52 protein-coding genes and 2 tRNA genes (1 of these 54 running past the window's edge) are annotated in these 57,671 nt (G+C 32.0%); 27 read left to right on the top strand and 27 right to left on the bottom strand.

Features of this window, described 5'->3' with window-relative positions; all coding sequences use genetic code 11:
* On the top strand, positions 1 to 842 hold the 3' portion of the coding sequence (locus tag B2217_RS12345) for a S9 family peptidase (RefSeq protein ID WP_180905639.1). 1,297 nt of this gene lie to the left of the window's left edge; only the last 842 of its 2,139 coding nucleotides appear in the window; its start codon lies beyond the left edge, outside the window; the stop codon is at positions 840 to 842.
* Positions 843 to 951: 109 nt separating this feature from the next.
* Here B2217_RS12345 and B2217_RS12340 read toward each other — a convergent pair whose 3' ends face one another.
* The 9 genes from B2217_RS12340 to B2217_RS12300 all read right to left on the bottom strand — a co-directional run bounded on the left by B2217_RS12340 (position 952) and on the right by B2217_RS12300 (position 11,816).
* Positions 952 to 3,153: a M1 family metallopeptidase gene (locus B2217_RS12340; protein ID WP_180905638.1), complete on the bottom strand. Its 2,202-nt coding sequence runs from the start codon at positions 3,151 to 3,153 to the stop codon at positions 952 to 954.
* A gap of 69 nt (positions 3,154 to 3,222) precedes the next feature.
* Positions 3,223 to 5,370, bottom strand: coding sequence for an alpha-N-acetylglucosaminidase (locus B2217_RS12335; protein WP_291122705.1), 2,148 nt, complete (start codon positions 5,368 to 5,370; stop codon positions 3,223 to 3,225).
* 99 nt (positions 5,371 to 5,469) lie between these two features.
* The gene (locus B2217_RS12330) at positions 5,470 to 6,081 is read right to left on the bottom strand and encodes a DUF4254 domain-containing protein (RefSeq protein ID WP_114998393.1); all 612 of its coding nucleotides are present in this window, start codon (positions 6,079 to 6,081) and stop codon (positions 5,470 to 5,472) included.
* An 81-nt stretch (positions 6,082 to 6,162) separates the two neighbouring features.
* Positions 6,163 to 6,345, bottom strand: a complete 183-nt coding sequence (gene tatA / locus B2217_RS12325) for a twin-arginine translocase TatA/TatE family subunit (RefSeq protein ID WP_038336575.1) — start codon at positions 6,343 to 6,345, stop codon at positions 6,163 to 6,165.
* Between the two features lie 37 nt (positions 6,346 to 6,382).
* On the bottom strand, positions 6,383 to 8,050 hold the full coding sequence (locus tag B2217_RS12320; protein ID WP_221627893.1) for a murein hydrolase activator EnvC family protein: 1,668 nt from the start codon (positions 8,048 to 8,050) through the stop codon (positions 6,383 to 6,385).
* The gene (locus B2217_RS12315) at positions 8,050 to 8,838 is read right to left on the bottom strand and encodes a DUF4292 domain-containing protein (RefSeq protein ID WP_180905636.1); all 789 of its coding nucleotides are present in this window, start codon (positions 8,836 to 8,838) and stop codon (positions 8,050 to 8,052) included. Before B2217_RS12315 ends, B2217_RS12320 begins: the two co-directional genes overlap by 1 nt.
* Before the next feature lie 6 nt (positions 8,839 to 8,844).
* Entirely contained in the window at positions 8,845 to 9,867 is a 1,023-nt protein-coding gene (locus B2217_RS12310) for a sugar phosphate nucleotidyltransferase (RefSeq protein WP_180905635.1), read from the bottom strand.
* A gap of 93 nt (positions 9,868 to 9,960) precedes the next feature.
* Entirely contained in the window at positions 9,961 to 10,395 is a 435-nt protein-coding gene (gene dut / locus B2217_RS12305; protein WP_038336568.1) for a dUTP diphosphatase, read from the bottom strand.
* A 2-nt stretch (positions 10,396 to 10,397) separates the two neighbouring features.
* Entirely contained in the window at positions 10,398 to 11,816 is a 1,419-nt protein-coding gene (locus B2217_RS12300) for a lipopolysaccharide biosynthesis protein (protein WP_125349197.1), read from the bottom strand.
* Positions 11,817 to 11,912: 96 nt separating this feature from the next.
* On the opposite strand from B2217_RS12300, the gene B2217_RS12295 reads away from it, so the two are divergent.
* The 6 genes from B2217_RS12295 (at position 11,913) to B2217_RS12270 (ending at position 16,165) form a co-directional block, all read left to right on the top strand.
* Positions 11,913 to 12,914, top strand: coding sequence for an NAD(P)H-dependent glycerol-3-phosphate dehydrogenase (locus tag B2217_RS12295; RefSeq protein WP_180905634.1), 1,002 nt, complete (start codon positions 11,913 to 11,915; stop codon positions 12,912 to 12,914).
* A 1-nt stretch (position 12,915) separates the two neighbouring features.
* A complete protein-coding gene (locus B2217_RS12290; protein ID WP_038336563.1) occupies positions 12,916 to 13,329 on the top strand; it encodes a hypothetical protein in 414 nt (137 codons plus the stop codon).
* A gap of 124 nt (positions 13,330 to 13,453) precedes the next feature.
* Positions 13,454 to 13,876 (top strand): hypothetical protein, encoded by a 423-nt coding sequence (locus tag B2217_RS12285; RefSeq protein ID WP_286495472.1) that lies wholly within the window; start codon positions 13,454 to 13,456, stop codon positions 13,874 to 13,876.
* Positions 13,877 to 14,019: 143 nt separating this feature from the next.
* Positions 14,020 to 14,895 carry a bifunctional 5,10-methylenetetrahydrofolate dehydrogenase/5,10-methenyltetrahydrofolate cyclohydrolase gene (locus B2217_RS12280; RefSeq protein ID WP_180906769.1) on the top strand — a complete coding sequence of 292 codons (876 nt, stop codon included), beginning with the start codon at positions 14,020 to 14,022 and terminating at the stop codon, positions 14,893 to 14,895.
* 4 nt (positions 14,896 to 14,899) lie between these two features.
* A complete protein-coding gene (locus B2217_RS12275) occupies positions 14,900 to 15,547 on the top strand; it encodes a 7-carboxy-7-deazaguanine synthase QueE (RefSeq protein WP_180905631.1) in 648 nt (215 codons plus the stop codon).
* 96 nt (positions 15,548 to 15,643) lie between these two features.
* Positions 15,644 to 16,165: a plastocyanin/azurin family copper-binding protein gene (locus B2217_RS12270; protein WP_180905630.1), complete on the top strand. Its 522-nt coding sequence runs from the start codon at positions 15,644 to 15,646 to the stop codon at positions 16,163 to 16,165.
* A gap of 53 nt (positions 16,166 to 16,218) precedes the next feature.
* Here the strand turns inward: B2217_RS12270 and B2217_RS12265 are convergent, their stop codons facing one another.
* The 3 genes from B2217_RS12265 to B2217_RS12255 are packed head-to-tail and all read right to left on the bottom strand — an operon-like array spanning position 16,219 to position 18,789.
* On the bottom strand, positions 16,219 to 16,731 hold the full coding sequence (locus tag B2217_RS12265; RefSeq protein WP_180905629.1) for a hypothetical protein: 513 nt from the start codon (positions 16,729 to 16,731) through the stop codon (positions 16,219 to 16,221).
* Between the two features lie 12 nt (positions 16,732 to 16,743).
* The gene (locus B2217_RS12260) at positions 16,744 to 18,204 is read right to left on the bottom strand and encodes a hypothetical protein (protein ID WP_180905628.1); all 1,461 of its coding nucleotides are present in this window, start codon (positions 18,202 to 18,204) and stop codon (positions 16,744 to 16,746) included.
* A gap of 6 nt (positions 18,205 to 18,210) precedes the next feature.
* Positions 18,211 to 18,789 (bottom strand): hypothetical protein, encoded by a 579-nt coding sequence (locus B2217_RS12255; RefSeq protein ID WP_180905627.1) that lies wholly within the window; start codon positions 18,787 to 18,789, stop codon positions 18,211 to 18,213.
* A 404-nt stretch (positions 18,790 to 19,193) separates the two neighbouring features.
* On the opposite strand from B2217_RS12255, the gene B2217_RS12250 reads away from it, so the two are divergent.
* Complete coding sequence (locus tag B2217_RS12250) at positions 19,194 to 20,927, top strand: thiamine pyrophosphate-dependent enzyme (protein WP_280045875.1); 1,734 nt, start codon at positions 19,194 to 19,196, stop codon at positions 20,925 to 20,927.
* Positions 20,927 to 22,165 (top strand): MFS transporter, encoded by a 1,239-nt coding sequence (locus B2217_RS12245; RefSeq protein ID WP_280045876.1) that lies wholly within the window; start codon positions 20,927 to 20,929, stop codon positions 22,163 to 22,165. The genes B2217_RS12250 and B2217_RS12245 overlap by 1 nt, the downstream gene beginning before the upstream one ends.
* Before the next feature lie 46 nt (positions 22,166 to 22,211).
* Here B2217_RS12245 and pgi read toward each other — a convergent pair whose 3' ends face one another.
* The gene (gene pgi, locus B2217_RS12240) at positions 22,212 to 23,864 is read right to left on the bottom strand and encodes a glucose-6-phosphate isomerase (RefSeq protein WP_280045877.1); all 1,653 of its coding nucleotides are present in this window, start codon (positions 23,862 to 23,864) and stop codon (positions 22,212 to 22,214) included.
* Positions 23,865 to 24,029: 165 nt separating this feature from the next.
* Here pgi and B2217_RS12235 point away from each other — a divergent pair, with 165 nt between their 5' ends.
* The 7 genes from B2217_RS12235 (at position 24,030) to B2217_RS12205 (ending at position 31,713) form a co-directional block, all read left to right on the top strand.
* Positions 24,030 to 25,655 carry an alpha/beta fold hydrolase gene (locus B2217_RS12235; protein WP_280045878.1) on the top strand — a complete coding sequence of 542 codons (1,626 nt, stop codon included), beginning with the start codon at positions 24,030 to 24,032 and terminating at the stop codon, positions 25,653 to 25,655.
* A gap of 55 nt (positions 25,656 to 25,710) precedes the next feature.
* The gene (locus B2217_RS12230) at positions 25,711 to 26,457 is read left to right on the top strand and encodes a lysophospholipid acyltransferase family protein (protein WP_244957993.1); all 747 of its coding nucleotides are present in this window, start codon (positions 25,711 to 25,713) and stop codon (positions 26,455 to 26,457) included.
* Positions 26,454 to 28,304: a M1 family metallopeptidase gene (locus tag B2217_RS12225; protein WP_180905624.1), complete on the top strand. Its 1,851-nt coding sequence runs from the start codon at positions 26,454 to 26,456 to the stop codon at positions 28,302 to 28,304. Before B2217_RS12230 ends, B2217_RS12225 begins: the two co-directional genes overlap by 4 nt.
* A gap of 3 nt (positions 28,305 to 28,307) precedes the next feature.
* The gene (gene rnhA, locus B2217_RS12220) at positions 28,308 to 28,781 is read left to right on the top strand and encodes a ribonuclease HI (RefSeq protein WP_038336544.1); all 474 of its coding nucleotides are present in this window, start codon (positions 28,308 to 28,310) and stop codon (positions 28,779 to 28,781) included.
* 29 nt (positions 28,782 to 28,810) lie between these two features.
* Complete coding sequence (locus B2217_RS12215; RefSeq protein WP_180905623.1) at positions 28,811 to 29,725, top strand: hypothetical protein; 915 nt, start codon at positions 28,811 to 28,813, stop codon at positions 29,723 to 29,725.
* Between the two features lie 452 nt (positions 29,726 to 30,177).
* Complete coding sequence (locus B2217_RS12210) at positions 30,178 to 31,125, top strand: radical SAM protein (protein WP_244957992.1); 948 nt, start codon at positions 30,178 to 30,180, stop codon at positions 31,123 to 31,125.
* A 30-nt stretch (positions 31,126 to 31,155) separates the two neighbouring features.
* Positions 31,156 to 31,713, top strand: coding sequence for a 5-formyltetrahydrofolate cyclo-ligase (locus tag B2217_RS12205; RefSeq protein WP_280045879.1), 558 nt, complete (start codon positions 31,156 to 31,158; stop codon positions 31,711 to 31,713).
* Here B2217_RS12205 and B2217_RS12200 read toward each other — a convergent pair.
* Together B2217_RS12200 and B2217_RS12195 are read right to left on the bottom strand one after the other, a co-directional pair.
* Positions 31,653 to 32,282, bottom strand: a complete 630-nt coding sequence (locus B2217_RS12200; protein WP_280045880.1) for a hypothetical protein — start codon at positions 32,280 to 32,282, stop codon at positions 31,653 to 31,655. The genes B2217_RS12205 and B2217_RS12200 overlap by 61 nt on opposite strands.
* Positions 32,266 to 33,348, bottom strand: a complete 1,083-nt coding sequence (locus B2217_RS12195) for a hypothetical protein (RefSeq protein ID WP_180905619.1) — start codon at positions 33,346 to 33,348, stop codon at positions 32,266 to 32,268. The genes B2217_RS12200 and B2217_RS12195 overlap by 17 nt, the downstream gene beginning before the upstream one ends.
* Before the next feature lie 307 nt (positions 33,349 to 33,655).
* On the opposite strand from B2217_RS12195, the gene B2217_RS12190 reads away from it, so the two are divergent.
* Positions 33,656 to 33,913: a hypothetical protein gene (locus B2217_RS12190; protein WP_180905618.1), complete on the top strand. Its 258-nt coding sequence runs from the start codon at positions 33,656 to 33,658 to the stop codon at positions 33,911 to 33,913.
* A gap of 30 nt (positions 33,914 to 33,943) precedes the next feature.
* Positions 33,944 to 34,165, top strand: a complete 222-nt coding sequence (locus B2217_RS12185) for a hypothetical protein (protein WP_180905617.1) — start codon at positions 33,944 to 33,946, stop codon at positions 34,163 to 34,165.
* Between the two features lie 62 nt (positions 34,166 to 34,227).
* On the opposite strand, the gene B2217_RS12180 is transcribed toward B2217_RS12185, so the two are convergent.
* The 4 genes from B2217_RS12180 to B2217_RS12165 form a co-directional block, all read right to left on the bottom strand.
* A complete protein-coding gene (locus B2217_RS12180; RefSeq protein WP_180905616.1) occupies positions 34,228 to 35,277 on the bottom strand; it encodes an NAD(P)-dependent alcohol dehydrogenase in 1,050 nt (349 codons plus the stop codon).
* Positions 35,278 to 35,287: 10 nt separating this feature from the next.
* Entirely contained in the window at positions 35,288 to 36,208 is a 921-nt protein-coding gene (locus B2217_RS12175) for a hypothetical protein (protein WP_180905615.1), read from the bottom strand.
* A 72-nt stretch (positions 36,209 to 36,280) separates the two neighbouring features.
* Positions 36,281 to 37,126 carry a hypothetical protein gene (locus tag B2217_RS12170; protein ID WP_180905614.1) on the bottom strand — a complete coding sequence of 282 codons (846 nt, stop codon included), beginning with the start codon at positions 37,124 to 37,126 and terminating at the stop codon, positions 36,281 to 36,283.
* 84 nt (positions 37,127 to 37,210) lie between these two features.
* On the bottom strand, positions 37,211 to 39,325 hold the full coding sequence (locus tag B2217_RS12165) for a prolyl oligopeptidase family serine peptidase (RefSeq protein WP_180905613.1): 2,115 nt from the start codon (positions 39,323 to 39,325) through the stop codon (positions 37,211 to 37,213).
* Between the two features lie 199 nt (positions 39,326 to 39,524).
* On the opposite strand from B2217_RS12165, the gene B2217_RS12160 reads away from it, so the two are divergent.
* Complete coding sequence (locus B2217_RS12160; protein WP_180905612.1) at positions 39,525 to 40,949, top strand: MATE family efflux transporter; 1,425 nt, start codon at positions 39,525 to 39,527, stop codon at positions 40,947 to 40,949.
* 33 nt (positions 40,950 to 40,982) lie between these two features.
* On the opposite strand, the gene B2217_RS12155 is transcribed toward B2217_RS12160, so the two are convergent.
* A complete protein-coding gene (locus B2217_RS12155) occupies positions 40,983 to 42,308 on the bottom strand; it encodes a hydroxymethylglutaryl-CoA synthase family protein (RefSeq protein ID WP_280045881.1) in 1,326 nt (441 codons plus the stop codon).
* Between the two features lie 174 nt (positions 42,309 to 42,482).
* On the opposite strand from B2217_RS12155, the gene B2217_RS12150 reads away from it, so the two are divergent.
* Positions 42,483 to 43,121, top strand: coding sequence for an HdeD family acid-resistance protein (locus tag B2217_RS12150; RefSeq protein WP_180905610.1), 639 nt, complete (start codon positions 42,483 to 42,485; stop codon positions 43,119 to 43,121).
* Between the two features lie 42 nt (positions 43,122 to 43,163).
* On the opposite strand, the gene cls is transcribed toward B2217_RS12150, so the two are convergent.
* Positions 43,164 to 44,654 carry a cardiolipin synthase gene (gene cls / locus B2217_RS12145; RefSeq protein WP_280045882.1) on the bottom strand — a complete coding sequence of 497 codons (1,491 nt, stop codon included), beginning with the start codon at positions 44,652 to 44,654 and terminating at the stop codon, positions 43,164 to 43,166.
* Between the two features lie 133 nt (positions 44,655 to 44,787).
* On the opposite strand from cls, the gene B2217_RS12140 reads away from it, so the two are divergent.
* From B2217_RS12140 to der, 4 genes are all read left to right on the top strand, one after another.
* Positions 44,788 to 44,863: transfer RNA gene (locus B2217_RS12140), tRNA-Phe, on the top strand.
* Positions 44,864 to 44,975: 112 nt separating this feature from the next.
* Positions 44,976 to 45,326 carry a phosphomannose isomerase type II C-terminal cupin domain gene (locus B2217_RS12135; protein ID WP_280045883.1) on the top strand — a complete coding sequence of 117 codons (351 nt, stop codon included), beginning with the start codon at positions 44,976 to 44,978 and terminating at the stop codon, positions 45,324 to 45,326.
* 35 nt (positions 45,327 to 45,361) lie between these two features.
* Positions 45,362 to 45,790, top strand: coding sequence for an adenylyltransferase/cytidyltransferase family protein (locus B2217_RS12130; protein ID WP_180905607.1), 429 nt, complete (start codon positions 45,362 to 45,364; stop codon positions 45,788 to 45,790).
* Positions 45,791 to 45,893: 103 nt separating this feature from the next.
* Positions 45,894 to 47,201, top strand: a complete 1,308-nt coding sequence (gene der, locus B2217_RS12125) for a ribosome biogenesis GTPase Der (RefSeq protein WP_180905606.1) — start codon at positions 45,894 to 45,896, stop codon at positions 47,199 to 47,201.
* Positions 47,202 to 47,309: 108 nt separating this feature from the next.
* On the opposite strand, the gene B2217_RS12120 is transcribed toward der, so the two are convergent.
* Positions 47,310 to 47,383 (bottom strand) — tRNA-Arg (locus B2217_RS12120).
* A 190-nt stretch (positions 47,384 to 47,573) separates the two neighbouring features.
* On the opposite strand from B2217_RS12120, the gene B2217_RS12115 reads away from it, so the two are divergent.
* Genes B2217_RS12115 through B2217_RS12105 form a run of 3 tightly spaced genes read left to right on the top strand, consistent with a single transcriptional unit; the run spans position 47,574 to position 49,750 of the window.
* Complete coding sequence (locus B2217_RS12115; protein WP_280045884.1) at positions 47,574 to 48,641, top strand: ABC transporter substrate-binding protein; 1,068 nt, start codon at positions 47,574 to 47,576, stop codon at positions 48,639 to 48,641.
* Entirely contained in the window at positions 48,642 to 49,130 is a 489-nt protein-coding gene (locus tag B2217_RS12110) for a MepB family protein (protein ID WP_280045885.1), read from the top strand. It begins immediately after the preceding gene.
* Between the two features lie 20 nt (positions 49,131 to 49,150).
* Positions 49,151 to 49,750 (top strand): hypothetical protein, encoded by a 600-nt coding sequence (locus tag B2217_RS12105; protein WP_280045886.1) that lies wholly within the window; start codon positions 49,151 to 49,153, stop codon positions 49,748 to 49,750.
* Between the two features lie 4 nt (positions 49,751 to 49,754).
* On the opposite strand, the gene B2217_RS12100 is transcribed toward B2217_RS12105, so the two are convergent.
* The 5 genes from B2217_RS12100 to B2217_RS12080 form a co-directional block, all read right to left on the bottom strand.
* Positions 49,755 to 51,251: an NAD(P)H-hydrate dehydratase gene (locus B2217_RS12100; RefSeq protein ID WP_280045887.1), complete on the bottom strand. Its 1,497-nt coding sequence runs from the start codon at positions 51,249 to 51,251 to the stop codon at positions 49,755 to 49,757.
* A gap of 83 nt (positions 51,252 to 51,334) precedes the next feature.
* Complete coding sequence (locus tag B2217_RS12095; protein WP_038336503.1) at positions 51,335 to 52,354, bottom strand: phenylalanine--tRNA ligase subunit alpha; 1,020 nt, start codon at positions 52,352 to 52,354, stop codon at positions 51,335 to 51,337.
* Between the two features lie 149 nt (positions 52,355 to 52,503).
* Positions 52,504 to 53,640, bottom strand: a complete 1,137-nt coding sequence (locus B2217_RS12090; protein WP_286473942.1) for a DegT/DnrJ/EryC1/StrS family aminotransferase — start codon at positions 53,638 to 53,640, stop codon at positions 52,504 to 52,506.
* 360 nt (positions 53,641 to 54,000) lie between these two features.
* Positions 54,001 to 55,098: a hypothetical protein gene (locus tag B2217_RS12085; RefSeq protein ID WP_291122700.1), complete on the bottom strand. Its 1,098-nt coding sequence runs from the start codon at positions 55,096 to 55,098 to the stop codon at positions 54,001 to 54,003.
* 2 nt (positions 55,099 to 55,100) lie between these two features.
* Positions 55,101 to 55,874, bottom strand: a complete 774-nt coding sequence (locus tag B2217_RS12080; RefSeq protein WP_291122698.1) for an RNA polymerase sigma factor — start codon at positions 55,872 to 55,874, stop codon at positions 55,101 to 55,103.
* Between the last annotated feature and the right edge of the window lie 1,797 nt (positions 55,875 to 57,671).

Here is a 57,671-nt window from a genome sequence, read left to right as displayed (position 1 = left end):
GAAAATTCAAACAAAATATCTTAACTGCTCAAAATCCTTTGGCAAATTACAACACAGCGAAAGTTGAAAATGTAACATTAAAAGCAGATGATGGAACAGATTTGTATGGAAAATTGATTTATCCTACAAACTTTGATTCTTCGAAAAAATATCCAGTTATCGTTTATTTGTACAATGGTCCTCACGCGCAATTAATCACAAATCGTTTTCCTGCAACAGGAAATCTTTGGTACGATCATTTAGCGGAAAAAGGTTATGTTGTCTTTACAATGGACGGACGCGGATCTGCGAATAGAGGTCTTAAATTTGAGCAAGCGATTCACGGAAATGTAGCAACTACAGAAATGAATGACCAAATGAAAGGTGTCGATTTCTTGAAAACTTTACCTTTCGTAGATGCGGAACGTATGGGAATTCATGGTTGGTCTTATGGTGGATTTATGACAACATCATTCATGTTACGTAAACCTGACGTTTTTAAAGTTGGAGTTGCTGGTGGACCAGTTTTAGATTGGACGCAATACGAAATTATGTATACGGAACGTTACATGGAATCGCCTCAAGATAATCCTGAAGGTTTCAAAAACACGAATTTAATTAATCGTGTAAAAGACTTAAAAGGTAAATTATTAATGATTCACGGAGCGCAAGATAATGTGGTTGTTTGGCAACATTCGATTGATTTTATTCGCGAAGCGGTGAAAAATAGTGTTCAAATGGATTACTTTGTTTATCCTGGGCATGAGCATAATGTTCGTGGAAAAGATCGCGTTCATTTGATGCAAAAAATTACAGATTACTTCGATTTATATCTTAAACCAGAAGGTACATCTCAAAAATAATAGTCAATAAAAAACCACTTCTTGCGAAGTGGTTTTTTTATTTTCCTGATGTGATTTACTTTTCTGATGAGATGCTGAAATGAGTTCAGTATGACAACTTAGAACAAATTTACTTCTTCGTAAACTCGAATTTTTGTCCAGCTTCTTCTACAGAAAATGTCTTTTTATCTTTTGCAAAAGTCAATTCCAAACCGCCTTGTTCATTCACAAATTTACCATCACCTTGATAATCTAACGGAATAGTTTGTCCACCAAAAACTAAATTCAATTTATCGTTTTCAGCTTTCAACACAAATTCAGCATTGATTTGTTTATTCGTAAATGTACCTTCGTATTCTTTTGGATTAATTTTTTCAACAGGTTTTGCCTCCGCCATATTGAATGTATTATTCTTCAAATCAATATCTGGTAAAGCTCCATTTGGATCCAATTTAATCGTCGAAACTTCTTTTGTTGAAGGCACTTTGAAAGTCCATTCTGTATTACGTTTCCAAACTTCAATCGGTAATTTAACTTCTTGCGAAGTTCCATCTTTAAAATTCACTTGAACAGTTGTTGGCATTGGCAATTGTCCAAAGTTCTCCACTTTCAAAATCAAGCCTTTTTTATAATCGCCATCTACATATTTTGCGCTGTTAATTCCTTGATCAATTGTCCATTTATTCAAGAACCAACCTCTCCAAAACCACGATAATTCCTCTCCTGAAACATTTTCCATTGTACGGAAAAAATCTTCTGGTGTTGGATGTTTATATGCCCAATATTTGATGTATTGACGCAATGCTTTATCAAATTTTTCTTCGCCCAAAATTGTTTCACGCAAAACTTTCATTCCCGCTCCCGGCTTATAATACAACAACGCACCTATATTTCTTTCACGCATATTATCCGGTTGAGTCGTTACAGGTTCAAGATTATCGCTGAATAAATAACCTGCCATTCGTTGTGCAGATTGCTTTTTGTAATATTCACCATTGTTGAAATTCTTTGTCGAAATATCATTGATAAACGTATTAAAACCTTCGTCCATCCAACCATGAACACGTTCATTAGAACCAACAATCATCGGGAACCAAATATGTCCAAATTCGTGATCTGTAACTCCCCAAAGACTTTCTCCTTTCGAAGTCAAATGACAAAAAACAATTCCCGGATATTCCATTCCGCCCTCATTTCCTGCCACATTTGTCGCCGCTGGGTAAGGATATTCTAACCATTGTTTTGAGTAATGTTCAATAGAAGCTTTTGTATATTCTGTCGATCTTCCCCAAGCATCATTTCCATCACTTTCTACTGGATAAGCCGAAATTGCTAACGATTTTTGACCACTTGGAAGATTAATTTTTGCTGCATCTAAGATAAATGAAGATGATGAAGCCCAAGCAAAATCGCGTGTATTCTGAATTTTAAATTTCCACGTTTTTGTTCCTTTTGCAACTTTTGTCGCTTTGTTTACCTCATCAGCAGAACGAATAATAACGGTTTTATCACTCGATTTTGCTTTGTTCCATCGGTTTACTTCTTCTTTTGAGTAGACTTCATTTTCATTCAATAATTCTCCCGAACCAACTACATAATGCGATGAAGGAACCGTTATATTAGCTGTTATATCTCCATATTCCAGATAAAATTCTCCTGGACCTAGATATGGCAACGTATTCCATCCCATGATGTCATCGTAAACCGCCATGCGAGGAAACCATTGTGCCATCGTAAAAATCTTTCCATTTTTAGTCGGCTCAACTCCCATTCTATCTGCTCCATAATTAGGCGAAACAAACGAATATTCAATCTTGATTTTTGTTTTTCCTCCACGCGCTTTCAAATGATTAATCAAATCAATTTGCATACGCGTATCTGAAACAGTGTATTTCGCTTCTTTTCCGTCGATTTGAACAGATTTAATTTTATAACCTCCTTCAAATTCAGAAGTTGAATCGCCATAACGGCTTCCAGAAATTGGTAATAAAGCACTTCCACGAGATTCTTTTTTGAATAAATTTTGATCCAATTGTAACCACAAAAAGTCTAAATCATCAAAACTATTGTTGGTATATGTAATTTCAGATGTTCCAGAAATTTCATTTTTTTCTTCATTCAAACTAACATTCAGATTATAATCCGCACGATTTTGCCAATAATTATGACCTGGTTTTCCACTCGCTGAACGAGTTTCTGTTGCATTATTCTGATAAAAAAATGGTTTGAAAGCTTCTTGATAATCGTATTTTGGTTTCTCTTGTTGACCAAAAACCGAAATCGAAAATAAACTTATTCCTAAAAGTAAGGGTTTGAAATAATTTTTCTTCATGTGTGAAATTTTACAGTAATTATAAAAATACCTCATATTTTTCAATACGAGGTAATTTCAACTTTATAATTATTCTAAAATTTTAGCTTGAAGCTTTTTAAATTCTTCTGGCGTTGATTTTTTGGGTTGATACAAATCTTGTTTCTTCGACCACTCAACTTCCATTTTATAAAAATCTTCTGGATTTGAGATTTTACCATTTATAGAATTCTCCACAAAGACTTTCCAACGCTCCAAATAAAGCGAACCAAGTAATCCGTTCCATTCTTTGTGCGCGTAATCTCTCAGCGTCGTACGCGGCAACGTATCTGGTCCCCAAAACGTAATTTGTCCTTTTGCATTGTACATCACGTTTTGAGCATCAGGCAAATTCTTTCCAAAATCTTTAGCTTCTTCTACCCAACGATTCAGCGTAAAATATTTACTATTTCCTAATAATTCATTTTGCAATTTTACCATTTCGATAAAATTATTTCCAGCTTTTTGGATACGTTCTTTATCTTGATAATTTATCGCAGCAACCATTCGCGCATTAGCATCATCACCTTTATCTGCCCAAACTTGACGAAGAAAATCGATTTTATCGGTTTGATACGTTTCTACATTTTTGAATTCTTCATCTGCTTTCACAAATAATTTTACAGCTTCCTTATATTGTTTAATATCGTAATTTCTCTTACGTGTTCCCCAAGATGAAACTGGATTGACGTTCAACGAAGGACGCGCACAATAAATACTTTCCGAAGGTCCTTCTTGGTAAACTTCTGGACTTGAATAAACTGTTTGTGCAAAACCTTTCCAAGCATTTATGATATCTTGATTTTCTTTTCCGTATCGATAAATTGTATAATTTTTTAGCCATTCGTCAAGATTTGGTTTTTCATCTTGCCAAGCCAAATCCAACATCAAATCGTAAGCAACAGGATTGTTGATAATTCCTTCTGGAATAATTCCGACACCTTTCAAATATTGTCCATATTCAGAGTTTTTGGCGCGATAAACTTCATCAATAAAACGTTGTAATTTTCCGTACAAACCATTCTTTTCTCCGAAATTACTCACATTTGACCAAATAAAACTTGTACCGTTATATCCTTTTCTTTTGTACCAATTATCTGTATTTTCTCCAAACAATTCAATGATTAAAGTATTCTCTTTTTTAAGACCTTTTAAAATATCATCCGAAGGATTGTTTTGCCAACCTTGTAAAACCCACGTCGAATTTGGATAATTCTTTTGCATGGTTTGTTGCACGTGTTGCGCTACTTCTGGCACATTAACTCCTTTTGTTTTCCCTCCTTCGTGAAAAGGTTCACCGCCAAAATATTTGATGTCATTTCCATACAATTTCTTCATCTCATCGTAGTAAATGTTAGCAACATTCTCGAAATGAGAAGTGGTAGGAACTAAAATAGCTGGACGCGTAAATTCTGTGAACACCCAATTTCCTTGATCGATAACTGGTGCATCTTCGTATCCTTTTTTCGTTTTCAAATCGTGCGGAACCATTCCATAAAAACCTTGTAAAATAGGCTCGATTCCTAACTCTTTCATTCGTTTCAGAATCTTTTTTTGCAATTCTGCTTGTTGATCTATTAATTGATTGCTCACAGGACCGCCCCAGCCTTCAAGATTTCCCATTAACCACCAAGCTGTAAACGCAGGACCTGGAATAAAAGCTTTGGCTTCTTCATCCGAATAACCCATTTTGATCAATGTGTTGTACCAAACTTTTTCAGTCCCAACTGGCGCTAACATAATATTGACACCATTCAGCGCCATCCAATCCAATTCTTTCTCCCATTCTTCCCATGTATAAAAGCTAAACGAATAGTTGATCGTACAATAATTTAATGCATAACGATATGGAACAAATGATTTCTTTTTAATTGGTTGATTAATTTGCGGAAGTTTGGCAAGCTGCGATTTGTTATCGCCCATATGCGAAATACTTTGGTGTGCCACATGTTTCGCATACCAATCTAATCCGCGCGAAGCTGCACTTGTAGACGATGCTGATATATATAGTTTATCTTTTTTCGTTTCGATTACAAAGACATCTTCATCATTCTCTTTTGAAATCTCTTTGAGTACAACTTTATTCTTCAACCACGGAAATTGCCTCGTGGTTAAATCTTTTACTGCAGCATATTGCGCATACAATTGTGTACCAAAAATAAATAAGGTAAAGCAAGTAATAAATTTCAGTTTTTTCATTCTAATGTTTTGATTAGATGAAATTAACATATTTGTACGCAATAAAAAAACTCATCCAAAAAAGATGAGTTTTCTATATTTTATTAATTTTTCTGAAAATTATTTCTTGTTTGCATAAAGAACTGGATTCAAATCCTCGTCATTATACATTTTCATTTGTTTATACACTTTCATGTATTTTTTACCTGCTTCAAAATCAGCCAACAATTCTTCAATCGCTGTTGATAAATCTTGATGTTGTTGATTCAAAACATCTAATTTCACTTGACAAGCTGCTTTATGCTCCGGTGTTGCATCCTCACGTTCTACCTCTTGTTTCATGTGATAAACCTTAAGCGATAAAATAGAAAAACGGTCTACAGCCCACGCAGGAGATTCTGTATTGTAAGTTGCATCTGCTTTTACTTCTACATTCGCATATTGTTGTAAAAACCAGCTATCCACATATTCTACCATATCTGTACGTTCTTGGTTTGATTTATCAATCCAACGTTTTAAGCTTAATGCTTCTACTGGATCAATTTGTGGATCACGAATAATATCTTCTAAATGCCATTGAACTGTATCAATCCAATTTTTTTTGTACAATAAATGAGCGATTAAATCTTCTTCGCTATATGGATTTTCGATTTGACGATTTACATCATCATATTTGTGATAATCATTGATACTTTGATTAAAAATAGACCAAGCTTTATCTGTGAATTTCATGTTTTGTTTTAGTTTATAAAATAAAAGCATTGTAATTGTATACGCAACTACAATGCTCTATTATCTAATTAAAAATATATTTTAATTTTCTTTTTTGTCAGAAGTACTTTCAGTAGCTTCTGATTTGTTATCATCTTTTGTTGCTTTCTTGAATTCGTTTAATCCAGAACCTAATCCTTTCATTAATTCAGGAATTTTCTTTCCTCCGAATAATAATAACACAACAAGTACGATTACGATCCATTCTTTACCTCCTAATCCCATACTGAATTGATTTTAATGCAAATATATAATTAATTTATTACATTCCCGCTACCCAAGAAGCAGGATTTTGTTTTGTTGTTCCGCTCCAAACTTGGAAATTCATGATTGTTTCTCCATCTCCACTTGTATAGATAATTCCTAAAGACTGACCACGTTTTACATCATCACCTTTCGAAACACTTACACTTGATAAGTTTGTATAAACTGAATAATACGAACCATGTCTTACCAATACAGACTTACCATTTCCAGATACACTCATTACAGCTTGAACAGTTCCTTCGTAAACAGCACGTGCATGTGCTCCACGATAAGTTGAAATATCAACACCACTATTTTGCGTTGTAATATTAGATAAAACTGGGTGAGAATTAGCTCCAAATCTACTTACAACCGTTCCTTTATCAACAGGCCAAGGTAGACGACCTTTGTTTGATGAGAATTCTCCCGAAATACCTTCAGAATCTGGACGTTCTGCAAAAGTCTCAGCTGGTTTTACTGCATCTACTTTTACAACACGTTCTTTTTCTGGCACTTTTACAACAACTTTCTGCTCAGCTTCTATCTTCGCTTTACGCTCAGCTTCAGCTTTAGCTGCTGCAATTTTACGAGCATCTTCTTCTTTTTGAGCTTTCAAACGAGCTTCCTCTTCTGCTTTACGTTGTGCAATGATACGTTGACGTTCTGCTTCAGCTTCGCGTTCTAATTGTTCAAATTTAGCAACTTCTGTTTTTGCTGTAGATACGAAACTTCCTGTTGGATGATGATTTAAATAAGATTGATACGCTTGTTTTGTATGCGCTGAACGTGCAATATTCCATGCTTTGGCATCATTCTCAATTCTTAAAATAGCTGTACGAGCTGATTTCGCATAATCTCCTTTTGGGTTATCTCTTAAATACTCATTATAAGATGCAATTGTATTTCCTCGTTTAGCTTCGTTCCAATCTTTTAAATCTTTTTCTGCACGAATCTTTGCTTGTCGAATCTCTTCTTCAATAATTGCTTTAATCTGTGCATCAATTTGACGTTGTTGTGCTTCTTTTGCATTAATTTCAGCAGCAATAACACCTTCGTTTTTACGGAATTCTTCGACCGCTTTCTCTTTTGTTAATCGTTCTTTTTCAAGATTTTGACTAAACAAAGTTTGCTGAGAAAGTACTTTTTCTTTTTCGTCTTTCGCTTTTTCTTTTTTTGCTTTTTTCGTCTGAATATCAGTTTGTTTACCGATAATTTCATTTGCTTGTCCTAATTGAAAAGCCGAATATTTTTCTAAATATTTGATACGACGATATGCTTCTCCCAAACTTTTAGAAGAAAGCACAAAAAGTAATTTATTTTCAACAGATTTGTTCTTATATGCTCGAACCAAAACCTGTTTGTAGTCTTTTTTTAGCTCAACCAACTCGCGCGAAAGTTTATTAATCTCTAATTGAGTTAAATAAATTTCGTCCTCGATAAAGCGTTTTTCTTTCGATAAGTTGTTAACTAATTTTGTTTGTACCTGAATTTTTTTCGTCAAATTCTGCACAAAATCAACATTTAACTTCGAATTTTGCTTATTAACCTCGAGTTGTTTGTTTAAGTTTATAATCTCTTTTTTAAGCTGAGCATTCTGTTTTTGTAAGTTCGCTTTATTGTACGGAACCTGCGCAAACACTGATAATGACAACGTTAAAAGTACAGTTGATAAAACAAACTTCATTATTTTATTTCTTTTTTCTTATACCCATCTGGAATTGAGAACGGTGTGTTCGTTTCCTGAAACGTAAAACTATTATATTCCAAGTCTATTTGACGCGTTTTTTTCTCTTTTATAATAATTTTAACATTTTTCGGAAATTCCTCTGCTCCAGCTTTTACCCAATTGTCGTAAGCCAAATCAACTTCCATTTTTCGTTTTGGATCTTTCAGATGTGCTTCTTTCAATCGGAAACCATTATCAAAAACATATGTTTGTATATATTCGCCTTCTTTTGGAGAAGTCGCAATCGCTTGATTTTTATTATATGTAATCGTATATTGATTATCTGTAAAAGTAGCTGTATAATCTGTAGGATTTAGATCAACGAAAACTTTTCCTAACATCAAATTTTGTAATTTTTGATAATCGACAAAATCAACTTTCAATAATTTATTTGCAATAGAAAAATCTCCTTCATAATATGTTCCACCTAACTTTTCAAAAGCTGAAAAACCATCAGGCGTAATCAATGCGCGAGCACCTGTAAATCCAAATTTTGTTGCATTAACCCATATCTTTTGTCCATTTTCCACAGCAATTGTAGCATTTACATCTCCCAAATCTGCTGAAACTTTTGCCTTAATCGTCAAATCTTTGAATGATGATTTTTTTGATAAGGTTTGCTGAATAATTTTTGAAGAAGCCGAAACAACTTCTGTATTATCTTTATCTACTTTTGCCACTTTCTGAGTGTTACAAGCTGTTGCAAGAACTCCTAAACAAAAGATATACGTTAATTTTTTGATCATAATTTTTTAAGCTTCGTATGATTTGAAGTCCAATTCGGAGTAATCTCCTAAACTAATACTACGCGAAACACCATAATATTTGGCATTGTTTCCGATCATTGTATCTGTAAGATTTGCATTACTGATGATTGAATTTTCTTGAATCAAACTGTTATCAATATTCGAGTTTTCAACAACCGTTCCATTTCCTAATGAAACAAAAGGTCCGATATTCGAATTTTTAATCACGACATTTTCTCCAATAAAACATGGTTCAATGATTAATGAATTGTCAATTTTTGCAGAAGAATGAATCGTTTTGAAATCTTCTTTATCCAGATTCAACACACGTGTATTGGTGTCAACTGTAACCGCTTTATTACCACAATCCATCCATTCGTCCACTTTTCCAAGCGTAAATTTATCACCTGCAGCACGCATATTTTCTAATGCATCTGTCAATTGATATTCTCCACCTTTTTGAATATCATTTTCTAATAAATATTCAATTTCTTTATATAACTTTTGTCCATCACGGAAAAAGTAAATCCCAATAATCGCCAAATCCGAAACAAATTCTTTTGGTTTTTCAACGAAATCTGTAATAACACTGTTATCATCTAATTTCACAACGCCAAAAGCCGAAGGATTATCGACCTGTTTTACCCAAACAACGCCATCCGATTCCATATCTAATTTGAAATCTGCACGAAATAATGTGTCTGCATACGCCACAACCGTTGGTCCATCCAAAGCTTCTTTTGCCATCCAAATAGAATGCGCTGTTCCAAGCGGCTCCAATTGATGACAAATTGTTCCTTTTGCTCCTAATTTTTCTGCAATTGCAATTAAATCAGCTTCAACCTCAGCTCCAAAATCACCAATTACAAAAGCAATTTCGTCAATTTTTTCTGAACAAACCTTCGCAATATCTTCTACCAAACGATGCACGATTGGTTTTCCTGCAATTGGAATTAATGGTTTTGGTGTTGTTAATGTATGAGGGCGTAAACGTGAACCACGTCCTGCCATTGGGATAATAATTTTCATTTTATTTCTAAAAATATTTTTTGTTAGATTGATATTTTATAATTGAATTACTTCTTTTTTAGATTCTTCGACAAGCTCAGAATGACAAAAAAATTATTGTTTTCCTGTACTTCCGAAACCTCCAGCTCCGCGTTCAGTTTCATTTAAAGCGTTAGATTCTTCCCACTCAACCGTTTCGTGTTTCGCGATCACTAATTGTGCAATACGCTCCCCATCGTTGATTGTAACGGCTTCGTTTGAAACATTAGCTAAAATAACACCGATTTCTCCACGATAATCTGCATCAATTGTTCCAGGAGAATTCAAACAAGTTAAACCATATTTTAACGCCATTCCACTACGAGGACGAACTTGTGCTTCGTAACCTGCTGGTAATTCGATGCTCAATCCTGTTGGAATTAATCTTCTTTCCAAAGGTTTTAATTCGATTGGTGCATCAATGTTAGCTGTTAAATCCATTCCAGCCGATAAAGCTGTTTTATATTCTGGTAAAGCGTGTTTCGAGATGTTGATAACTTTTACTTTCATCTTTATTTTCTTAGTTTTTTAAGTGTATTTTTTTCCGCAAATGCAATAAACGCAATGTACACGATAAGAATCAGATTACCAATAATCAAATTAGAATCGAGAATGTAATAATTTGTACATGCTAAAGCAATTGCAATTCCCATGTAAAGTACAATTTTATTGACTTTATACGGAATCGGATAAACTTTCTGACCCCAAATGTACGAAATCACCATCATTACACCATACGCCAATAAAGTTGTCCAGGCAGAAACCATAAAACCATATTTTGGCAATAAAAAAACATTCAAAATAATAGTAATCGCACCACCAACCAATGAAATTATAGTTCCGATACTTGTTCTATCCGTTACTTTGTACCATGTTGAAAGGTTATAATAAATTCCGAAAAATAAATTCGCAATTAAAATAATTGGGACAATATCTAAAGCATTCCAATACGTTGAATTTGGAACAAATATTTTCTTAATCCAGTCAATATTTGCTAAAATTCCAAGAATTACAATATTACAAATGATACTGAAAAAGAACAAAATATTCGCGTATGTCTGTTTTGCATCTCCTTTTTTGGCAACTTTAAAGAAAAATGGTTCTATTCCCATTCGATAAGCTGTAACGAAAAGCGTCATTAATGTTGCTAATTTGTAACAAGCACCATAAGAACCCGCTGCTGCTGGATCTATTAATTGTCGTTGAACTAATTTATCGAAATTTTCATTTAAAATATACCCCAAACCAGCAATCATAATCGGATAACCGTACAAAAACATTTGTTTGAAAAGTGATTGATCAAATTTGAATTGAACATGACGTACAACGCCTATTAATAATACAAATCCTAAAATACTCGCTAATAAATTCGCTATAAAAGGATAGGAAATCGCATTATCAAAACCTAAACCTAGCATAAAATCTTTCGAAACATAATACAACAAACCAATTGTCAAAACTGCTTGAAAAACATTCTGAATTACGCGAATTGTTGTATATAATATTGGTCGATTTTTAAAACGTAGAACTGCAAAAGGGATCACACAAATTGCATCAAAAAAAGCAATCCACGCAAACCACAAAATATATTCTGGGTGATCGCTATAATTTGCAGAATCTGCCAGAGGTTGTAAAAAAAGAAAAACTAAAACGAGCATTGCAGTAGAACTCATCACCATAAACCAAAAAGCTGTATTCAACACTTTTTGATACATTCCTTCTTCGGTTGCATAACGGAAAAATGCAGTCTCGAAACCAAATGTTAAAATGACATTCAGGAAAGAAACCGCAGAATATAATTGAGAAAACATTGCAAAATCTGAATTATCAACTTGCTTGATAATAAAAAAATTCAATGCTAAAATAATTACCCTCGGCAATATAGAGCCAATACCGTAGATAATGGTCTCACTAAAAAGCTTTTTATACAAAGTCGTTAAAATTTTTACAAAATTGAGTTTCTTTTCGTAAAATTCAAAATACCTAAGCTACAAATTAATTAACTTTGTCTATTCAATACATATATTATGATAGAGTTATCTAATCGTAAAGTTGGATTAATAGGGAATGGAAGCTGGGCAACTGCGATTGCAAAAATGCTGAATAAAAACCTTGAAACTTTCAACTGGTGGGTAAAAGATGAATACGTAAAAGGATATTTAGAGCGAAATAGACACAATCCAAATTATTTAACTGATGTCGAATTTAAGTCAGAAAAGCTTAAAATTTCAACGGATATCAACGAAGTTGTCATGAATTCGGATATCATCTTTTTGGTTGTGCCATCTATTTACGTTGTCGATTGTTTGAGTAAATTAACTGTTCCGTTGACAGATAAATTTGTAGTGACATCAATCAAAGGAATTATTCCAGATCATTATCAATTGGTTGGACAATATTTGTTTGATAAATTCGACGTAAAAGAAGAACAATTAGGAATTGTAAGTGGACCTTGTCACGCTGAAGAAGTAGCTTTGGAGCGTCTTTCATATTTGACAATTGCGGCGCAAGACGAAAACAAAGCACAAATTGCTGCGGATTGTTTGGCTTGTGATTTTATCAAAACAAAACTTTCAAACGATATTTACGGAACTGAATTTGGCGCGGTATTGAAAAATATTTACGCGATTGCAGCAGGTATAGCGCATGGTTTGGGTTATGGAGATAATTTCCAAGCAGTTTTGATGAGTAATGCGATTCGAGAAATGAATCATATTTTAAAAACTGCAAGTCCTATGAAGCGTAAAATTAACGATTCGGCTTATTTAGGCGATTTGTTGGTAACAGGATATTCGTTCTTTTCACGAAATCGAATGTTCGGAAATATGATTGGAAAAGGTTACACCGTAAAATCTGCTATTTTGGAGATGAATATGGTTGCCGAAGGTTACTATGCGACAAAAGGTGTGGCAATTATGAACGAGCAATACCAAATAAAAGCGCCAATTATCAACGCTGTTCATAAGATTTTATACGAAGATAAAAACGCAAAAAAAACTTTCGAAAAGTTGTCTAAAAAATTAGATTAAGATGATTAAACAAGATTTTATTTCAAAATATATTCAAGAATTAAACAAAACATTGGCTCGAATCATTTCGTTAGAAGTTGGAAATGCAGATGAAGGTTTTTTGATTATTTTCAATCAAATGTTACAATCGTATTACAAAATTGATGACAATAATTTGTCGACTTTATTGGAAGCAAACGAAGAACGCGATCAATTTTTGTTGGCAGATGAATTGAAAAAGAAAAATATTTTGACGTTTATGAAAGCGATTCGTATTTATCTCAATCGAGAAGATTTTACAAAAGCAAAAGCATCTTACGAAGTCTTGAAACGCATTGAAAGCATCAATTCTGGAATTTTTCAATTTCCGACAGAAGAAGATCATTTGATTGTACAAGAACGAAAAGTTGTAGAAGAAAAAATGAGTAATTTGTAATAAAATCAAACTTTATAAAATTTCAAAAAAGCTGTTAGAAAACTAACAGCTTTTTTTTTGTATCTTAACACAACCTAAATCAACCTACTATGGATAACATTCTTTCATTACTATCATCATTATTTTGTTTTTTTCTCCATTTGCACTACTTCTTGGAATAACTTTTTGGGCAAGTAAATCACGCGAAAAGAAACAAAATGCTTTGTTAACACAAGTTCCTCCAAATGTAGAATTTAAAGCAGTTTTGCGTTATAACTTTGGAAATCTACAATCAAAATTCTTAAAAATGAAAGCGTTTCAAGGAAGTGGTGTTTTATATGTTTTGGACGACAAAACACATTATATCACCACAAATAATCCGAATGATAATTTTATTTTCGATCTGAAAACTTCACAAATCAATTGGATTGGTGTTAATCTTACAAATGGTTTGTTGGAATGGTTTCAATTGAAAAATGGAGAAAAAGATTATTATTTCAATTTCGAAACTGGCATGTTTATTTTTAATATAAATTCTAAAAAAAATGAACACAACACAAGTTTTTAATTACTTAAAAGAATCGCAGAAAAAATATCAATAATGCTAAAACCACTTCACAACGANNAGTATTTAATCAGAAAATCATCAACTCAAAACTTAATGATTTATTTTCCAATTTGTCCGTATCTTTGCGCAAACACAACAAAACAATGCAAATTTTAGACGGTATTAAACTGGCAAAAGAGATCAAACAAGAGATCAAGGAGCTGGTGCAGAATTACAAGGACCAAGGAGTTCGTGTACCACATTTGGGTGCAATTTTAGTAGGAAGTAATGGTGCTTCTCAGACCTATGTTGACAATAAAATCAAGGATTGTCATTTTGTAGGTTTCGAGTCTTCAGAATTACGTTTGCCTGATACAATTTCTCAAGAAGATTTGATTGCAGAAATTGAAAAATGGAACAATGATGATACATTAGACGGATTTATCGTGCAATTGCCATTACCAAAACACATCGATCAAGAAGCAGTTATCAATGCAATTGATCCTAAGAAAGATGTAGATGGTTTTCATCCAATGAATTTTGGTAAAATGGCATTAGAAATGGAAACATTTTTACCTGCTACACCTTACGGAATTATGGAAATGTTAGAGCGTTACAACATTGATACAACTGGTAAACATACAGTTGTGATTGGTCGTTCTCGCATCGTTGGTCGCCCAATGAGTATTTTGATGAGTAAAAACGGAAATCCTGGAAACAGTACAGTTACATTAACTCATTCGAAAACTCAAAATTTAGAACAATTTACAAAAGAAGCTGATATTGTGATCACTGCTTTAGGTGTTCCAGGTTTCTTAAAAGCTGATATGGTAAAAGATGGAGCGGTTATCGTTGACGTAGGAATTACACGCGTTGATGACGAAACTAATCCACGAGGATTTAGATTAGCTGGTGATGTAGATTTTGATAATGTAAAAGAAAAAGCATCATGGATAACGCCAGTTCCAGGAGGAGTTGGACCTATGACACGCGCTATGTTATTAAAAAACACATTGTTGGCATACAACAACAAAAAATAAAATTATGATACACATTGCATCAACAACTGCAGAAGAACAACAATTGATACAAGAAGGGAAATTATTGCCTGTTATGGAGCATTTTTACACAATTCAAGGTGAAGGAATGTACACAGGTGTGGCTTCTTATTTTATTCGATTAGGAGGTTGTGATGTTGGTTGCCATTGGTGCGATGTAAAAGATAGTTGGGATGCTGACAAGCATCCCTTAACTAATGTTGATGAATTGGTAGACTTGGCAACTTCTCAGGCCAAAACAATCATCATTACAGGAGGAGAACCTTTGATGTGGGATTTGACTTATTTGACAAAAAAACTACACGAAAAAGGTGCAAGAATTCACATCGAAACTTCGGGTGCTTATCCGTTGAGTGGAGAAATTGATTGGGTTTGTCTTTCTCCAAAAAAATTAATGTTGCCGTTAGACGAGGTTTGCGAAGCTGCAAATGAATTGAAATGTATTGTGTTCAATAATCACGATTTTCAATTTGCCGAAGAACAAGCTGCTCGTGTTGGAAAAGATTGTACGCTTTTCTTGCAAACAGAATGGAGCAAACGCGACAAAAATCTTCCATTGATTGTGGAATATGTGAAAGAAAATCCGAAATGGCGTTATTCTTTACAAACACACAAATATTTGGATATTCCTTAGATATTTATCTGTTTAAAATCAGTTCTATTTAGACTGAGTAAACTTTTTTAAGTTACTGAATTTCATTATTTTTATATCAAACAAAAAATTGAAATAATGAAAAAAATAGCTTTGATGAGTTTCGCGGCAATTTTGATGATGAGCTGCGGAGGTTCTAAGAAAGATGAATCAACTCAACCAGAAATAGATTATAGTACAGCTCCATCAGAAGATGCTGAAACTTCTACAGCTACGCCTGCTACAAACAATCATATTGTTTTGAAAGCGAGTGATGACATGCGCTACGATAAAACTGAATTTACAGTGAAAGCTGGCGAAGAAGTAACTTTAATCTTAATGAATGCTGGTGAAATGTCAAAAGAAGCAATGGGACATAATTTTATTTTATTAAAACCAGGTTCTGATGCTTCTGCTTTTGCAAATACAGCAGCTTCTGCTAAGGCAACAGATTATATTCCGACCGAATTACAATCAGAAATTATTGCGCATACAAAATTGTTAGGAGGTAAAGAAAATGATCAAATCAAATTTACTTTAGAAGAAGGTACATACGATTTCTTATGTTCTTTCCCTGGTCATTTTGCAACAATGAATGGAAAAATAAAAGCAGTTAAATAATAATAAAAAATGCGAGAAGTTTTCTCGCATTTTTTTATGAATAGATTGAATGATTATTTCCAATAATTCCAAACTTTACCATCAAAAATGGCAACAGTTTTACTTGCTGTATCGTAACAAATCATTCCAGGATATGGACTTTTTACATTAATTTCAGGTTGATTAACCTTAGGTAAAATCATCGCATCTTTATCCGATTCTAAAACTAAAATTCCTGTTGCAGCAGATGTTTCTGCTCCAATAATTACTCCATCACCTACTTCATTAGAAGAATTTGTTAATAAAACTGTTTTTTCTCCAACATCACTTAACTCAACCCAAATACCATTCTCATACATTTTCACTTTAGAATCTGTTAAGTCAAAAGCAAAGGTTCCACCATTATTCGTTGCATCCAAACCTGTAGGTACAGTAGTAACAGCTGGTAAAATAATTCCGTTTGTTGTTGATTCTTCGAAATCTAAAATTGTATTATTCCCATCCACTGCATTTTTACCAATTGACACTTGACCAAAAGAAATTGATGCAAAACCGCATAAAATAGCAGCGTATATTATATTTTTCATTTTAAATAATCTTTATTCGTTACAACTTTTCTCGATACAATGCCAAATTGTTCCATTATATAATTTGACACATTTTTCGGTTGTATCATACACAATCATTCCTTCTTTTGCATCAACAATTTTAACTACATCAACAGTTCTTGTAATGACGAAACCTTTTGTTGAAGATTCTAATGCTAAAAATCCATTTGGAATTGCAGTTGGCCAATTCTCTAATTTTGTTGACATTGCAGAAACTCCAACATTGGTAAAAGAAGTTGCTGTTGTTGTATTTGGCGTTTTTGTACAAGATGTTCCGGGAGTTGGAGTTGTACCTCCTCCTGTTACAGTAATTGTTGCAGAAGAACAAATACCAATTAAACTACATATTTGATATCTTAATCCTCCAACTGGTGGTACGAATCCACTTGTAAATGTAACAATACCAGTCTCAGTGTCTAAAATAGCTTCCGCAGGCCATTCTCCAATTATAGAAATTGTAGAGTTTTTATTATTTCCTGTTAATACTACTTTTGTTCCATTGGTTCCGTATAAATCATTATCTATAATATTAATACTAGAAGTAGTTGATAAATCTACATGGTCATCTGTTGCTTTAATTATATTATCAATTACAACATTAGTATCTGGACAGTCATACTCTGTACCAGTTTCTGTTGTTTCTTCTAATGTAATATCATCTACAAAAAAATCATTACCATCATTTGATGCAATGTTATTCCTTAGCGCCACAGCTATATTAATACAATTTGCGTCATTCGGAGCTTTAAAAGTCCATGTTTTTTGCTCCCAAGTATTAGCAGCACTTAATCTCATTACATTCTTAGCATTTTCAGAAAAATCTGTAATATTATGATCAATGTTGGATGATCCTAATACTTTTTCTGTTAGTATATCTTGTGCCTCAAAACTTACTCCTACTTTATTTCCTCCTGCTCCATAGATAAAAGCAGATACTTTATAAGTTTTACCTGGTTCTAATTGCACTACTCGACGGTAATATTGGTTAAGAACCATACCTCCATTTACTACCAATACAGCTCCGTCCAAAGATCCATCAGTATGATCTGCTGGTTTTGGATTTTGATTGTACCACCATTCTCCAATCCATCCAATATTATTACCATCTGGCATTACTTTAGTCATATCATAAATATGGCTTGGTGCTATTACGGCATAAAAACCATTATCAATATTCCACACATCCTGGTTATAACTACCTTTATTTGTACCATAAGTATTGGTTGAAGGTAAAGTTGATAAATCAGACAAATATTTATCTGCAAGTCGATAAAAAGAAGATCCGTGTTTGAAGAAGCCTAAACTTCCATCTTTTCCTGTTTGTGGTACATATTGAGATGATGTTCTTATTGTACTTTTCCCAAAATCTTCTTTGAAGATAAGTGTTTGCGCATTCAAATTGCATGTTATCATCACTACAATTGCGCTTATTATTTTTCTTAAATTGTTCATTTATAACTATATTATTAAAATTAATACAGTAGATTTAGTTGATGGTTTGTTTTTAGTGAACGAAAATGGAGGCGGACGAGTTAAAATGTTATCGATTACATTTATTCGAATATGAATAAAAGAATTATTAATCGCAAGTAAATTATTAGCAATATCAGACAGATTTATTTTAAAAATCGAATTTGTCCTTGCTACTTTTTGATGATATTTATAAAAATTTTCTTTTAAAACTATTTTCCCCGAGTTCTCAGGAAGATTACAACCAGATAAAAATTTTATTTTAGACGATAAAATAGCTGTTTTTGGCTTGTAGACATGTTCTTTTTGTTGCTTATTCTCTTTTTTTACGACTAAAACCTTTTTGAGTTTTTTAGGTTTAGTAATCGTCTTTTTTTCGACAGTGGTTTTGTTTATGGTTTTATCTACTGTTATTTTTTCTAATAAATTCGTTTCCGTATTTTTTGATATAAAAATAAGTATTTGACCACTTTCAACTATTGTATCTTTTTGGTAACCAAAAAGAATAGAAGAAAAAAGCAAAAGAAATAAACTTCCTAAATTTCTATATCTGAGAAAATGATTCATTAAATTATTAAAAATAACTAGAGATAGTAGGAAGAGAAGTGTGTAAAGCCAAAAGGCATACGAAAGTAAAGTATTTATAAATATTAATTCTGCAAAAAACTCTTACTTACACTATTTTTAATCATTAAAAATAAGAAGTGATAAACATAGATTAAACATAGATTAAACATAGATTAAACATTTATTTTACATGTCAAATATAGTTTTGGCACAAATATTGAAATATATTAAGCGTATAAGATTTAGTAGAGTAAATTTTGTCCTCATGTGTTAATTTTAAGCCTGTTTCTCAACAGGCTTTTTTGTTTTACAACAATTTACTATTCAAATATTTAACACTTATTTCAAATATTTTTATCCTATAATTTCATAACTTGTTAGTCACAATCAAAAAATACTTTATTATGGGAAAGAATGTAGCACATCAAATTGTAGAATTACTAGAAAAAGCGAATATAAAACGTGTTTATGCAGTAACTGGTGATAGTCTCAATTTTTTTAATATCGCAGTTAAACAAAGTGACAAAATTGATTGGGTTCATGTAAGACATGAAGAAGCTGGAGCAATAGCTGCTACTGCCGAATCAGAATTGAATGGGATTGGATGTTGCGCTGGAAGCTCTGGTCCTGGTCATGTACATTTGATCAATGGAGTTTATGAAGCGCATAAATCAAGAACTCCTTTAGTTGTAATTGCCTCTACTCTGCCTACAATAGAATTTGGTACAGATTATTTTCAGGAAACGAATACTATTAAACTTTTTGATGATTGTAGTTGTTATAATCAAATTATTACTCGAGCAGAACAAGTTCCTAGAATGGTACAAACAGCTATACAACATGCTATTTCAAAAAAAGATGTTGCAATTATTGGACTTCCAGGAGATATTGCAGAAATGGAAGCCGTTGAAAGTAATTATACCTCGAATTTCTATTTCAATCAACCTATTATTACTCCAAATAAAACTGAATTAAGAGAAGCTGCTTCTATTATAAATGATGCAAATAATATTACCTTATTCTGTGGAATTGGCGCATCTCAAGCAAATGAAGAAGTTATAAAACTTTCTCGTCATTTGCATGCTCCAGTTGGATATTCGTTCAAAGGGAAAATGAGTATTCAACCCAATAATCCAAATGAAATAGGAATGACAGGATTACTTGGTCAACCATCTGCTTATCATGCTATGCACAAAGCTGATTTAATTATTTTGATTGGTACCGATTTTCCTTATAAAGATTTTATTCCAACAGATAAAAAAATCATTCAAATTGATTCAGATGGCTCTAAACTTGGACGAAGAGCTAAAATTGATTTAGGATTAGTCGGAAATGCAAAAGAAACAATTAACGAATTAATTGAGTTATTAGAACCTAAGCAAGACAGAGATTTTTTGGATAGTCAATTAGAAATGTATAAGAAAGTTCTTGAAAGCAAAATGACATTTGTTCATGAAAAAGGAAAAGAAAATGCCATTCAACCCGAATATGCAGCTTATTTATTAGATGAGTTAGCTACAAAAGATGCCATTTTTACAGTTGATACAGGAATGTGTTGTGTGTGGGGAGCACGTTATATAACGGGTACGGGAGAGCGAAAAATGTTAGGATCTTTCAATCATGGCTCTATGGCAAATGCAATGCCTCAAGCGATTGGTGCACAAATGGCATATCCTGATAGACAAATTATTGCTATGTGTGGTGATGGTGGAATTTCGATGTTATTAGGAGATTTAGCAACCATCAAACAATATAATCTACCTGTTAAACTTATTATTTTTAATAATAGAACATTAGGAATGGTTAAATTGGAAATGGAAGTTGCTGGTTTACCTGACAATGAAACAGATATGGAAAATCCTGACTTTACTTTGATTGGAAAAGCAATGGGAATAGAAAGCGAATCGGTTAAAAATCCCGATGATTTACCTGATGCAATCGGAAGAGCTTTTGCTCATAATGGACCGTATTTATTAAATGTATTTACAAATCCAAACGCTTTAGCAATGCCTCCAAAAGTAGATCTTGATCAAATGATTGGAATGACAAAATCTATGGCAAAACTAATGTTAGGTGGAAAAATGGATGAGGTAATGGAAACTATTAAATCCAATTATAAACATTTAAAAGATTTATAATGAATCAATCATCATCTATCACACAATCAAGTAAAAAACTTTTCATCATTGCATGGGTTTTAGGCTTAATCTTCTATTTCATTGATTACGCAACTCGTTCTGCACCTTCATTAATGATCACAGATTTGGCTCAGAATTACAACATTTCTAAAGAAAATTTAGTTTCTCTTATTGGAACATATTATTACACTTATTCGATATTCGCTTTAATTGCTGGAATATGTTTAGACAAATTTGGTGCAAGATATTCGATGTTTGCAGGGTGTTTTATACTCGGAATAGGATGTATTTTATTTATCGCTTCCTCCCAATTTGCTGGAACAACAGGCAGATTATTACAAGGAGCGGGTAGCGCATTTGCTTTTCCTGGTTGTGTCTATTTAGCAACCAAAGGATTCTCATCAAAATCTTTAGCAACAGCAATAGGCTTCTCTCAATGTATAGGAATGCTTGGTGGAGCGGCAGGACAATTTGTGGTTGCGCCATTATTAGAAAATGGTTTTGGATATAAAACATTTTGGATAATTGCTGGAGTTTTATGTATAATTCCAGCTGTAGCAATGCTGTTCATAACTCCAAAATCGTCTGAAGAAGAGATCGAAAAAAGTAAACAAACCTCTTTTATTGAACCTTTCAAAATTATTTTCAGCAATCCAAATTCGTGGTTAACTGGTATTATTTCTGGATTATTATTTATACCGACAACGATTTTTGCCATGACTTGGGCTGTTCCTTTTTTCAAATTAGACTTAGGTTTTGATGCTCACACTGCTGCTATGACTGCTGCTATGGCGTCACTAGGCTGGGTAGTTGGATGTCCATTAATGGGTTATATAACGGATAAAATAGGAAAAAGAAAACCTGTTATTCTTTTTGGTTGTATCGGAATGATCTTGATGTTTTTACAACTCATTTATCTTCCAGATTTAATTCCAATAAAAGTTACATTTTTCATTTTTGGGCTTTTCTCTGGAGTCGCAATGATTCCATATTCGGTTATCAAAGAAGCTAATCCAGATTATGTAAAAGGCTCTGCAACTGGAGTTCAAAACTTTTTGACGTTTGGTGTAACTTCTCTAGTTAATCCTGTTTTTGCTAAATTATATGGAAACGAAATTGTAAATGTTACAGATAAAACTGGACATTATCATCAAGCAATTTGGTTTTGGATCATCGGAATATTTATTGCCATTATTCTAACCTTATTTTTAAAAGAAACTGGTCACAAAAATTCATAAAAAAATCCGCTCATTGAGCGGATTTTTTAGTAATTATATTGATAAATTATTTTCTCCAATATTTATAAGCATTGATTAATCCATTTGTAGAAGCATCATGAGAAGTAACTTGCTCATCATTTTCTAACTCTGGTAAAATCACATTTGCTAATTGTTTTCCTAACTCTACTCCCCATTGATCAAAAGAGAAAATATTCCAAATAACTCCTTGCACAAAAATTTTGTGTTCGTACATCGCAATTAAATTTCCTAAAACTTTTGGAGTCAACACTTCATATAAAATTGAGTTTGTAGGACGATTTCCTTCAAAAATTTTGAAAGCAGTTAAGAAATCAATTTCTTCCTTCGATTTCCCTGCTTTTTCTAATTCAGCAATAACCGTTTCTTCATCTTTTCCAAATGCTAAAGCTTCTGTTTGAGCAAAAAAGTTTGATAATAATTTTGCATGATGGTCGCCTAAAACATTCAACGAATTAGCTCCTGCAATAAAATCGGCTGGAATTAATTTTGTTCCTTGATGGATTAATTGATAAAAAGCATGCTGACCATTTGTTCCTGGTTCTCCCCAAATAATTGGTCCCGTTTCATAATCCACTTTTTTCCCATCTCGACCAACATATTTACCATTCGATTCCATATCACCTTGCTGAAAATATGCTGCAAATCGCGATAAATATTGTTCATAAGGTAACAAAGCAACCGAATCTGCACCAAAGAAGTTGTTGTACCAAATTCCTAAAAGCGCCAAAACTACTGGTATATTTTGATCTAAAGTTTCTGTTTTGAAATGCACATCCATTTCATGTGCTCCCTCTAACAATTCTTCGAAATTTTCGAAACCTACTGCCAAAGCAATGCTCAAACCAATCGCACTCCACAATGAATAACGACCACCAACCCAATCCCAAAATTGAAACATGTTTGCCGTATCAATTCCGAAATTAGCAACACCTTCTGCATTTGTCGATAATGCCACAAAATGTTTCGCAACATCAGCTTCATTTGCGTTAGAATTCAAAAACCATTCTTTCGCAGAAAAAGCATTTGTCATCGTTTCTTGCGTTGTAAATGTTTTTGAAGCAACAATAAATAAGGTTGTTTCAGGATTTATTTCTTTAAAAGTTTCTGCTAAATGCGTTCCATCAATATTCGAAACAAAATGAATATTTAAACGAGTTTTATAATGTTTCAACGCTTCTGTCACCATCACAGGTCCAAGATCCGAACCACCAATTCCGATGTTGACAACATCTGTAATTTCTTTCCCTGAAAAACCTTTCCATTCACCCGAAATTACTTTTTCCGAAAAAGATTTCATCTGATCTAACACCTCATTAATTTGAGGCATTACATCTTTTCCATCAACCAAAACCTCTTCATTAGAGCGATTGCGCAAAGCTGTATGCAGAACAGCTCTTTTTTCTGTCACGTTGATTACATCTCCTTCAAACATTTGCTGAATTGCAGTATCAACATCCATTTCTTTCGCTAAATCAACCAAAAGTTGAATCGTTTCTGCATTAATTCTATTTTTCGAATAATCTACTAATAATGAGGGATATTGAATCGAAAATTCTTCAAAACGATTTGCATTTTGAGCAAATAGTTCTTTGATTGATGTATGCTGAATCGTTTGAAAATGTTTCTCTAACGCATTCCAAGCCTTTGTAGTTGTTGGATTGATTGTATTTAAAGCCATAATATTTTTAGTATTCTTTCCTTAACAAATTTAATCATTTCAAATTCATCTCAAAATCAATATTGTCTCGATAACGTTGTAGCAGAAAAATTTTAAGAAATAATTATCAATCTAGTCATGTAACCTTTTTAAAAACAATTCGTCTTATAACCAAAACAATAAAATATGCGCAACTATTTTTTTATATTAATCGTAACAATTTGTACAATTCTTCAAGCTCAAATTAAATTAAAAGGAAGTGTAAAAGACAGCAATAATTTGCCAATTGCATACTGTTCGATTGGAATAAAAAATTCAGAAGTTGGAACAATCACAGATGAAAATGGTCAATTTTCTATCGAAATTCCAGAAAATCAATCTAAAAGTCACTTAATTTTTGATGCATCAGGTTATGATGAAATTTCAAAATCTATAGAAGAAATCCAACAAAATTCTGTTATTATTTTAAATGAAAAATCAATTTCATTGACAGAAGTTACACTTAAAACAGAAAAAATGAAAGAGAAAATTATTGGTCAAAAAACTCGTCCAATGCTTACTTTTTCTAAAATGTTTGATGAAAATGTACCAACAATTGAACAAGGAAATATTTTTGAAATTTACCCAAATACAAAACTAAACGCATTCAATTTTCATATTATTCCAAGTTCTAAATACGGAGAAATTACCTTAAAAGTTAATATTTATGCTGTTAAAAATGATTTGCCAACAGAATCGCTTTTAGACGAAAATATTATTTATAAAACATCTACAACTGGATGGCAAAAAATTGATTTAGCACCTTATAAATTTCGATACAAAAATGTTGATAAAATCGCTGTTACACTACAATTAGTTGATTATAAAAAACTTGCTCAAGAAGATTTTATTTTTGGTGTTTCTGCCAAGAAATCTTTAGGAAAAGACTTGTTGTTTAGATATCAAAGTCAAGGTAATTGGGAAGCTTCTCCAGGCGTTTTTATCGCTAACTTAGAAGTTTTATATTCAAAAGATAAATTGACTATAAATGAGGAAAAGCCTGAGGAAATTGATACAAAAACAAAAGAATTAATTTCATATTATCAACATAAAGAGAGTGCTAAAAAGTCGATATATGGAAAAAATAAGTCAGGAAAATATATTGATATAAATGATGCGAAGATTTATTATGAAGAATATGGACAAGGCGAGCCTTTGATATTTCTACATGGAAATAATGGAAGTATAGAAGATTTTTATCAACAAATTCCATTTTTTGCCAAGCATTATCGAGTAATTGCTCTTGATACACGCGGACAAGGGAGAAGTACCGATTTGACAAATACACCTTACACTTATGAAGAGTTTGCAAACGATTTACTTCAAGTGATACAAAAACTTAATCTAAAGAAAGTCAATCTTGTTGGTTGGAGTGATGGTGGAAATACAGCTTTAATTTTCAATGCTCAATATTCTGAAATAATTAATAAAATTGTAACAATTGGTGCTGTTCTTAACCCAAATGGAGTAAGCGAAGAACTAATTGGGAGTTTGAAAAATTTAGCAAATAAACCTTCAGAAAACACGAATTCACGCTTAATCGAATTGATGTTAAATGAACCAAATATTACAAAATCTGAACTAAATAAAATTCAAAATCCTGTATTGGTTATTGCTGGTGAAAAAGATGAAGTAAAAGAGAGTTATACGAAAGAAATTCAACAAAATATTTCAAAAGCGGAGTTATTGATTATTCCAAATTCAACGCATTATGTTCCTTTTGAACAGCCAAAAATATTAAATGAAGCTATTTTGAAGTTTTTGAAAAAATAGGAACATAAGTTTAGTTTTCAATTTCTCCATATCTTTACTCCACTAAACCAACTCAATGAAATACATCACAGGTTTTTTTGTCCTTATTTGGCGCATTTGGATGATATTTTTAGCCGCAATTTATGTCCTAACAATAGGAGTTTTTATCGTGCTACCTTTGGCAAGTTTCGAAAAAACATTCCCATATATTTATCCGTTAATCAGATATTGGGGCAAATTTGTGTTGTACGGAACTGGATTTAGAATTGATTACAAAAAACTTGTTCCACTCGATCCGAAAGAAAACTATGTTTTTATAGCCAATCATACTTCGATTATGGATATTATGTTGATGTTGACGATTCTAAAACATCATCCAATCGTATTTGTAGGCAAGGCAGAGTTACTCAAAATCCCTATCTTTGGACGAATATTCGAACGAATTTGTATCCCTGTCGACCGAAAAAGTGCACGTAGTAAAGCACTTGTTTATCCCGAAGCAAAGAAAAAGTTAGACAAAAATCTGAGTATTTTTATTTTTCCTGAAGGAGGCGTTACAAACGACAAAGAATTCAAGATTTATTTGGATCCTTTCAAAGATGGAGCGTTTAACATTGCGATTGAAACACAAACGCCTTTGGCTGTTTTGGCGATTCACGGTGTTAATAAAATGTTTCCGTTTAATTGGTTTAGAGGTTATCCAGGAAAAATAAAAGTCCGACTATTGGAGACTTTCGAAACGAAAGATTTGAATGTAAAAAACGATAAAGTTGCTTTGAAAGAAGCTGCTTTCAACATGATTTTAAAAGATTTAGAACAATGAAAAATTTAGTTTATATCGCATTAGGAACGGCTTTAACGGCGGTTAGTTGCAATAAACAAATCTCTTCTACCACAGAAACTGAAGCAAAAGACAATCAAACTTTTGCTGATTTAGATAAAGCTCGCATCAAACATTTGAGTTTGGATATCGAAACTGATTTCGATACGCATCAAATCAAAGGTTCGGCAGCTTATACATTCGAAAATAATCAAGCAAAACAATTGATTTTAGATACCGAAAAACTAACAATTGATTCAGTTTTATTAGCGAATGGTCAAAAAACGACATACAGATTAGGTGAAAAAGATTCGATCAAAGGTCAAGCCTTAATCATTGATGTTACGCCAAATGATACAATTGTAAAAGTTTTCTACAAAACTTCGCCTGATGCAAATGCTTTACAATGGTTAAATCCGCAACAAACACACGATAAAAAACATCCGTTTTTATTGTCTCAAGGACAAGCAATTTTAACTCGTTCTTGGATTCCGATTCAGGATACACCAAGTGTTCGTTTAACGTACGATGCAAAAGTAAAAACACCAAAAGATTTGTTGCCTTTGATGAGTGCAATCAATCCAAAAGAAAAAAATTTCGAAGGTGTTTATACCTTCAAAATGCCACAACCAATTGCACCTTATTTGATTGCTTTGGCTGTTGGTGATGTACAATATCAACCAATCGACAACAGAACGGGTGTTTATGCAGAACCTGGTTTGTTAAAAGCTGCTGCGTGGGAATTTGCCGATATGGGAAAAATGGTAACTGCTGCCGAGAAATTGTACGGAAAATATCCTTGGGAACAATTTGATGTCTTGGTTTTACCGCCTTCGTTTCCTTTTGGAGGAATGGAAAATCCGCGTTTAACGTTTGCTACGCCAACTGCAATTGTAGGTGATCGTTCGATGACGAATTTGATTGCACACGAATTGGCTCATTCTTGGTCTGGAAATTTAGTAACGAATTCTACTTGGGATGATTTCTGGGTAAATGAAGGATTTACAGTTTATTTTGAGCGTCGAATCATGGAAGAATTAGAAGGAAAAGATTATGCGGATATGATTTCGGTAATTGGTTTTCAAGATTTAGAAACGTCGATGAAAAATATTCCAGAAAAATATACTTCATTAAAAGTGAACATGAAAGGAGCAAATCCTGATGATGCTTTTTCTGATGTTCCATACGATAAAGGTTATTTATTTTTGAAAATGTTAGAAGATAAATATGGTCGTGAAAAGTTTGATAAATTCTTGAATCAATATTTTTCTTCGCATGCATTCCAAACAATGACAACAGAAAAATTTGTTGATTATTTGAAAGCTAATTTGACAAATGGAGACGATTCTTTTGTTCAAGAATGGATTTATAACACAGGTTGGCCAAAAGATTTGAAAAAACCAACTTCAAAATTATTTGATTTAACAGAAGCGCAATTACAGCAAGATATAACAAACGGACGAAATAAAGTTGCACCTAAAAAAGTGGCGATTTCTACGAAATCTACAAACGAATGGGTTCATTTTATTCGTCAAATTGATACAACTAAAAACACAAAAGAAGATTTAGCTTATTTGGATGCGATTTATGATTTTACAAATTCAAAAAATCCAGAAATTGAATGTGCTTGGTTCGAAAAAGCATTTTTAATGCATTACGATAAAGTCAACACAAATGCGAAAGAATTCTTGGTAAATGTTGGCCGTCGTAAATTTTTAGAGCCTTTATATTTAGCTTTAAAAGAATCTAATCAATTAGATTTAGCGAAAAATATTTACAAAGATGCGCGTCCAAATTATCATTTTGTTGCACGTCAAACAATTGATACAATGTTAAATTACAAACCATAAAACATGGCGATTGTAGCATATACAGACGGTTCGTCGTTGGGAAATCCTGGTCCAGGAGGATTTGGTTGTATTTTGTTGGAAACCGAGAAAAAAGTCAAAAAAGAAATTTCTCAAGGTTTTCGACTAACAACGAATAACCGAATGGAATTGTTAGCAGTTATTACGGCTTTGGAAACGCTAAAGTTTACTAATACTGAAATTACCATTGTGACGGATTCTAAATATGTGGTAGATGCTGTGGAAAAACGTTGGGTTTTTGGTTGGGTGCAAAAGAATTTCAAAGGAAAGAAGAATGCTGATTTGTGGAAAAGATTTTTAGAAGTTTATAAAATTCATCGTGTAAAATTTCAATGGATAAAAGGTCATGCTGGACATCATTGGAACGAAGAAGCTGATAAATTAGCGGTTGCGGCAGCAAATAAACCAGAAAATTTTAAGATAGATTCTTACTTCGAAATTCATCAAAACGAAGAATAATTTTCTACTTTTGTGAGGCAGAGAGAAACATGAAAATGAAGACGTTGTGGAGATTTCTCCTACTACTTTTAATTACAATTTACAGTTGTTCACCTAAAAAAGAAAAAGGTGAACTTGTCTACTTTAGTGGACGAATTGCGAATGCGCAAACAGATAGCATTTACCTATTATTGAATAATCGTGAAAAGGCTTTTGCTTTAGATTTTGATGGAAACTTTTCGGATACAATTCAGTTAGTTGACGAAGGTTACAAGACACTTTCCATAGAACGAGAAGAATTTACAATTTATTTGATTCCAGGTGATAGTTTGATTCTAAATACAGATTTAAAACATTTGGAGAATAATTTCAAATTCTCTGGAATAGGAAAAAATCGAAACAATTATTTGGTTGACAAAAGTTTTAAAACGGATAAATTCTTAACTGATCATACCGAATTATTTAAACTTGCTCCGCCAGATTTCAAAAATCAAATCAAAAATTTTCATCAAAAAGTTTTCGAAGATTTAGAGAAATTAGAAGTTAATTCTTCGTTCATCAAAACAGAAAAAACGAATTTAAATTACGATTTTATCAATTTGTTGTACATGTACAAGGATTCGTACACATATTACAATCCTGCTTCTCAGCAATTACCTGTTAATTTTTTGACAGAATTAGATGAAATCGATTTAGATAATGACGAGGATTATAGAACGTATCAGAGTTACCGCAATATTGTCTTAACAAACTTACAAGAAAAATTATATCAAGGTCTTTCTGCGGATGCTTTATTGGAAAACATCAAAAGTCAATCGATAAAAAATGGATTTATTAATTCATTAATTTACGAACTTGATCCAAAAGATCCGAATAGCAACGGAATTTATCAAGCAATACAAAAACATTGCAATTATCAACCTTGGTTGGATGAAGCTGCAAAACGTATGAAAAAGTTTGGTTGATAACTTAAAAAAATGCTTTCAGAATCTGAAAGCATTTTTTTAACATTTTTTATTTAATTGAGAAACAGAAGTATACTTGTTATTTGTATTTTTTAACTTTTCTATAGGCAACCTTTTTAAGAAATTTGCATCTGTATTGTAGAATTAGTAATGAAATTGAAAATGTCTAAACCGAAAAGAATTCACAAAACTTACAAAAAATCTATATTTAGTAAAATGAAAGTAAAACCAGTAAACTTATTGCTTTTTATGGCAATCGTTTGTTTTATTTTTGTTGTATTTTTCTTAAAATAATTACAATTAAGTTCTTTCAAAGAAAAAGAAATAATTCTTCATCACGTTCGTTTTAAAGTATATTTGTAAGAATCAAACTACACTATTAAGATATGAACGTTTACAAGCTTTTAAAATTAAATTGGTTAATTAAAAATCATCGGATAAAATTTTTAGGAATGTATCTTTTGCATAAAACAAATCAAAGATATATTGCTGTCAATTTTGATCCTGTGATGGCTTGTAATTTACGTTGCAAAATGTGTTATTTTACAGATGAAAATTATGTAAAGAAAACTAAAGGTATTTTTCCAAAAGAAGATTTATCAATTTTAGCTGATAAAATGTTTGGCAGAGCTCTTAAACTGCAAATTGGTTGTGGAACAGAACCTACTTTGTATAAAGATCTAGCGCAAATTGTTTCTTTAGGAAAAACGCACAAGGTTCCTTATATATCGCTTACAACTAATGCAAATTTGTTAACCAAAGAAAAGGTAAAAGAACTTGTAGGTAATGGATTGAATGAATTCACTATTTCGTTGCATGGTGTACATCAAGAAGCTTACGAAAACTTTATGGGAAAAGCCTCTTTCGATAAATTTCACGAAGCTCTGCAAGCAATTTATGAAGAAAAGAAAAATAATCCGAATCTTATTTTGAGAATCAATTATACGTTCAATAAAGATAATTTCTTAGAACTAAGGGATTTTTTCTCATTATACGGAAAATACGAACCAAATATTCTTCAAATTCGTCCAATGAAAAGCATGGGTGATACCGAATATCAAGATACAAATATTTCGAGCCTGAAAGATAGCTATGATTCGGTTTTGAGAGAAATTAAAACTGAATCAAAGAATAGAGAAATGACTTTATTAGCAACTTCAACTTACGATGAATTAGTAAACGCAACAAACGTAGAAAGTTTAGTTTATAATTATACCTATTGTTACATACGACCTGGTTATACGTGGAAAGATGAATTTGATTACAAAAAGGATACTTTTAACGATTTCTCTAAAAAAATAGGTCTATCAAAAGAACTTTTGAAAAATGCTTTTTCGAATAAAAAACAAATGGATAAACTCAAAACAAAAACTTCTTTAAATTATAATATTATTGAGTAAGATCTTAACTTCGTATCAAACTACGAAGAAATGACAAAATCTGAAGCTAGAAAATATTACCGAACGTTGAGAAAATCATTCACTAAAGAAGAAGTGGATGACTTGAGTGATCAAATTTTTGAACACATCAAACACTTAGATTTTTCTACAGATCAGACATTTCATATTTTCTTACCTATCGAAAAAAATAACGAAATCAATACTTATCCAATCATAAATTGGCTATTTCAACAGCAAAAAGAGGTGGTTTTGCCTTTGGTTGTTGGCGATGATATGATTAATTGTAAAGTAGAAAAAGGTTTCGAAACGGTATTAAATTCACTTCAAATTCCAGAACCCACTCAGTATTCAGAAATTGATTCTAAAGCGATTGATGTTATTTTTATTCCAATGTTTGTTGCCGATAAAAAAGGAAATCGCGTCGGATACGGTGGCGGATATTATGATAAATTTTTGGCAAGATGTAGACCTAATTCCAAAAAAATAGGTCTAACTTATTTTAGACCTATTGAATATATTGAAGACGCCTATTTCGGCGATTTTCCTCTTGACTTTTGTATTACTCCAGATGGGATTGAATCTTTCTGAATCGAGTCTTTTTTATCATTTAATGTTCTAAAATAGAATTTAAACTCTCGTTGAAATTTGATCGGCTCTTGTTTTAACACAAATACACCAACATGATTATTGGTTTCGATTAACTTTTTATCCGAATTGAAATAATTAATTGTATACGCAATTCGCTTGATAGAATCGGGTGTAATCGAATCTTTTGGTAAAATTGCAAATTTAGAAACGGAAGTAAATGTTACTTTTTTCGAACGAAGCTCTCTCAACAACGAAAATATTTCGGTCGTATCTTTTTTAGGAAAATAAGACAACAATTGATCTCTCAACAAGCTATCAACAACCGTATCATTGGTATTAGATGCCAACGCCGAAAGCTCAAAAAACTCACGCAATTTCTGCTTTGCAATAAAATTTACAGCTTCCACAGAATCCATTTTACTACTTACTGTCGATGCCTCGTTTTTGTAACCTTTTATCGCTTCTGGGTTGTAATCTCCTTTATATTTATCGTCTTTGCACGAAAATATCATCCAAACACTCATCAGCAATATCATGCTAAACTGAACTATTTTACTTATCGTTCTCATCTTGTTGGATTTTAAATTTTAATTTCACAATTTTTCCATTTTTCCTTTCCGATTCGATCAAAGAAAAATTCTTTAATGACGTCGTAGGCATTGTAACTAAATTGATATATTGTTGTTTCGAAAGAATCTCTACACCAAAAAAATCATTGTCATACACTTGATAAATCAACGCATCATCCGCAATCATTTGATTTAGCTTAGAAATTCGTTGTTTCAAATCTTTTGCTGAATTCGAATAATAATACAGCATAATCTTATAATCATCTGGCTCTAACAATAGCTTTTCAGGCTGATTATATTGATGCAAATTAACCTTAAACGTATCTTGTTTATAGTAAGGCGAACTCACAAACATCTTGATTGTATCTTTTTGCGATTCAAATTTGATACAACCTGTTTTGGTCGATAAATAAAGTGGTGTAAAACCATCTCTAATAATTGTAACCTCAACAGAATTGGTAATTGCAGCTTGTCTGTCCGAGTCTACAAAACAAAATTCGTATTCGCGCTGACCAAAAATTGAATAATAAATAGTTGCGCCAATTCCGCTCAATAAAACAATTGCTGCAGCTATTATCGAGATCAATTTTAGCTTAGATTTTGTTTTAACAGTTTCCTCTTTTGCAGGAATTATTTCTTTTTCTGTTGATAGTTTAACTTCTACTGGAATCTCTACTTCAGATTCTTCTGGAGTTATATGTTCTGATGAAAAATTTTCGTTTTCTGTTGCTTCAATCGTCGATTCTTCAGCTTTATTTGGACCAAAATGTTCTATTTTTTGAACATTAAGAAAGTGTGCCCAATTTTTATATCCACAATATTGCGCCAAAAGATTGAGCATATCAATACGCGGAAGCTTCTTAAAATCTGACTTAAAATACGTATAAAACCACTTTTCGCTAACGGTAGATCTGGTTTTATTGAATAAATCGTCTTGGAAAGATGTAATTTCTTGCCCCTTCCAATCGGAGATATTTTCGGATTGAGCAGAATTTTCTTCTAAAAATCGATTTGAAATCGTTTTTTTCAGAATTTCGAAAATTTCTATATCTGTAAATTTGCTCAAAAAATAAAATTTATAAAGTTGGTTTTCAGTATTTTGTAAAATAATTTCGATTTTACAAATTGTCTTTTAATACAACTACAAATAAAATAATTTTTTTGATATGTTGAGTTGTATTTCTTTATTAATGCGTTGTTAAATGATTTATTTTGTTGTAAAACATTTGTTGAATATTCGATGATTGGATTACAATCATCTTACAACTATTTTGCTTCGAAAAACTTTGATGTCAGCTTAACTTTGGTTCAACAAAATGATTGAAAAATCAACAAAAACAAAAAATCAATTAAACATTTAAAAAATTAAAGTTATGAAAAAATTAGCATTAAACGTAATCGTATTAGGAGTAATCGGAACTGCATTTGGTTTAACATCTTGTAATTTATTTGGATCGAAAGAAACAAAAACTGAAACAGAAGTAAAAAATGACACAATTACAACAATCGAAGATTCAGTAAAATTTGATTCTGTAGGAAAAGATTCTGTTGTGATCAAAGATTCGGAAGTTGTAAAAGAAACTCCTGTAAAAGTTGAAACAACTACGACTACAACAACAGAGAAAAAATAATTTGTAGAATAGATTAAACAAAAAAATCAAATGAAAAAATTAGCGTTATTCGCTTTTGCAGCGATTTCTTTCACAGCAATTTCTTGTAAACAAGAGGCAAAAAGTATTGGAGAGCCAACAACAGTTGCTGAGGATTCTGTAAGTGTTGAAAAAGCTGAAATTCCTGCGGCAGATTCTGTAGAAGGAGTTACGGTAGATTCTTCGAAAACTGTAAATCCAGCAGAAACAACAAAAGATTCTGTTGCGAAATAGAACTTGAAAACTCAATAAAAAAATCCGCTTAATGAGCGGATTTTTTTATTTTTATATCTAAATTAAGATTCTTTCAATGATTTGATATCAATCACAAAACGATATTTCACATCCGATTTCATCATTCGCTCGTAAGCTGTATTAATGTTTTGAATATCGATCATTTCTACATCAGATACAATATTGTGTTCTCCACAAAAATCTAACATTTCTTGTGTTTCCTTGATTCCTCCAATTAAAGATCCTGCCAAATTACGACGTTTCATAATCAATAAACCTCCGTGAACAGCATCTAAAGGCTCAATAGCACCCACCATACACATTGTTTTATCTAATTTTAATAATTGTAAATATGGATTAACATCATGTTTCACAGGGATTGTATTCAATAAAAAATCGAATGAATTTGCATGCGCTTTCATTTGTGTTGCATCTTTCGAAATCAAAACCTCATCAGCTCCAAGTTTCTTTGCATCTTCACCTTTCGACTCAGAAGTTGTAATCATTACAACATGTGCACCCATTGCTTTTGCAAATTTAACACCCATATGTCCTAAACCTCCAAGACCGATTACCCCTACTTTATCGCCCGCTTTTACATTCCAGTGACGCAAAGGAGACCAAGTTGTAATTCCCGCACACAACAATGGCGCAGCAGCTTTTACATCGATATTTTCAGGTACGTGAAGCACAAAATCTTCTTCTACCACAATGTTTTCTGCATAACCACCGTAAGTAATTCCGCCATGTTTCGAGTTTTTAGAATTATACGTTCCTGTAAAACCATTTTCACAATACTGCTCTAAACCTTCGTCGCAAGAATGACAATGTTGACAAGACTCTACCATACAACCTACTCCAACCAAATCTCCAACTTTGAATTTCGTAACTTCAGAACCTACTTCTTTTACTCGACCAATGATTTCGTGCCCAGGAACAACCGGATAATTTGGTTTTCCCCAATCTCCTTTCGCAGTGTGAATATCGCTGTGACAAACCCCACAATACTCGATATCGATAAAAATATCCTTCGCGTGTAAATGTCTACGTTCTATTGTGTGTGGCGCTAATGGATCAGTTTCATTGAACGCTGCATATGTTTTTGTACTCATTTTATATTTATTAAAGGTTATTTAATATTTCTCTTTGTTTATCTATAGAATAATCTGCCTTACAATCTAAATTAAACTCTGAATTATATTTCGTCACATAACTATTTAAATCAGAACATTTCGACAGTATTTCAAATTCTTTATTTTTTGTATCAAAAATAATTCCTTTATAATCATTTGTATTAAAAGTTATAATTCCTTCTTTCACAAGATTGATATAATTTTCTGAATAACCTTCTGGAACATCCTTCGTATCTAAAACAGTCGAAGCAATTGCTCCAGCAATTCCAAACATCATTAAATAGCCATTATTTTGTTGTGATTTTGGCAATTCCATGTACAAATGATGATCTGATCCTGCTTTTACTCTAACATAAGCAAAGTTTGGAATCTCTTTCGCTAACAAGATTTTTTTATCTTTTGCAATCTTTTTTATCTCTTTTACATTAAAATAAACATCTCCATTTCGCACAATTGCAAAATAATCTCGTTGTTGAAATTCAGGAAATTTTCCTTTTGTATCATAAAAATTAACCAAATCTGCCGATTGTTCAAACAAATCCGCATAAAGATTTGGCTTCATTTCAAATGCTTTACTTTCTACATTCTTGGAAACAAAATCGTCTTTTGTCACATAAACTCCATCAGGATAACTAAAAGATTCTTTGCTAAACACACCTTTTATTTCAGGAATATTTTTAGACAAATTTTCAGAATCATAAACCAAATCGAAATCTTTTACTCTAACTACCGCGAAAGTATTTTTTGATAAATCTGTTTTGAATTGTAATCCTTTTCCATCATTAATGTATTTTACATCTCTTATTTCAAAAGAATTATTTGTGCTTTTAGAAGTTATTTTCGCTTTCGATATATATTGCCCAAAAACAAAAGTAGAACATAAGGCAAGTAGAGTAAATAATTTTTTCATTCGATTATATTTTGGATAAAATTAAAAAATCCACCTGAATAATCAGATGGATTTTAGGGTTATTATAATTGTTTATTCTTGCGAAATCATCAGTTTTCTTACATCATCTAAAAAATCATTATCCTTTTCACAAGGAATCCTTTTATTCAATTTATTTTCAAAATATTCATTAAATCTCTTACAGTTTTTTACAGCATAAAATTTTTGTTCATTATTTAATAAAATAAAAGGATACAAAATATATTTTAACCTATAAGGTGCTCCATAATAATTTCCTACAGCCATTTTTGTAATTGCTTCACCTGAAGGAATAGCAGATATTTCGCTGTAAAAATAATCCGAATTTGCAAACTTTACTTTTAAGAAATAGTTTTTTGAATAATCTATCATAAAACCACCTTTCATTTCCTTCGCTTCGTTTTTATTAGATGCTTTTATGCTTAAGTAAAGATTTCCTTTGTAAACAACTGCAAAAGTATTTCTTAAAATATCATCACTTCCAACATATTTAAAAGCCATTAAGTCTTTTGGATTATCATAATATTTTTGACCTTCTTCTCTTCCAACAATCTTTTTTGTTGAGGAAGGATTTTTTTTATAAAAATCATCAATTGTTTCATAAATACCTTCAGGTAAATCATTTTCATAATATTTATCCTTTATTTCGGTATAAGTATTTTGATCCACTTTATTAATAAAATCAATAGAATCAAAAATAATTTCAGAAACATCTTCTTTTATTATTGCTTGATTAGAAGACTTATTCATTTTAAGTTTATATTCATAAACTTTATCTCCATAAAAAACATCTTCAACTTCCATTTTTTTTCCGTCTGATAAAACTAAAGTTGCTTTTTTAATATACTGTCCAAAAGAAAAAGTAGAGCATAAAATAAATAGTGTTAATAATTTTTTCATTCGATTATATTTTGGATAAAATTAAAAAATCCACCTGAATATTCAGATGGATTTTGAGTTTATTGATTGAATTGAATTAATCTTTTATTTCAATTTTTTGATTCCCATGTTCCATAAAGTGAACGCATATTTATCAGCTGTTTCATTGATCACAACTTCTGTCGAACGACCTGCTCCGTGACCAGCTTTTGTTTCAATTCTGATTAAAACTGGATTATCACATGCTTGTTTCGCTTGTAAATTAGCCGCAAACTTGTACGAATGCGCAGGAACTACACGATCATCATGATCTCCTGTTGTGACTAATGTAGCAGGATAACATGTTCCTTCTTTTACATTGTGAACTGGTGAATATCCTTTCAAATACTCGAACATTTCTTTACTATCATCAGCTGTTCCATAATCATAACCCCAACCTGCACCAGCAGTAAACGTATGATAACGTAACATATCTAAAACACCAACCGCAGGCAATGCTACTTTTGCTATTTTTGGATTAATTGTTTCTGTTGCTCCAACTAATAAACCTCCATTAGATCCTCCTGATAATGCAGTAAAATCTGGTGAAGTGTAATTGTTTTTCTGTAAATATTCTGCAGCAGCAATGAAATCATTAAAAACATTCAATTTATTGAATTGACGACCTCCATCGTGCCATTTTTTACCATATTCTCCACCTCCACGTAAGTTTGGAACAGCGTAAACTCCACCATTTTCAATCCAAGCTGCAGTTGCTGGACTAAATCCTGGTGTTAAACTAATGTTGAATCCTCCATATCCGTAAACGATTGTAGGATTTTTACCATTTTTCTTCAATCCTTTTTTATACGTAATAATCATCGGAACTTTTGTTCCATCTTTTGACGTATAAAAAACTTGTTCAGAAATATAATCATCTGAATTAAATTTCACATTTGGTTTAATGTAAACATCCGAAGAACCCGTTTCTACATTGTATTTGTAACTTGTTGAAGGTGTGATATAATTTGAAAATCCGAAATAGATTTCTTTCTCTGATTTTTTTCCTCCAAATCCTGATGCAGAACCAACTCCAGGCAATGTAATTTGACGGACTTTTGATCCATCATATTTGTATTGCTCCACAACCGAAATTGCATCTTTTAAGTATTTAGCAAATAAATAACCTCCTCCTGTAGAAACAGATAATACATTTTCAGTTTCTGGAATAACTGTTTTCCATGCAGCTTCGCTCAAATCAGAAATAGTTGCTTTAACTACTTTATTGTTTGGAGCTTTGTTATTTGTAAAAATGTAGAAAGTCTCTCCATCATTATCAATCACAGAAGTATTTGTGTCAAAATTATTCACAATCGTTTTGATTGGACTATTTACTTGAGACAAATCTTGATAATACAACTCATTTCCAGTTGTTGTGTTAGCTGCAGATATAATTAAGAAACGTTCATCATCTGTCAAATAAGCACCAACATAGCGACGAGGTGTTTCTGCTCCCCCAAAAATCAATTGATCTTTTTTCTGAGCCGTTCCTAATTTGTGGTAATATAATTTGTGTTGATCTGTTTTTTCTGATAATTCAGATCCTTTTGGTTTATCATAAGAAGAATAATAGAAACCGTCGTTTCCTTTCCAAGCTGTTCCAGAGAATTTAACATCAATCAATGTTTCTCCAACTTGTGTTTTGTCTTTTGCGTTCAGAACAATTACTTTTCTCCAATCTGATCCACCTTCTGAAATAGAATAGGCAACTAGACTTCCATCTTTAGAAAAGCTAACATCAGCCAAAGAAACAGAACCATCTTTAGAGAATTTATTCGGATCTAAGAAAATTTCTTCTGTTCCGTTTTCACCTAATTTACGGTACAAAACAGAGTGTTGTTGTAAACCATCATTTTTGTAGTAATATGTATAATCTCCTTCTTTAAAAGGCGTTGAAATTTTCTCGTAATTCCAGATATCCGTCAACGATTTTTTCAATTGTGTACGTAACGGAATTTCATTCAAATAAGCATAAGTTGCTTTATTTTGTTCGATCACCCATTTCTTAGTATCCTCAGACAAATCGTCTTCCAACCAACGATATGGATCTTGTACATTCTCTCCAAAATACGTATCAACATGATCAATTTTTTTTGTATCTGGATACTTTTTCTTATAACTCTGTGCATTCACTCCTACCATAAGGGCAACATTAAATAAAATAAAAGCAGTTTTTTTCATTTCTTCTTAGTATAGCTGTTTTGGTAAAGATAATAAAATCAAAAAGATAAATTGGTATTGAAAAAAATGATTTATTTTTGCGCAAAATCCTCTCAGATTTTAATTGAAATGAATATTTAAAACTTCGCGGCAACTTAACGTTAAATTCATTTTGATTTAAAAATTTATCAAGTATTTTTAATTTGAAAAACCAAAAAAAATGACTGTAGAAAAGTCTTTAACAGCCAAAATTGGGTCTATTTTTTCGTTGATTAAACAATCTTTTTCAAGCGAAAACTTAGATTTAACCGCGTTACCAATCAAAAAATCAGTATTTCTATTAGCAATTCCGATGATGTTCGAAATGGTGATGGAATCTGTCTTTGCATTGGTCGATTTATATTTTGTAGGACATTTAAAAGAAAGCGCTTTCGCCATACAAACCGTTGGTCTTACAGAATCTTTATTAACAATTGTTTATTCAATTTCAATCGGAATAAGTATGGCTGCAACTGCCATTATTGCACGAAGAATTGGTGAAAAGAAACCCGAAAAAGCTTCGGAAAGTGCTTCGCAAGCAATTTTATTATCGATTATCATTACAATTCTGTTGAGTATTTTCGGGTTTATATTCGCCAAAGATTTATTGATTTGGATGGGCTCAACCGAACAAGCCGCAGAATATGGGAAGAATTTCACTAAAATAATGATGGCAAGTTGTTTATCAATTGTATTATTATTCTTGATTAATGGAATTTTTCGTGGAGCTGGAAATGCAGCAATTGCGATGAAAAGTTTATGGTTAGCCAACGGAATCAATATTATTCTATGTCCAATTCTTGTTCGCGGATGGTTCTTTTTTCCTGAAATGGGGTTAGAAGGAGCAGCCTTAGCTACTGCGATTGGTAGAAGTGGTGGTGTGGTTTATCAATTGTATTGTTTAACGAAAAAAGATTCATTAATTCAAATTAAATGGAGCTATTTCCTTCCAAAATCTAAACTCATTATCAATATTGTAAAAATTGCAGTTCCTGCTATTGTACAATACATTATTGCAAGTTGTAGTTGGATTATTCTCGCTCGAATTGTTGCTCAATCTGGTGGAGAAATTGCCTCATCTGGTTATCAAACTGCTTTACGTTTGATGATGTTTTTTATGTTACCTGCATGGGGATTAAGCAATGCTGCGGCAACTTTAGTTGGTCAAAACTTAGGAAATAAAAATCCCGAAAAAGCAGAAAAATCAGTCCTTATGACCATGAAATTTAACATCATTTACATGTTGATTGTAAGTGTTATTTTCTATGGATTAAGCAATTATTTAGTCTCAATTTTTACAACAGAAGAACATATCAAAATCGTTGCAAAAGAGGGAATGTACATTCTTGCAACTGGTTTTTTATTATACGGAATTGGAATGGTAATGATGAATGCTTTTAACGGCGCTGGAGATACGATGACGCCAACGATTATTAATTTTGTTGGATTTTGGTTATTCCAAATTCCATTAGCGTATGTATTAACGTATCATTTCAACCTAAAAGAAGAAGGCGTTTTTATAGCAATTCCTGTTTCGGAAACGTTTATTGCAATTTTAGCATTTATTCTCTTTAAACGAGGGAAATGGAAGCAGAAAATAGTATAAAAAAATCGCTCAAATGAGCGATTTTTTTATATTTTATCCTTTAAAAGTATAATATCTTGCACCTTTCAAATCTGGAATTTCAGTTTCAATGCGATCTAAAGCAAATCCTTTTGAAGCATTGATTGATGTTTTCAGATTTTTATTGTGTAGATTTTGGTATTGTTCAAAAGAAATCGCTTCTCTTTGATTCAAATAATTGAACAAATCCATTTTATTCATCACATTTTTCCAACCTTCGCCAATTTGTCCTTGAAAAACTTTTGATTTAGATCCAGAACCATACGCAATAAATCCAACAGTTTTTCCATTCAACTCTTCATCATTATCAGCACTCACTTGTAAAGCCGATAAAAATGCCGTGAAAACAGAAGCTGTGTACATATTTCCGATCTCAGAAGAAGCACGTTGAGTTGGTTCTACTTTTTCTTTGATTAACGCTTTATATTCATCCGATTTTGAAACAATTTTCAAATTATCATTCGAATTATCTTGATTATTTTCTAACGCAAAAACATCCGAAAACATTCTTTTTCCTTGAAATGCATAAGGCAAGTGAAAAGCAATATATCGCCAATTTTCGTACAATTTACCTTCTACTTTAGCCTCATCTTTAAAGTTAAAATAAGCTTCTCTTACTCTATTTTTATAACATTCGTTAGAATATTGACCTTCGAAAATTGGTTCATCAGAAAAGATTTCGATTTCAGATTTTGTAGTTCCTAAAGCATTCAAAATTGTTGCATCAGAAGTTGATTGATGAGGCTTAAAGAAATCAAAAACAGATTCCATTCCAATTCCCCAATTATTATCAAACGCAATCAAATCTGGTTGATTTGAAATTAACATCGCTACTGCACCAGCACCTTGCGTATATTCTCCCGTCGATTCTAAGCCATATTTTGCATAATCTGCTGCAATTACAATCGCCTTTTTAGCTGGATTTACACGAACATAATCGATAGAATTGTGCATCGCATCTACTCCACCCACGCACGCAAACGTCATATCCACAACATCTGTGTGTTTGAAAGGACGTTCTCCAAATTTATTTGCCAAAACAGATTCCACTAACTGAACTGCGTAAGTTGCCGTTGGTTTTGCGCCATCCAAAGCACTTTCTGTTCCTAAATAAATTCGTCCGATTTCGTTTGGATTAACATTAAAATCAGTAATCAATTTCAACAAAGCATTCGCAGCAATCGTTGCTGTATCTTCGTGAACATCTAAAACTGACATTTTCTTTAAACCCAAACCAATTTCAAGTTTATCAGGATCAATATTGCGCTGAATTGCTAAATCTTTTATTGGTAAATATATATGCGGAACGTAGATAGAAGCCGCCTCTATTCCATACTTCATTTTCGTTATTTTTTAAGCGAACTTCAAAGTTAAGAGTATTTTAATTTTTAGTAAGCATGAAATAAATCCTGAATTTTAAGAAATCAATAATCATTATAAAAAAACAAAAAAATAGAGGTTTAATTAGAATATTTCTTAATTTTAAGTCTATAATTTTAAATATTTTTTTTCAAAATGGCTCGTACTTTTTACAAATCAATCAAAAATTCTGTCAAATATTGGTGGATTTTATTAATCATTGGATTATTATTCGTTGGACTTGGAATTTATACATTCGCATTTCCAACAGCATCGTATGTTGCACTTTCAGTATTTTTTGCTGTATCTTTTTTATTCTCTGGAATTTCGGAAATTGTTTTTTCGATCTCAAATAAAGATGAAATTGACAGTTGGGGCTGGACATTAACTTATGGAATTATCACAGCAATTGTTGGATTTATGTTAGTTGTTAATCCTATTTTAAGCTTAGAAGTTTTTGCTTATTATGTTGGGTTCTTAGTGTTATTCCGATCAATTTCTGGAATTAGTTATGCTTTCGACCTAAAAAATTATGGTGTAAGAGATTGGGGCGTTTCATTATTTTTGGCAATTGTAGGATTAGTTATTTCGCTTATTTTATTATCAAAACCACAATTAGCAGGTTTAACAGCTGTTGCATGGCTAGGATTAGCGGTTATTTCTACCGGATTATTTGCGATTTTTATTTCATTACAATTGAAGAAAATTAAAGATATCCCGAATAATATTTCAGACGATTTGAGAAGTCGATATGAAGAAATTAGAAAAGAAATCGAAGATTTTAAAAATCAATAAAAAACAAAAACCTCCACTTTAATTGAAGTGGAGGTTTTTGTTTTACAATATCGGTGCTAATAATCTACAAATCGATGCAAACGCGCGGTTATACCAAGGTCTATTTTCCCATTTTTCAATAGTTAATAATTCTGAATCCTCTTTATCTATATCAAATTGAACACTCATTTGTTGTAATAACGTCGCATTTTCAATCACCGAAGTAATCTCGAAATTAATCATAAAACTACGATAATCTAAATTCACTGTTCCAATAAAAGCCAATTTGTCATCAACCGTAATTGTTTTGGCGTGAATAAATCCTTTTTCATACAAATACACTTTTATACCACGTTTCATCAAAGGCTTTAGAAACGATAATGACGCTTGTTGTACTACAATGGAATCGCCTTTTTTAGGAATAATCAACTCCACTTCTACTCCGCTCGAAACGGCAATCATCATCGCTGTCTTAAATTCGTCACTTGGTATAAAATATGGCGTGCACAATTGCACTTTCTTTTTCGCCAAAGTAATTGCCAAAACCATCGCTTCCATAGCCGAATGTAAATCACTTCCTGGTGAAGAGAGTCCAAAACTAACTGTTGATAAATCGTTATTTTCTTGAGATGAATAAAAATATTTTGGATCAGAAATATTATACTTTTTGCCTTCCGTCATCATCCAATTTAAATAAAAATGCAATTGCAAACTATTGATAGAATCTCCTTCAATCATCACAGAAGTATCACGCCAATAAACCTTATTATTTGGGCTTATTACACTATTTTGATTGATGTATTTATCACTAATGTTAATTCCGCCTACAAATGCTTTTTTGCCATCAACAATCAAAATTTTGCGGTGATTACGGTAATTAGAATTCGCCAAAGACGAAAATCGAACAGGTAAAAATGTTTGAAATTCCACACCTGTTCCATCAAATCTTGATTGATGTTTATTTAGTTTCGGCGAGCCAAAATCATCCGCAGTAACACGAACTTCTACACCATTTTTAGCTTTTTCAATCAGAATATCAATGATTTCATTTCCGATATGATCTTCATCAAAAATATAATATTCGAGATGAATATGATCTTTCGCTTCACGTAAAGCTTCCAAAAAAAGAGGGAATTTTTCTTCTCCATTTGTCAACAACTTTACTTTATTATTTGTTGCAGGATAAGCAACTCTTGCATTGTTTAAATAACGATAAACCTGTGACAACGAACCTATTCTTATATTTACTTTATCTAAATCATCTTGAACAAATTGATCCATTTCAGCCCATTTTTCATTGATGATTTTTTGATGATTCTTATCTATTCGTTTAAAAAATTCATCTTTTTTAAATTTCTGTCCAAAGAAAAAATATAGGATTATTCCAATAAACGGTAGAAAAACAATCACTAATATCCATGCAATTGTTTTGGTTGGGTTTCGATTTTCGATCAAAATAGTAACAATCACCATTATATAAAGGATTGTAAGCGGAACCCAATACCATTCTTTGATAAAATTCCAGATGTGCAAAAGTGTGATTGACCATTCCATTTGTTACCGATTCGTAATTTTTTTATAAAAATAAATGAATAAAAATCAACTGCTTAAAAAATTAACAAAAAATATTTAAAAATAATTTTGGAAATGATAAATAAACCTTCTTATATTTGCAATCCAAAATGACGGTGCCTTAGCTCAGTTGGTAGAGCAAAGGACTGAAAATCCTTGTGTCCCTGGTTCGATTCCTGGAGGCACCACCACATTTATAAAACCTCGAGCATGTGTTTGAGGTTTTTTTTTTGAATAAACATAACAATTTATTCATCAAGTATTTTAGAGTTGTATCTAAATATTCCGTAAATTGCGTAAAACATGGAAATAGGAAATAGACCTTGGGGTTCTTACTACGTATTAGAAGACACCGATATATATAAATTGAAGAGAATAGAAGTGAATGTTGGCGGGCGTTTGTCTTATCAATATCACAATCATCGTGCAGAAGTATGGACAATTATTCAAGGAACTGCAATGGTGACACTTGATGATAAAGAATATGAATACAAAGCAGGTGAAGTCATTATTATTCCATTAAAAGCAAAACATCGTATTCAGAACATAGGTAATGAGACATTAATTTTTATCGAAGTTCAACATGGTACGTATTTTGGGGAGGAAGACATCATTCGCATCGAAGATGATTACAACCGATCATCTGAAGATTAAAAAAAACTAACTATAAAAGACTAAACTAATTGACTATGAAAATCGGAATTACATTTAGTGCTTTTGATTTGCTTCATGCGGGGCATATCAAAATGCTTGAAGACGCAAAACAACATTGCGATTATTTGATTGTTGGTTTACAAACTGATCCAACATTAGATCGACCTGAAAAAAACAAACCTACGCAAACTGTTGTAGAACGCTACATTCAGTTAAAAGGCTGCAAATTTGTTGACGAAATTGTGCCTTATGCAACTGAAGAAGATTTGGAAGATGTTTTGAGATCTTTCAAAATTGATGTGCGTATTTTAGGTATTGAATACCAAGACAAAAACTTCACAGGACGTAAATATTGTGAAGAAAAAGGAATCGAATTGTATTACAATTCAAGAGACCACCGTTTCTCAAGTTCTGGACTTAGAAAAGTGGTTGCAGAAAAAGAACTTCTTAAAGTTGTAAAATAAAAATTGAGTAAGGTTAGAGTTTATCTAACCTTTTTTATTTACAATACTTTCTCAATCAAAAAATTAATGTAAAAAATAATTCTAAAAATTATACCTTTGCAAAATGTCAAATATAGTTGCAATTGTAGGAAGACCAAACGTTGGTAAATCTACGTTCTTCAACAGAATGATCCAAAAAAGACAAGCTATCGTTGATGACACTTCTGGTGTTACACGTGATCGTCATTATGGAAAATCTGATTGGAATGGAAAAGAGTTTACCGTAATCGATACCGGAGGGTATGTCGTTGGTTCAGATGATACCTTTGAAGAAGAGATCCGCAAGCAAGTTGAATTAGCTATTGATGAAGCAAATGTAATTTTGTTCATGGTAGACAATCAAGTTGGTTTAACGGATATGGATAAGGAAGTTGGCAACCTTTTAAGACGCACTAAGAAGCCTACATTCTTAGTTGTGAATAAGGTCGATACCAACAAAAATTTAGACGATTCTTATGAGTTTTATAACTTAGGATTCGAAAAAATGTACACAATCGCTGCAATGAGCGGAAGTGGAACAGGTGAATTATTGGATGATGTGGTAGATTGTTTTACAGAAGAAGAACACATTGATCCATTCGAAGGTTTACCTAAAATTACAATCGTAGGTCGTCCAAATGCTGGAAAATCTACATTAATCAATGCATTATTAGGTGAAGAACGTAATATTGTAACGGATATCGCAGGAACAACACGTGATTCTATCGAAACGTTGTACAATAAATTTGGACACGAATTTGTTTTGGTAGACACTGCTGGAATGCGTAAAAAAGGAAAAGTTAGCGAAGATTTAGAATTTTATTCTGTCATGCGTTCGGTTCGTGCAATCGAAGAATGTGACGTTTGTGTCTTAGTAATTGATGCAGAACGTGGAATTGAAGCACAGGATTTGAACATTCTTTATTTAGCAGAACGTAACCGAAAAGGTGTTGTCATCTTAATCAACAAATGGGATTTATTGGAGAAAGAAACCAATACAATGAAAGAATACAAAGATGCTATTCTAAAACGTATTGCGCCTTTTACAGACGTTCCTGTGTTGTTTATCTCGGCTCTTACAAAACAACGTGTCTTGAAAGCTGTTGATACATTTATTGAAGTTTACGAGAACCGTAGTCGTCGTATCAAAACAAGTAAATTAAACGAAACTTTGTTACCGATTATCGAGATTACACCTCCACCTGCAGTAAAAGGAAAATACATCAAAATCAAATATGTAACGCAGTTACCTACAAAAACGCCTCAATTCGCGTTTTTCTGTAACTTGCCGCAATATATTAGAGATCCTTACAAACGATTTATCGAAAATCAATTGAGAAAGGAATTCAATTTTGAAGGAGTTCCAGTTGAAGTTTACTTCAGAAAGAAATAATAAAAATCCAAAAAGTCCATTTACAATTTGTAGATGGACTTTTTTATTGATAACAATAGAATTTAACATTCATAAAAAAAGCTCAACGATTGACGCTGAGCATTTTTGTGACCGAGACAGGATTCAAACCTGTAACCTCTTGAGCCGTAATCAAGTGCGCTATTCAGTTGCGCCACTCGGCCGTTTGAAATAATTGAAAGTATTTTCCCTTATTTCGAATGCAAATATACAGCACTTTTATTGTAAAAACCTAAGCTTTTCGAGAAAAATTTTTAACAATAATTTAATTTACAACGTATCAATTGCTTACAAAAATATTTTTTTATGATTTTGGCAGAATTCTTAACTTGCTTCCACTAAATTCAATCCAAAATGATTAAAAAATTAATTCTAAGTTCATTCATTCTTCTTGCCATTAGTAGTTGTAAACAGTCGAAAGAAGCTGTTAAAACCGAACAAGAAAATACAACTTTTCAGTTTGCGAAAAATATTTCTATCGAAGAAAACAACGAAACAATCACGATAAAATCATCTGGAAATACGATTTCATTTGATAAAAAAGACTTGCCTATCAAAACTGTTATGGTAGAAACTTCGTCTGCTGTTACGTTTTTAGATCAATTAGAAAGTCTTGATTTAATCAAAGGAGTTTGCGATGCAGATTTTATTTACAATCCTAAAATTGCCGAAGGAATTGCAAATAAATCAATCTTAAAAGTTGGAAATTCAAACGAATTATTCACAGAAATTATCTTAAAAAATAAACCACAATTGATTATTGCAAATTCAAATCCTGTTTTGGCAAAATTTCATCAACAATTGGAACAAAATGGGATAAAAGTATTGTATTTGGATGAATACAAAGAGCAAAATCCGTTAGGACAAGTTGAATATTTGAAGGTTTTTGGAAAATTATTCGGAAAAGATACAGAAGCTGAAAAACGTGTAGAAACGGTTAAAAGTAATTATGATTCGATCAAAAATATCATTCAAACCAAAGCACAAGGTAATGTTTCAACAATTGTGAATACAATGTATGGCGATATTTGGTACGTTCCGACAAATGATTTGTTGCAAGCAAAATTGATTGACGATGCAAAAGGAAATTATATTTTCAAGAATAAAACAGGTGAAAATAGTTTGAGCTTAACATTTGAAGAAGTTTATACAGCTGGAAAATCTGCAAATTATTGGGTCAATGTAACAAACGTGAATTCCTTGGCAGAAATGAAAGCTTCTTATCCAAATTATGCGTGGTTTGATGCGTTTAAGAAAGGAAATGTGTACGCTTACAACAAACGAATGAATGCAAAAGGTTCGAATGATTATTTTGAGCAAGGAATTCTTCGTCCAGATATTATTTTGAATGATTTAGGAAAGATTTTCTATCCAAATTTATTTCCAACTTATGATTTATACTTTTATCAACAATTGAAATAAATGCCTGAAATTATTCAAAAATTCGAAGATTTTGTTCTAAAACCAATGAATTTATCCATTTCAACTCTTGAAAAAGATGCAGAATGTGACGAATATATAGGTTATAATTTCAATGTTAATGAGTTTTCTATAAAATTTAGAAAAGCGAAAATTACGCCTAAAAAAGTTGGTCAATTTGTAACGTTATGGAAACGAAATACAGCTAAACAAACCGAACCTTTCGATGAAAATGATGTATTTGATTATTACATTATTGCTGCAGAAGATGATTCTAAACTAGGTTTTTATATTTTTCCGAAATCAATTTTAATTGAAAAGAATATTTTGACCTCAATTAAAAAAGAAGGAAAAAGAGGTTTTAGAGTTTATCCCAATTGGGTAAAACCTGAAAATAAACAAGCGGAGAAAACTCAAAATTGGCAACAAGATTATTTTGTAGAAATAATCAATTATAAACCTGATTTAAAACAAATTAATTTGTTATTTTAAAATACAAACAAACTACATTTATGAAAAAATTATATCTATTATTTATCATACTTATTCTGACAGCTTGTACAGAAAACAAAGAAGGTATTCGTATAGACCTAAGCAAACATAACGATACTGTTACGGTTACTTATACTAATTTATCGGATTCTATTTATGTACTGAATGGTATTATGTGTAGGCCAATGCATGAAAATGAAAAAATGGAGGAAGATAGAAAGCCTGTGAGCATAGATCCCAATGAAGCTACAATTATGCCTTATTTTGATGAAAATAATCAACCTCCATATATTACCAAATTTACTTATGAAAAGAATGAGGATGAATTAATTTTACAAAAAAAACGAGATAGTCTATTTAATAGATCTACAAATAATGATCACATATATTTAGAAAGTGTATTAATTTTACAGCCCAAGACAACAAGAACAATAAACTTTGAAATAAGTCAAAATTCAGATAAATACAACTTTCAAATACTTGACTACTATAACATTGGCTCTCCTGGAAGAAATATGTATAACCGTATTTCACCTGTTTTAAAGGATGTTAATCCAAATTATTATTTGTATAAATATAGTTTTAACCCTAGTAGCCAACTAAAAATTAAGATTGACTAATCCATTAATCCAAATAAAAATAAGCTTCACTAATAAAATCACTAATATTTGACGCAATTAAACTATGTGGATGAATTTTCTTTACAGCCAAATCTCCAGCCAATCCATGCAAATAAACACCTAAAATTGAAGCTTCTGATGAATTATAACCTTGTCCAATTAGCGACGCAATAATTCCACTCAACGTATCTCCAGATCCAGCAGTTGCCATTCCCCAATTTCCCGTGGAATTGAAATAAATTTTACCTTCGGATGTAATAACTGCAGTATAAAAACCTTTTATAATAAATGTCAATTGATGAAAAACAGCAAGTTTTTTAACTTTTTCTAATTTCTCAAAATCATTTTCCCATTCTCCAATTAAACGTTGTAACTCTTTTGGATGCGGTGTTAAAACTGAATCTTGTGGAATCAACGTAAAACAATCTTTCTGATTAGCTAAACAATTTAATGCATCAGCATCAATCAACAAAGGTTGTTGTTGATTCTTAATCCAATTGATAAAATTTGCTTCTGTAGTTGGGTGTTTTCCCATTCCCATTCCAACGGCAACTCCTTGATAAATTTTTATCTCAGGAAAATGTTCAATTTGTTTTTCTGAATCATCAACCAAACTCATTGATTCTATCAAATTTGTTTGCAAAATATTTAATCCACATTGAGGAGTATAAGTCGTTACCAAACCACTACCCGTCTTCAAGGCTGCTTTTGCACTTAAAATAATTGAACCTATTTTTCCTAAACTTCCACCAATTATCAACATATGACCAAATGTACCTTTGTGCGAAAACTTACTTGGTTTCTTTAGAAATTTCTGAACATCATTTTTCTGTATAAAATAATAATTTGTCTCAAATTCATTACTCACATTCTGTTCTAATCCAATATCTAATAAAATAAATTCATCAGTGTAAATCTGATTTTCAGGAAATAATAAACCTAATTTAGGAACCTGAAAAGTATATGTTTTATTTGATTTACAACACGGAAAATATTTTTGCATAGGAGAATCAGCAATAAAACCAGAAGGCAAATCTATCGAGATAATTTGCGTCGGATTTGACTCTTCTATTTGATTGAAGACTGAATTCCAATCATCATGCAAAGGTTGATTAATTCCAATCCCGAAAATAGCATCGATAATAACTGAATTTTCAGGAAGTTGTAATTCTTCATTCAAATTAAAAAAATGTAAATCATCAGAACAAAAAAGTTGTTGATTCTTTAAATTATCTTCGCTATAATTCTCTGATTTCAATATATAAATCAACGTTTTATAGCCTAATTTTTTCAATTCTCTTGCAACTCCTAATCCATCTCCTCCATTATTTCCTTTTCCGCAAAAAATAATAATTGGTAATTCTTTAGATGGAATATCATTCACTACATTTTCAGTCAATTTCAATACAGCTCGCTCCATCAAATCCCAAGAGGATATATTTTGATGTTTGATCGTTAATTGATCCCATTCTTTTATCTGTTTTGAATTGAGTATTTTCATGAATAATATTTGTTTACATAAAGGTAGTAAATAAAAAAAGGAACTCAAATTGAGTTCCTTCTAGTCTTTATATTTTATTAATCTTAAAATAATTCTGATTGGAATTGCTCTAAGAAACGTTTATCATTTTCTGTGTACAAACGGATATCCCCAATTTGATATAACAACAACGCAATACGCTCAATTCCCATACCGAATGCATAACCCGAATATTTTTCAGGATCGATATCTACATTGCGCAAAACGTTAGGATCTACCATTCCACATCCCATAATTTCTAACCAACCTGTACCCTTTGTCATACGATAATCGGTTTCAGTTTCTAATCCCCAATATACGTCAACCTCAGCAGAAGGCTCTGTAAATGGGAAATATGAAGGACGTAAACGAATTTCAGATTTACCAAATAACTCAGTTGTAAAATAACTTAAAGTTTGTTTCAAATCTGCAAACGAAACACCTTCGTCGATATACAAACCTTCAATTTGGTGGAACATCATATGCGAACGAGACGAAATCGCTTCGTTACGGTAAACACGACCTGGCGCTAAGAAACGCATTGGTGGTTGATTTTTCTCCATATGACGAATCTGCGTAGAAGATGTATGCGTACGCAACACAATATCTGGATCAGTTTCGATGAAAAATGTATCTTGCATGTCTCTCGCAGGGTGATGCGCTGGCAAATTTAACGCGGTAAAATTGTGCCAATCATCTTCGATTTCTGGACCTTCAGAAACGCTAAATCCAATGCGATTAAAAATTTCGATAATACGATTTTTTGTAATATTAATTGGATGACGAGATCCCAATGTAAAAGGCTCTCCAGGGCGCGTCAAATCTAAAGAAGAATCAGTTTTTCCTTCGTTTGAGATTTCATTTTTAAGAACAGTTGATTTTTCTGTTGCCAATGTTTTTAATTCATTCACAACTTGACCAAATTCCTTTTTTTGTTCATTCGGAACAGATTTGAACTGCGTAAACAAGTCCGTTAAAATTCCTTTTTTTCCTAAAAATTTAATTCTGAATTCTTCAATTTCAGCAGCATTTGTTGAATGGAAGTTTTTTACTTCTTCAATATATTGTTTGATTTGGTCAATCATAATTTCTGATCAATTTGATTACAAATTTAACCGATAATCAACTTATAACAAATTATTCGAGTACTTTTATTAAAAACGTCTAATTCTTATAAATAAAAATCCTCTTAAGAAAACTTAAGAGGATTTGATTGATATTATATTTCTAAAAATTATTTTCCAAATACTTCTTTTACTTTAGCAGAGATTCTTTCGCGTTCTGCATCTGTTAAATTAGAGCCAGAAGGTAAACATAATCCATTTTCGAATAATTCTTCTGCTACCGTTCCTCCATAATAAGGTGCATCTGCAAAGACAGGTTGCATGTGCATAGGTTTCCATAACGGACGAGATTCGATATCATCTTCCAAGAAAGCTAAACGTAAATCTTCGCGCGTTTTCCCTGCTACTTTTGGATCAATTAAAATCGCAGATAACCAATGGTTAGAGAAATAATCAGAACTTGGTTCTACAAAAACAGTTACGCCATCAATATCCGCAAACAACTCTTGGTAGAATTTATTCATTGCACGACGAGCTGCTACTCTATCCGCTAAAACTTCCATTTGTCCACGACCAATACCTGCTGTAATATTACTCATCCGGTAATTGTACCCAATATGCGAATGTTGATAATGTGGTGCATTATCACGAGCCTGAGTTGCTAAAAATACCGCTTTATTTTTATCTTCTTGTGTATGGGAAACCAAAGCTCCACCACCAGAAGTTGTAATAATTTTATTTCCGTTGAATGATAAAACACCGAAACGTCCAAAAGTTCCTGCAGATTTATTTTTGAAAGTAGAACCCAATGCTTCGGCAGCATCCTCTATCACTGGAATGTTGTATTTTTCTGCTACAGCATGTATCTCGTCAACCTTATAAGGCATTCCGTACAAATGAACCGCTAAAATCGCTTTTGGTGTTTTTCCTTTTGCTATACGATCTTTAATCGCCTCTTCTAATGCTATTGGACAAAGATTCCATGTATCTTTTTCTGAATCTACAAATACAGGTGTTGCGCCTTGGTAAGCGATTGGATTTGCAGTTGCTGAGAATGTCATTGATTGGCAAAGAACCTCATCTCCGTAGCCAACTCCACTTTCAATCAAAGCTAAATGAATTGCTGCTGTACCAGCAGATAATGCTGCAACTTTTACATTTGCATTTAAGAATTTTTCTAAATCTGCTTCAAAACCATTAACATTTGGTCCTAAAGGAGCCACCCAGTTTGCATCGAATGCTTCGTGAATGTATTTTAATTCATTTCCTCCCATATGAGGAGATGATAACCATATCTTTTCAGCCATTTTCTATAGTTGTTTTTGTTGTACAAATTTAGAATAAAACTATTGTTTTCGCTTCATTAGTTAATCATAAAACTTCATAATTGTAGAATAAAAAAACTCGAGCATCAATTTTAAATTCTAATTTGTACATAATACTTTTTACATTTTACTATTCTAACTGAACCGAATAACCCTTACATACACTCTACTGCCACTATGTTGCCTTCATCTTGCCTTCATCCTGCCTTTATCTTGGGACTATCTAACGTGTTTCAATAAAACCTAAAAAAATCCCCCCGTTTGTATATGTTTTTCACATTTAGTGAGTGTTCGCAATAACCTCACCCTATGGGTGTACAAATCACCCTCCGAAATTATGGTTTAAGCTGTTATAAGCTCAATACCTGCTTTATCAGCTTTGTATTTTATTTTATGTATGAGCTCATAATAGCTCCAGTTTCTTAATACAAAACTTTCTTTTTTGGCTATTTCTATTTTTTCTTCTTGATCTACAATAACTATCGTTCCTGCTTTTTTTTCAACACAAAAATCAATTAACATTCTACTGTAGACATGTAGGCGATGATGAACATACTTACTCTCGGTATTTTTTAATTTTTTTGCTATTTTTAATTTTCTTTCTTTTCCTTTCCCTCCTTTGCAATAAGGTACTCCTTCTAAAATTCTTTTACGAGAAGCTTGTATCGCCAATCTTCTGTACAAAAATTCTTCTTTGCTACCAATGGTAAGTCGAGATTTACCTATTTTTACAACCAACGGATATTCTAATGACAAGGAAACTTCTGCAATAATATCTGGTTGTAATTGATTTTTTTCTTTTTCAATTTCTACAGCGAATTCCCAAAATATTTTATTTTTTTCTAATTTAATTTGCGATCTACAAATTTTAATTTGGTTACTTACAAATTGCTCCAATAACTTATGATTATCAATATAATCTCTTCCAAGATACGTTTTAAAAGGAATTTTATAAAGTTTAAAATAAAAGTCTTTTTGATCTGTATCATACGAGAATTTACTTATTCTCGCTATGTTAAAAGGAATTGCTATATCGCGTTTAAATGTTTTTAAGGAAAGTTCACCTTTCCAATATTTGACACAATCCTTCTTAAAGGACAGGTATAACATATTTATCAAACTAGACAATATGTACATCGGAACTTCGTCCTTAAAACGTTTTGAGAGCACACGATAAATGGTATTCATACGAGAACATTCTAGTATTCCTTCTTCATCTTTATTTTCGTCTACTAATTTATATTTGATTCCTTCAGAGAAATAAAAAAAATCTTTAACCATTTCTTGCACATACAAATGAGAAACAATCAAATTAGCCGCTATAAAACATCTATTTTGCCATTTGTATAGGGTACTCCAAACTTCCTTTCGTTCTTCTTGGGTTGGTAAATCAACTATTAACTGTATTTTACGTGTTAAAAAAATTGTAGAATTTTCCATATTTAGGGGTTTAAGCTTTTTTGTTGAGACAATTGATAAGCGGCTACAAATTCATTGTGCACTTCTTTCTGAGAAAGTTCTAATGTCTTGGCAATGGTTGTAAACGATTGTTTCTTCTCGAATCGAAGCTTTAAAATCAACGATTGTTTTTCGGTTATTTGATTTTTTTTCTTTGTCTCAGAAACTGTTTTGTTTTTATTTACTAACTTTTCTTGGTGACTTAAAATGTTCTGGAGATCCGCTATAGCCCGTTTAATTTCATTCGTTGTTTCAGTTATTCCTCTTCCCATTGCATTGGCAATTGCTTTGTATTTGAATCCATAATTCAAGCATAGTTCAATCAAATGTTTTCTTTCAGCACTTAATAGGGGTAATACTTTTATAATTTCTTCATAATATTGCTGTTGTCTATCATGGTCGATTAGGTTTTGAATGTTATCTGCGGGATCATATCCAGCCAAATAATTCTGATAATTCTCATAACTTTCTAGCGAACTCACGGTCCTAAAAAACTTATTCTTCGGTTTATAGTAATGCGAATAACAACTGTATTTCAGTACAAGTTTCAAAAAGAAAAGGATATGTTTAGGTCTTTCAATTTTCTCACGATATTCCCATAATTTCAGAAACGCATCTTGTACCAAACATTCTACTACAAATTCATCATAAACTATTTGTTTACCAATCCAAAAAAGTAACCTTTTATGTCGTACATAAATTTTTTCTAAGGCTTTTGGATCGCCTTTTTTCAATAATTCATATTCTTTTTGTTGCATAATAAAGGTGGTTTATTTATGTTTTACGTTCTACGGTTAACGTTTTACGTTTTTACATAGTTTTAAATTCAACATTAGGTTTAAAAGCCACTCCTTTATCCAGTACATCGCGCCAACTTTGTTTTTGGGAAAAGGTTTTTGTTTTTTTATTTCAAATTTTTTCTTTACTTTCATTTTTTTGCTCATCCAAAAAAACGAAACAAAAAAAGATGCCGACAGTAGTCTCTCAATGATTCAACTAAATAAATTATTTCCATAAAGTTGGCAACTCGCTCCACTCAGACACTCCAACTTTTTTTATTCCAATAATTTAGAGTTGAAATGCATTTCGATTCTAAATCGTCAGATTTTTCTAATCTTTTTCAATATTCAAATTGCTTTTTAACAACGAATTCTAAAAACGTCCTTGCTGAAAAGTCGAGTGTCAATTCGGCGTAAAGAGCCTCATAAATGATTTACTGTTCGCATTTTATATGCGAATGATTTAAAGCATTTAGCGAATAGCCATTATTGACCGACTTGTAAGCACTATACCTAAGCTCCACTGGAGCTTCTCCTCTTAATCTCAAATGTTTTTGTGTCAAGACAAAAATGAACATATAATCATTTTCTTATTATCATAAATTATGTTCAGAACCTCATTCTCAAACTCAAATACATCATACTTTTTACATTGTACATATTACAATTCTCACATCTAATCTGTACTTTTTACCTAATACATACTACATTTTAACAATCTCTTCCGATACACGAACCTCGAACAAAGCATACGGAACGGATACACAATGGATACGGAATGGATACAGCGCGGATACACAACCGATACAGAAAAGTGTCATTTTCGATATACACCGATACAGGATTTTAACACTTTTTAACACTAAATAACTGTAATTTCATGCCAATTCTAAATTCGTTGAGTTTATCTAAATGTTAGAAAAATCACTTTCTTTCATTTTTAGTTCCTATTTCAAAGTCAAATCTCAATTCTAACTTCTCATATCTTACATCTACACAATTCTCTCAACCCACAAATTCCCCTTGGACAGTTTTAAAAATTATAATTAATAAATGAAATAAAATTTAACACTAATACATTCTATGAAGATCATTAACACTCTTATAAGTTGTCTTTGGGGAATAAAATGTGAGTCTTTGTTATTTAATAATTTTCTTCTCTACTTTTTTCTCCTACTAGTATATCCACTAATAGGGACAGAAGTTTTGTACCATGTCAATCATGGTTTTTGATTGTGTATACATAATGTATAGCACAAAATAGTTCCTATAGCGCAACACACAATTGCCTACTGAATTTGAAGTAAAATATTCACATAATTTTACATCGTTTTTTAATTCAACATTCATTTTAAAAGCCACTCCTTTTCCTGTACATCGCGCCAACTTTGTTTTTGGGAAAGGGATTTTTGTTTTTACGTTATGCGTTATGCGTTATGCGTTATGCGTTATGCAAAACTATTTTTTCAATACCTAATTCGTTTTCAAGAACAAATTTTAGAGACGACATACGATTTGCAGACGAGCTTCAATCCATTGAAACAAGCGTAAAAAAGATTAGTGAGCGTATGCGAATCATTTAATCTTTTTAGTGCGTAAAATGGTAATTGAACGTCGAAAATCGCGGTCTTGATTTTTTTGGTTCGTTTTTTCATCAAGGAAAAAATGAATGTAAAATACTTTCTATCACTTTTTTATTCATAGCTTATCTATTTTAATTATCGGTATTCATATGCCCTTCGAGGAAGCTCATCCAAAAAACGAAACAAAAAAAGA

Origin of the sequence: Empedobacter sp. UBA7620 (genome assembly GCF_002484185.1) — a bacterium.
GTDB lineage: Bacteria > Bacteroidota > Bacteroidia > Flavobacteriales > Weeksellaceae > Empedobacter > Empedobacter falsenii_C.
This window is presented reverse-complemented; position numbering and strand designations above follow the sequence as displayed.

What these genes read in the sequence shown, in the direction of transcription:
- pgi (WP_280045877.1), bottom strand. Translation starts at nt 23,864, where the DNA reads ATGGCTTTAAATACAATCAATCCAACAACTACAAAGGCTTGGAATGCG.
- B2217_RS12335 (WP_291122705.1), bottom strand. Translation starts at nt 5,370, where the DNA reads ATGAAAAAACTGAAATTTATTACTTGCTTTACCTTATTTATTTTTGGT.
- B2217_RS12245 (WP_280045876.1), top strand. Translation starts at nt 20,927, where the DNA reads ATGAATCAATCATCATCTATCACACAATCAAGTAAAAAACTTTTCATC.
- B2217_RS12205 (WP_280045879.1), top strand. Translation starts at nt 31,156, where the DNA reads ATGACAAAATCTGAAGCTAGAAAATATTACCGAACGTTGAGAAAATCA.
- der (WP_180905606.1), top strand. Translation starts at nt 45,894, where the DNA reads ATGTCAAATATAGTTGCAATTGTAGGAAGACCAAACGTTGGTAAATCT.
- B2217_RS12260 (WP_180905628.1), bottom strand. Translation starts at nt 18,204, where the DNA reads ATGAACAATTTAAGAAAAATAATAAGCGCAATTGTAGTGATGATAACA.
- B2217_RS12310 (WP_180905635.1), bottom strand. Translation starts at nt 9,867, where the DNA reads ATGAAAATTATTATCCCAATGGCAGGACGTGGTTCACGTTTACGCCCT.
- B2217_RS12160 (WP_180905612.1), top strand. Translation starts at nt 39,525, where the DNA reads ATGACTGTAGAAAAGTCTTTAACAGCCAAAATTGGGTCTATTTTTTCG.
- B2217_RS12275 (WP_180905631.1), top strand. Translation starts at nt 14,900, where the DNA reads ATGATACACATTGCATCAACAACTGCAGAAGAACAACAATTGATACAA.
- B2217_RS12340 (WP_180905638.1), bottom strand. Translation starts at nt 3,153, where the DNA reads ATGAAGAAAAATTATTTCAAACCCTTACTTTTAGGAATAAGTTTATTT.
- B2217_RS12100 (WP_280045887.1), bottom strand. Translation starts at nt 51,251, where the DNA reads ATGAAAATACTCAATTCAAAACAGATAAAAGAATGGGATCAATTAACG.
- B2217_RS12110 (WP_280045885.1), top strand. Translation starts at nt 48,642, where the DNA reads ATGCCTGAAATTATTCAAAAATTCGAAGATTTTGTTCTAAAACCAATG.
- B2217_RS12215 (WP_180905623.1), top strand. Translation starts at nt 28,811, where the DNA reads ATGAAAATGAAGACGTTGTGGAGATTTCTCCTACTACTTTTAATTACA.
- B2217_RS12150 (WP_180905610.1), top strand. Translation starts at nt 42,483, where the DNA reads ATGGCTCGTACTTTTTACAAATCAATCAAAAATTCTGTCAAATATTGG.
- B2217_RS12225 (WP_180905624.1), top strand. Translation starts at nt 26,454, where the DNA reads ATGAAAAATTTAGTTTATATCGCATTAGGAACGGCTTTAACGGCGGTT.
- B2217_RS12230 (WP_244957993.1), top strand. Translation starts at nt 25,711, where the DNA reads ATGAAATACATCACAGGTTTTTTTGTCCTTATTTGGCGCATTTGGATG.
- B2217_RS12250 (WP_280045875.1), top strand. Translation starts at nt 19,194, where the DNA reads ATGGGAAAGAATGTAGCACATCAAATTGTAGAATTACTAGAAAAAGCG.
- B2217_RS12155 (WP_280045881.1), bottom strand. Translation starts at nt 42,308, where the DNA reads ATGAAGTATGGAATAGAGGCGGCTTCTATCTACGTTCCGCATATATAT.
- B2217_RS12185 (WP_180905617.1), top strand. Translation starts at nt 33,944, where the DNA reads ATGAAAAAATTAGCGTTATTCGCTTTTGCAGCGATTTCTTTCACAGCA.
- B2217_RS12130 (WP_180905607.1), top strand. Translation starts at nt 45,362, where the DNA reads ATGAAAATCGGAATTACATTTAGTGCTTTTGATTTGCTTCATGCGGGG.
- B2217_RS12135 (WP_280045883.1), top strand. Translation starts at nt 44,976, where the DNA reads ATGGAAATAGGAAATAGACCTTGGGGTTCTTACTACGTATTAGAAGAC.
- B2217_RS12280 (WP_180906769.1), top strand. Translation starts at nt 14,020, where the DNA reads ATGCAAATTTTAGACGGTATTAAACTGGCAAAAGAGATCAAACAAGAG.
- B2217_RS12295 (WP_180905634.1), top strand. Translation starts at nt 11,913, where the DNA reads ATGATAGAGTTATCTAATCGTAAAGTTGGATTAATAGGGAATGGAAGC.
- tatA (WP_038336575.1), bottom strand. Translation starts at nt 6,345, where the DNA reads ATGGGATTAGGAGGTAAAGAATGGATCGTAATCGTACTTGTTGTGTTA.
- B2217_RS12210 (WP_244957992.1), top strand. Translation starts at nt 30,178, where the DNA reads ATGTATCTTTTGCATAAAACAAATCAAAGATATATTGCTGTCAATTTT.
- B2217_RS12270 (WP_180905630.1), top strand. Translation starts at nt 15,644, where the DNA reads ATGAAAAAAATAGCTTTGATGAGTTTCGCGGCAATTTTGATGATGAGC.
- B2217_RS12115 (WP_280045884.1), top strand. Translation starts at nt 47,574, where the DNA reads ATGATTAAAAAATTAATTCTAAGTTCATTCATTCTTCTTGCCATTAGT.
- B2217_RS12180 (WP_180905616.1), bottom strand. Translation starts at nt 35,277, where the DNA reads ATGAGTACAAAAACATATGCAGCGTTCAATGAAACTGATCCATTAGCG.
- B2217_RS12235 (WP_280045878.1), top strand. Translation starts at nt 24,030, where the DNA reads ATGCGCAACTATTTTTTTATATTAATCGTAACAATTTGTACAATTCTT.
- B2217_RS12090 (WP_286473942.1), bottom strand. Translation starts at nt 53,640, where the DNA reads ATGGCTGAAAAGATATGGTTATCATCTCCTCATATGGGAGGAAATGAA.
- B2217_RS12080 (WP_291122698.1), bottom strand. Translation starts at nt 55,874, where the DNA reads ATGCAACAAAAAGAATATGAATTATTGAAAAAAGGCGATCCAAAAGCC.
- B2217_RS12175 (WP_180905615.1), bottom strand. Translation starts at nt 36,208, where the DNA reads ATGAAAAAATTATTTACTCTACTTGCCTTATGTTCTACTTTTGTTTTT.
- B2217_RS12330 (WP_114998393.1), bottom strand. Translation starts at nt 6,081, where the DNA reads ATGAAATTCACAGATAAAGCTTGGTCTATTTTTAATCAAAGTATCAAT.
- B2217_RS12085 (WP_291122700.1), bottom strand. Translation starts at nt 55,098, where the DNA reads ATGGAAAATTCTACAATTTTTTTAACACGTAAAATACAGTTAATAGTT.
- B2217_RS12255 (WP_180905627.1), bottom strand. Translation starts at nt 18,789, where the DNA reads ATGAATCATTTTCTCAGATATAGAAATTTAGGAAGTTTATTTCTTTTG.
- B2217_RS12165 (WP_180905613.1), bottom strand. Translation starts at nt 39,325, where the DNA reads ATGAAAAAAACTGCTTTTATTTTATTTAATGTTGCCCTTATGGTAGGA.
- rnhA (WP_038336544.1), top strand. Translation starts at nt 28,308, where the DNA reads ATGGCGATTGTAGCATATACAGACGGTTCGTCGTTGGGAAATCCTGGT.
- dut (WP_038336568.1), bottom strand. Translation starts at nt 10,395, where the DNA reads ATGAAAGTAAAAGTTATCAACATCTCGAAACACGCTTTACCAGAATAT.
- B2217_RS12170 (WP_180905614.1), bottom strand. Translation starts at nt 37,126, where the DNA reads ATGAAAAAATTATTAACACTATTTATTTTATGCTCTACTTTTTCTTTT.
- B2217_RS12190 (WP_180905618.1), top strand. Translation starts at nt 33,656, where the DNA reads ATGAAAAAATTAGCATTAAACGTAATCGTATTAGGAGTAATCGGAACT.
- B2217_RS12095 (WP_038336503.1), bottom strand. Translation starts at nt 52,354, where the DNA reads ATGATTGACCAAATCAAACAATATATTGAAGAAGTAAAAAACTTCCAT.
- cls (WP_280045882.1), bottom strand. Translation starts at nt 44,654, where the DNA reads ATGGAATGGTCAATCACACTTTTGCACATCTGGAATTTTATCAAAGAA.
- B2217_RS12320 (WP_221627893.1), bottom strand. Translation starts at nt 8,050, where the DNA reads ATGAAGTTTGTTTTATCAACTGTACTTTTAACGTTGTCATTATCAGTG.
- B2217_RS12265 (WP_180905629.1), bottom strand. Translation starts at nt 16,731, where the DNA reads ATGAAAAATATAATATACGCTGCTATTTTATGCGGTTTTGCATCAATT.
- B2217_RS12290 (WP_038336563.1), top strand. Translation starts at nt 12,916, where the DNA reads ATGATTAAACAAGATTTTATTTCAAAATATATTCAAGAATTAAACAAA.
- B2217_RS12105 (WP_280045886.1), top strand. Translation starts at nt 49,151, where the DNA reads ATGAAAAAATTATATCTATTATTTATCATACTTATTCTGACAGCTTGT.
- B2217_RS12200 (WP_280045880.1), bottom strand. Translation starts at nt 32,282, where the DNA reads ATGAGAACGATAAGTAAAATAGTTCAGTTTAGCATGATATTGCTGATG.
- B2217_RS12315 (WP_180905636.1), bottom strand. Translation starts at nt 8,838, where the DNA reads ATGATCAAAAAATTAACGTATATCTTTTGTTTAGGAGTTCTTGCAACA.